At 58.9% G+C, this 57,671-nt stretch carries 52 protein-coding genes and 3 pseudogenes (1 of these 55 running past the window's edge); 23 read left to right on the forward strand and 32 right to left on the reverse strand.

Annotated features, from left to right (window positions below):
• Window positions 1-587 carry the 3' portion of a PfkB family carbohydrate kinase gene (locus FHX15_RS28490; protein ID WP_184401706.1) on the forward strand. The gene continues 316 nt to the left of window position 1, outside the view, so the window shows 587 of its 903 coding nt (coding positions 317-903); its start codon lies off the left edge, out of view; the stop codon is at window positions 585-587.
• 4 nt (window positions 588-591) lie between these two features.
• Here the strand turns inward: FHX15_RS28490 and FHX15_RS28495 are convergent, their stop codons facing one another.
• The 16 genes from FHX15_RS28495 to FHX15_RS28570 all read right to left on the reverse strand — a co-directional run bounded on the left by FHX15_RS28495 (window position 592) and on the right by FHX15_RS28570 (window position 16,265).
• Complete coding sequence (locus tag FHX15_RS28495; RefSeq protein WP_184401707.1) at window positions 592-1,362, reverse strand: glutamine amidotransferase; 771 nt, start codon at window positions 1,360-1,362, stop codon at window positions 592-594.
• Window positions 1,363-1,391: 29 nt separating this feature from the next.
• Entirely contained in the window at window positions 1,392-2,462 is a 1,071-nt protein-coding gene (locus FHX15_RS28500; RefSeq protein ID WP_184401708.1) for a phosphotriesterase, read from the reverse strand.
• Window positions 2,462-3,466 (reverse strand): ABC transporter permease, encoded by a 1,005-nt coding sequence (locus FHX15_RS28505; RefSeq protein WP_184401709.1) that lies wholly within the window; start codon window positions 3,464-3,466, stop codon window positions 2,462-2,464. Before FHX15_RS28505 ends, FHX15_RS28500 begins: the two co-directional genes overlap by 1 nt.
• Window positions 3,463-4,272 (reverse strand): ATP-binding cassette domain-containing protein, encoded by an 810-nt coding sequence (locus tag FHX15_RS28510; RefSeq protein ID WP_184401710.1) that lies wholly within the window; start codon window positions 4,270-4,272, stop codon window positions 3,463-3,465. Before FHX15_RS28510 ends, FHX15_RS28505 begins: the two co-directional genes overlap by 4 nt.
• Window positions 4,269-5,219 (reverse strand): substrate-binding domain-containing protein, encoded by a 951-nt coding sequence (locus FHX15_RS28515; protein WP_184401711.1) that lies wholly within the window; start codon window positions 5,217-5,219, stop codon window positions 4,269-4,271. Before FHX15_RS28515 ends, FHX15_RS28510 begins: the two co-directional genes overlap by 4 nt.
• The gene (locus FHX15_RS28520; protein ID WP_184401712.1) at window positions 5,216-6,277 is read right to left on the reverse strand and encodes a LacI family DNA-binding transcriptional regulator; all 1,062 of its coding nucleotides are present in this window, start codon (window positions 6,275-6,277) and stop codon (window positions 5,216-5,218) included. The genes FHX15_RS28515 and FHX15_RS28520 overlap by 4 nt, the downstream gene beginning before the upstream one ends.
• A gap of 719 nt (window positions 6,278-6,996) precedes the next feature.
• Window positions 6,997-7,161: a hypothetical protein gene (locus FHX15_RS28525; protein WP_184401713.1), complete on the reverse strand. Its 165-nt coding sequence runs from the start codon at window positions 7,159-7,161 to the stop codon at window positions 6,997-6,999.
• Window positions 7,162-7,384: 223 nt separating this feature from the next.
• Complete coding sequence (gene hutH, locus FHX15_RS28530) at window positions 7,385-8,872, reverse strand: histidine ammonia-lyase (RefSeq protein WP_184401714.1); 1,488 nt, start codon at window positions 8,870-8,872, stop codon at window positions 7,385-7,387.
• Window positions 8,869-9,870, reverse strand: coding sequence for an ornithine cyclodeaminase family protein (locus tag FHX15_RS28535; protein WP_184401715.1), 1,002 nt, complete (start codon window positions 9,868-9,870; stop codon window positions 8,869-8,871). Before FHX15_RS28535 ends, hutH begins: the two co-directional genes overlap by 4 nt.
• Window positions 9,871-9,881: 11 nt before the next feature.
• Entirely contained in the window at window positions 9,882-11,201 is a 1,320-nt protein-coding gene (locus tag FHX15_RS28540; protein WP_184401766.1) for an LLM class flavin-dependent oxidoreductase, read from the reverse strand.
• Window positions 11,201-12,274 carry an LLM class flavin-dependent oxidoreductase gene (locus tag FHX15_RS28545; protein ID WP_184401716.1) on the reverse strand — a complete coding sequence of 358 codons (1,074 nt, stop codon included), beginning with the start codon at window positions 12,272-12,274 and terminating at the stop codon, window positions 11,201-11,203. The genes FHX15_RS28540 and FHX15_RS28545 overlap by 1 nt, the downstream gene beginning before the upstream one ends.
• 15 nt (window positions 12,275-12,289) lie before the next feature.
• Window positions 12,290-13,222, reverse strand: a complete 933-nt coding sequence (locus tag FHX15_RS28550; RefSeq protein ID WP_184401717.1) for an ABC transporter ATP-binding protein — start codon at window positions 13,220-13,222, stop codon at window positions 12,290-12,292.
• The gene (locus FHX15_RS28555) at window positions 13,219-13,860 is read right to left on the reverse strand and encodes an ABC transporter permease (protein WP_184401718.1); all 642 of its coding nucleotides are present in this window, start codon (window positions 13,858-13,860) and stop codon (window positions 13,219-13,221) included. The genes FHX15_RS28550 and FHX15_RS28555 overlap by 4 nt, the downstream gene beginning before the upstream one ends.
• A 10-nt stretch (window positions 13,861-13,870) precedes the next feature.
• Complete coding sequence (locus FHX15_RS28560; RefSeq protein WP_184401719.1) at window positions 13,871-14,488, reverse strand: ABC transporter permease; 618 nt, start codon at window positions 14,486-14,488, stop codon at window positions 13,871-13,873.
• A gap of 101 nt (window positions 14,489-14,589) precedes the next feature.
• Window positions 14,590-15,471, reverse strand: coding sequence for a glycine betaine ABC transporter substrate-binding protein (locus FHX15_RS28565; protein ID WP_184401720.1), 882 nt, complete (start codon window positions 15,469-15,471; stop codon window positions 14,590-14,592).
• 203 nt (window positions 15,472-15,674) lie between these two features.
• Window positions 15,675-16,265: a hypothetical protein gene (locus tag FHX15_RS28570; RefSeq protein WP_184401721.1), complete on the reverse strand. Its 591-nt coding sequence runs from the start codon at window positions 16,263-16,265 to the stop codon at window positions 15,675-15,677.
• Between the two features lie 601 nt (window positions 16,266-16,866).
• On the opposite strand from FHX15_RS28570, the gene FHX15_RS28575 reads away from it, so the two are divergent.
• Complete coding sequence (locus FHX15_RS28575; RefSeq protein ID WP_184401722.1) at window positions 16,867-17,616, forward strand: SDR family oxidoreductase; 750 nt, start codon at window positions 16,867-16,869, stop codon at window positions 17,614-17,616.
• A 441-nt stretch (window positions 17,617-18,057) separates the two neighbouring features.
• Window positions 18,058-18,849 (forward strand): SDR family NAD(P)-dependent oxidoreductase, encoded by a 792-nt coding sequence (locus FHX15_RS28580; protein WP_184401723.1) that lies wholly within the window; start codon window positions 18,058-18,060, stop codon window positions 18,847-18,849.
• A gap of 815 nt (window positions 18,850-19,664) precedes the next feature.
• Here FHX15_RS28580 and FHX15_RS28585 read toward each other — a convergent pair.
• From FHX15_RS28585 to FHX15_RS28605, 4 genes are all read right to left on the reverse strand, one after another.
• Entirely contained in the window at window positions 19,665-19,850 is a 186-nt protein-coding gene (locus FHX15_RS28585) for a DUF3008 family protein (RefSeq protein WP_184401724.1), read from the reverse strand.
• A 600-nt stretch (window positions 19,851-20,450) separates the two neighbouring features.
• Window positions 20,451-21,488, reverse strand: a complete 1,038-nt coding sequence (locus FHX15_RS28595) for an ABC transporter permease (protein WP_184401726.1) — start codon at window positions 21,486-21,488, stop codon at window positions 20,451-20,453.
• A gap of 41 nt (window positions 21,489-21,529) precedes the next feature.
• Window positions 21,530-23,071 (reverse strand): sugar ABC transporter ATP-binding protein, encoded by a 1,542-nt coding sequence (locus FHX15_RS28600; RefSeq protein WP_184401727.1) that lies wholly within the window; start codon window positions 23,069-23,071, stop codon window positions 21,530-21,532.
• A 75-nt stretch (window positions 23,072-23,146) separates the two neighbouring features.
• On the reverse strand, window positions 23,147-24,112 hold the full coding sequence (locus FHX15_RS28605; protein ID WP_184401728.1) for a sugar-binding protein: 966 nt from the start codon (window positions 24,110-24,112) through the stop codon (window positions 23,147-23,149).
• Window positions 24,113-24,439: 327 nt separating this feature from the next.
• On the opposite strand from FHX15_RS28605, the pseudogene FHX15_RS31875 reads away from it, so the two are divergent.
• Window positions 24,440-24,630: pseudogene (locus FHX15_RS31875) on the forward strand (hypothetical protein); the annotation flags it as partial.
• A 35-nt stretch (window positions 24,631-24,665) separates the two neighbouring features.
• On the opposite strand, the pseudogene FHX15_RS28610 reads toward FHX15_RS31875, so the two are convergent.
• Window positions 24,666-25,932, reverse strand: a pseudogene (locus FHX15_RS28610) (diguanylate cyclase).
• 248 nt (window positions 25,933-26,180) lie between these two features.
• Window positions 26,181-27,002: a MerR family transcriptional regulator gene (locus FHX15_RS28615; RefSeq protein WP_184401729.1), complete on the reverse strand. Its 822-nt coding sequence runs from the start codon at window positions 27,000-27,002 to the stop codon at window positions 26,181-26,183.
• A 137-nt stretch (window positions 27,003-27,139) separates the two neighbouring features.
• Here FHX15_RS28615 and FHX15_RS28620 point away from each other — a divergent pair, with 137 nt between their 5' ends.
• From FHX15_RS28620 to FHX15_RS28650, 6 genes are all read left to right on the forward strand, one after another.
• A complete protein-coding gene (locus FHX15_RS28620; protein ID WP_184401730.1) occupies window positions 27,140-28,420 on the forward strand; it encodes a 4-aminobutyrate--2-oxoglutarate transaminase in 1,281 nt (426 codons plus the stop codon).
• A gap of 3 nt (window positions 28,421-28,423) precedes the next feature.
• A complete protein-coding gene (locus tag FHX15_RS28625) occupies window positions 28,424-29,902 on the forward strand; it encodes an NAD-dependent succinate-semialdehyde dehydrogenase (RefSeq protein WP_184401731.1) in 1,479 nt (492 codons plus the stop codon).
• A gap of 587 nt (window positions 29,903-30,489) precedes the next feature.
• A complete protein-coding gene (locus FHX15_RS28630; protein ID WP_184401732.1) occupies window positions 30,490-30,711 on the forward strand; it encodes a hypothetical protein in 222 nt (73 codons plus the stop codon).
• Window positions 30,712-31,385: 674 nt separating this feature from the next.
• A complete protein-coding gene (locus tag FHX15_RS28635) occupies window positions 31,386-32,585 on the forward strand; it encodes an MFS transporter (protein WP_184401733.1) in 1,200 nt (399 codons plus the stop codon).
• A 460-nt stretch (window positions 32,586-33,045) separates the two neighbouring features.
• Window positions 33,046-33,339 (forward strand): hypothetical protein, encoded by a 294-nt coding sequence (locus tag FHX15_RS28645; protein ID WP_184401772.1) that lies wholly within the window; start codon window positions 33,046-33,048, stop codon window positions 33,337-33,339.
• Window positions 33,340-33,509: 170 nt separating this feature from the next.
• Window positions 33,510-34,154 (forward strand): recombinase family protein, encoded by a 645-nt coding sequence (locus FHX15_RS28650; protein ID WP_184401734.1) that lies wholly within the window; start codon window positions 33,510-33,512, stop codon window positions 34,152-34,154.
• 90 nt (window positions 34,155-34,244) lie between these two features.
• On the opposite strand, the gene FHX15_RS28655 is transcribed toward FHX15_RS28650, so the two are convergent.
• On the reverse strand, window positions 34,245-35,126 hold the full coding sequence (locus FHX15_RS28655) for a helix-turn-helix domain-containing protein (protein WP_184401735.1): 882 nt from the start codon (window positions 35,124-35,126) through the stop codon (window positions 34,245-34,247).
• Window positions 35,127-35,237: 111 nt separating this feature from the next.
• Between FHX15_RS28655 and pobA the strand changes: the two genes are divergently transcribed.
• Complete coding sequence (gene pobA / locus FHX15_RS28660) at window positions 35,238-36,410, forward strand: 4-hydroxybenzoate 3-monooxygenase (protein WP_184401736.1); 1,173 nt, start codon at window positions 35,238-35,240, stop codon at window positions 36,408-36,410.
• A 292-nt stretch (window positions 36,411-36,702) separates the two neighbouring features.
• Here the strand turns inward: pobA and FHX15_RS31220 are convergent.
• Window positions 36,703-36,938, reverse strand: a pseudogene (locus FHX15_RS31220) (hypothetical protein); the annotation flags it as partial.
• 34 nt (window positions 36,939-36,972) lie between these two features.
• Window positions 36,973-37,440: an Lrp/AsnC family transcriptional regulator gene (locus FHX15_RS28665; RefSeq protein ID WP_184401737.1), complete on the reverse strand. Its 468-nt coding sequence runs from the start codon at window positions 37,438-37,440 to the stop codon at window positions 36,973-36,975.
• 119 nt (window positions 37,441-37,559) lie between these two features.
• On the opposite strand from FHX15_RS28665, the gene FHX15_RS28670 reads away from it, so the two are divergent.
• From FHX15_RS28670 to FHX15_RS28725, 12 genes are all read left to right on the forward strand, one after another.
• Window positions 37,560-39,038, forward strand: a complete 1,479-nt coding sequence (locus FHX15_RS28670) for an NAD-dependent succinate-semialdehyde dehydrogenase (RefSeq protein WP_184401738.1) — start codon at window positions 37,560-37,562, stop codon at window positions 39,036-39,038.
• A 13-nt stretch (window positions 39,039-39,051) separates the two neighbouring features.
• Window positions 39,052-40,455 (forward strand): aspartate aminotransferase family protein, encoded by a 1,404-nt coding sequence (locus tag FHX15_RS28675; RefSeq protein ID WP_184401739.1) that lies wholly within the window; start codon window positions 39,052-39,054, stop codon window positions 40,453-40,455.
• Window positions 40,456-40,627: 172 nt separating this feature from the next.
• Window positions 40,628-42,076, forward strand: coding sequence for a PLP-dependent aminotransferase family protein (locus FHX15_RS28680; protein WP_184401740.1), 1,449 nt, complete (start codon window positions 40,628-40,630; stop codon window positions 42,074-42,076).
• Window positions 42,077-42,144: 68 nt separating this feature from the next.
• Entirely contained in the window at window positions 42,145-43,164 is a 1,020-nt protein-coding gene (gene eutB / locus FHX15_RS28685; RefSeq protein ID WP_184401741.1) for a hydroxyectoine utilization dehydratase EutB, read from the forward strand.
• Window positions 43,161-44,174 carry an ectoine utilization protein EutC gene (gene eutC / locus FHX15_RS28690; RefSeq protein WP_184401742.1) on the forward strand — a complete coding sequence of 338 codons (1,014 nt, stop codon included), beginning with the start codon at window positions 43,161-43,163 and terminating at the stop codon, window positions 44,172-44,174. The genes eutB and eutC overlap by 4 nt, the downstream gene beginning before the upstream one ends.
• A complete protein-coding gene (doeA, locus tag FHX15_RS28695; RefSeq protein WP_184401743.1) occupies window positions 44,171-45,349 on the forward strand; it encodes an ectoine hydrolase DoeA in 1,179 nt (392 codons plus the stop codon). The genes eutC and doeA overlap by 4 nt, the downstream gene beginning before the upstream one ends.
• Window positions 45,350-45,353: 4 nt before the next feature.
• Window positions 45,354-46,367, forward strand: a complete 1,014-nt coding sequence (gene doeB, locus FHX15_RS28700; protein WP_184401744.1) for a N(2)-acetyl-L-2,4-diaminobutanoate deacetylase DoeB — start codon at window positions 45,354-45,356, stop codon at window positions 46,365-46,367.
• Between the two features lie 61 nt (window positions 46,368-46,428).
• The gene (gene ehuB, locus FHX15_RS28705; protein WP_184401745.1) at window positions 46,429-47,280 is read left to right on the forward strand and encodes an ectoine/hydroxyectoine ABC transporter substrate-binding protein EhuB; all 852 of its coding nucleotides are present in this window, start codon (window positions 46,429-46,431) and stop codon (window positions 47,278-47,280) included.
• 59 nt (window positions 47,281-47,339) lie between these two features.
• The gene (ehuC, locus tag FHX15_RS28710; RefSeq protein ID WP_184401746.1) at window positions 47,340-48,005 is read left to right on the forward strand and encodes an ectoine/hydroxyectoine ABC transporter permease subunit EhuC; all 666 of its coding nucleotides are present in this window, start codon (window positions 47,340-47,342) and stop codon (window positions 48,003-48,005) included.
• A 10-nt stretch (window positions 48,006-48,015) separates the two neighbouring features.
• Window positions 48,016-48,705, forward strand: coding sequence for an ectoine/hydroxyectoine ABC transporter permease subunit EhuD (ehuD, locus tag FHX15_RS28715; protein ID WP_184401767.1), 690 nt, complete (start codon window positions 48,016-48,018; stop codon window positions 48,703-48,705).
• Window positions 48,702-49,481: an ectoine/hydroxyectoine ABC transporter ATP-binding protein EhuA gene (gene ehuA, locus FHX15_RS28720; RefSeq protein WP_184401747.1), complete on the forward strand. Its 780-nt coding sequence runs from the start codon at window positions 48,702-48,704 to the stop codon at window positions 49,479-49,481. Before ehuD ends, ehuA begins: the two co-directional genes overlap by 4 nt.
• A 322-nt stretch (window positions 49,482-49,803) precedes the next feature.
• A complete protein-coding gene (locus tag FHX15_RS28725) occupies window positions 49,804-50,178 on the forward strand; it encodes a VOC family protein (protein ID WP_312861941.1) in 375 nt (124 codons plus the stop codon).
• 241 nt (window positions 50,179-50,419) lie between these two features.
• Here the strand turns inward: FHX15_RS28725 and FHX15_RS31880 are convergent, their stop codons facing one another.
• From FHX15_RS31880 to FHX15_RS28760, 7 genes are all read right to left on the reverse strand, one after another.
• On the reverse strand, window positions 50,420-50,710 hold the full coding sequence (locus FHX15_RS31880) for a DUF982 domain-containing protein (RefSeq protein WP_409527041.1): 291 nt from the start codon (window positions 50,708-50,710) through the stop codon (window positions 50,420-50,422).
• Window positions 50,711-51,182: 472 nt separating this feature from the next.
• Window positions 51,183-53,792, reverse strand: coding sequence for an autotransporter outer membrane beta-barrel domain-containing protein (locus tag FHX15_RS28735; RefSeq protein ID WP_246779121.1), 2,610 nt, complete (start codon window positions 53,790-53,792; stop codon window positions 51,183-51,185).
• 184 nt (window positions 53,793-53,976) lie between these two features.
• Window positions 53,977-54,474: a hypothetical protein gene (locus FHX15_RS28740; protein ID WP_184401749.1), complete on the reverse strand. Its 498-nt coding sequence runs from the start codon at window positions 54,472-54,474 to the stop codon at window positions 53,977-53,979.
• Between the two features lie 124 nt (window positions 54,475-54,598).
• Window positions 54,599-54,823, reverse strand: coding sequence for a hypothetical protein (locus tag FHX15_RS28745; protein WP_184401773.1), 225 nt, complete (start codon window positions 54,821-54,823; stop codon window positions 54,599-54,601).
• Between the two features lie 165 nt (window positions 54,824-54,988).
• Entirely contained in the window at window positions 54,989-55,198 is a 210-nt protein-coding gene (locus FHX15_RS28750) for a cold-shock protein (RefSeq protein WP_184401750.1), read from the reverse strand.
• Between the two features lie 222 nt (window positions 55,199-55,420).
• Complete coding sequence (locus FHX15_RS28755; protein WP_184401751.1) at window positions 55,421-56,290, reverse strand: transglutaminase family protein; 870 nt, start codon at window positions 56,288-56,290, stop codon at window positions 55,421-55,423.
• A 139-nt stretch (window positions 56,291-56,429) separates the two neighbouring features.
• Window positions 56,430-57,515: an alpha/beta hydrolase family esterase gene (locus FHX15_RS28760; protein ID WP_184401752.1), complete on the reverse strand. Its 1,086-nt coding sequence runs from the start codon at window positions 57,513-57,515 to the stop codon at window positions 56,430-56,432.
• Between the last annotated feature and the right edge of the window lie 156 nt (window positions 57,516-57,671).

The raw sequence follows: 57,671 nt of genomic DNA on the forward strand, positions 1-57,671 counted from the left end.
TCACGACGACGGAATCGGCCGAGGCCTTGACCCTGTCCGAGGCGCTTGCCCCGCTCAAGGATGCAGCCAGCGGCGACCTCGTCGTACTGCAGGGCAACCTCAGCGAAAACGTGACCCGCGGCATTCTCGCCGAGGCCAGATCCCGCGGCCTCAAAACTGCATTCAATCCCTCACCGCTCCGCCCCTATTTTGCGGAGCTCTGGCCGCTTATCGACATCGCCTTTCTCAACAGGGGCGAGGCTGAAAACCTGACCGGATCGTCCGGCGAGGCCGCGATCGAGCGCCTCGCCGAAGCCGGAGTGGCGCAGACCGTCCTGACGCTTGGCGGCAGCGGAGCTATCCTTGCAAGCGGACATCAGGTGCTTGCAACCGTTCCCGCCCGCGTAACAGAGGTCGTCGACACGACCGGCGCCGGCGACACGTTCATGGCCGTGGCACTTGCCTCGGCGGCGCTCCGCTCCATCGCACTCGACGCCAGAGCCATCCATCACGCAACTGCGGCTGCGGCCATTACGGTCAGCCGCCGCGGGACACGTTCGGCCTTCCCGACCCGGTTAGAACTAGCCGGCATCCTTGCCGGCGAGTAATGGGCTATTTTGCTCCCGTCAGCCAGCCGAGGATGTTTTTCCAAAGACGCCCGTAACCTTCCCATTCGCAGAAGGCAGGCGAAAGCCAGTGCGGACCGATATCGGACGTCCATGCGGCAGTCTTGCCCTTGCCGAAGCGCCCGGTCACCAGAAGCGGATGACCGCCCTCTTCGTCAGGCAGACGGGCGATGACTTCCACATCGTCACGCTCGCGCACTTCCACCTCGTTGACGCCGAGAAGAACCGGCCATTGACCAGACAGGCCGGCGACGGTCTCATGGCCGGGCTTGACGAGGACTGGCGTCGTACCCTCGGGGATTTCGACACGGTCGTCATAGGGCAGGCAGGTGACAGGTAGAACATCCTCCACCGGTGTGCGGCGCCAGCGCGCCTTGCCGTCGATGCCCTGGAACGAGAAATAACCGCCGACCATCAGCAGGCCACCACCCTTTTCAACCCAGGCCCTGATGAGTTTCAGCCGGTTCGGAACGGTCTTGGAATGTAGCCAGACCGCCGGGGGAAGCAACAGAGAGTTGGCGCCGATATCGGAGAGGATGATCGCGTCAAAGGCGTCAAGCCCTGCCATATCGAAGGGGAATTTTTCGACCGCTTCATGGGCCGGCATGTAGGTGAGCTCGAACGCGCTGCCCTCGAGTGCCGCAACGAGCGGCTCGGCGCCGAGATGGAAGGTGACGCTGCCGAACTGATCGAAACCCTTGTAATGCGTGGCGGAACTGACCCAGCTTTCGCCGACGAGAAGAACCTTCTTTGTCATGATGTTTCCATTTCTTTTTATGTTTGTACTCAAGGGTTTTCCTGAAAAACTGACCTTGGATTGGTGCGCATGAAAATGTCGAGCGTCGCATCATCGAGACCGTGACGCTTCAGGCGAGGCAGAAAGTGGCGCAGGATATAGGCGTAGCCGTTGCCCCCATAATGCTTGAGCATCATCTTCAGGAAGACGTCATGGGAGAGCAGGAGGCGATCGGCATATCCCCTCTCCACGAGCTTGACGAGCGCGCGCGCCGCCTCCTCGTCGCTCGGGCATTGCACCTGCTGATCGGCATAAAAGAAGTCCATGCCGATCATGTCATATTCGAGAAACGCGCCGCGGGCGGCCAATTCCGACTGATAGGTGAGATCGTCATGTGACGGGTTCATGTGGCAAAGCACAGTGTGTCGCAGTTCCGCGCCTTCGGAACCCACGATATCGAGTACCTTGTGGCCCAGCCTAAACCAGCCCGGAAGATGGACCATCAGTGGCAGGCCGGTGCGTACCTGAGCCTGTGCCGCACCCCGCAGCGATTTTTCTTCGGCGGCGGTGAAATCAGAGGATACGCCGATTTCGCCGATCAGGCCGATCTTCACGTCGGTACCATCAGCTCCAACCGTCGCTTCGAAGACTATCTCGTTGGCGATCTCGGAGACGGACATGCCGGCAACCTTGGCCGGATGCGAGGAGTCGAGATAGAAGCCGGCGCCCATGACGATGTTTAGTCCTGTCGCTCCGGAAATCCGCCGCAAGGCGAGAGGATCGCGACCAATGCCCTGACACGTGGGCTCGATGACCGTACGGCCGCCGAGACCGGCAAAGTCCCCGAGTTCGGCGACGGCAAGATTCTCGTCGTCGAGCGTGATATTGTGCTTGTTGACGAAGGGGTCCTGCCTCAGTTCGCCGAGAATCTCCATGCAGACAAACCCATCGGCAAGATATTGCCGCTCAGGCGTCTTCGGCGCATGCCACCAGCAGCGGCAATCGTTGAGGATATGTTCGTGCATCAGCGTGATGCCGATCTCCGCCGCTGAAACCGGCCCGGAGACCGTCATCACATTGCCGGATCGCACGTGACCCTGCGAAAGCTCACTCGCCGCCATCAACTCTTCCTCCTGCCTGCCAAGCGGAAGTTGGTGGTGAAGATCCGGGTGTTCAGCCAGATGGCGACAAGGATGATCGCGCCGGTGACGATCTGGGTGAAGAAGGGCGAGATATGCATCAGGATCAGCCCGTTGCCGATGACCGCAATGGTCATCGTCCCAAGGACAGTGCCGATCATCGTGCCGCGCCCACCCATCAGCGAGGTGCCGCCGAGTACGACCGCGGCGATGACCTGCAGTTCAAAGCCGACGGCGGCGTTCGACGAACCGGAACCGAGGCGAGCCGCGATCAAAAGACCGGAGAGTGCAGACGCGACGCCTGATACGAGGTAGACCGAGGCGACGATCCATTTGGCCGGCATGCCGACGCGGCGCGCTGCTTCCATGTTGGATCCTACCGCCACGATCTGCCGTCCGTACTTGGTGACCGCCATGATGACGTAGCCTGCGATCGCGACCAGGATCGCAATGAGTGCCGGGACAGGAAATCCCGCCAGTTCGCCGCGCCCCATGTAGAAGAAACCGGGTTCGTTGTTGATCGGAATGGAATAGCCCTGCGTCAGGTAGAGGGCCACGCCACGCAGGATGGAGAGCCCGGCGAGGGTGACGATGAAGGCTGGGATGTTCTGATAGGCAATGAACCAGCCCTGAAGCAGACCGACGATGCCGCCGAAGGCGAGCATGCCGATCGAGACGATGGGCCAGGGTATGCCTGTCGCCAGTGTAATGGCGGCAACGGCGTTGATCAGGGCCAGCATCGAACCGACCGACAGATCGATCCCGCCGGTGACGATGACGAGGGTCATGGCGATGGCGACAACGAGGATGGGAGCTGCCTGGCGCACGATGTTCAGGATGTTGCCGGCCGTCATGAAGGTTGAGGTCGTCAGCGAAAAGAAGACGAGGCACGCGAGAAAGAAAAAGGCGATCGACAAAACCTGGGCGTTCTCACCCAGAAAGTCGGCCATCGGCGAGCCCTTGGCGCGTTCGGTGTAGACGGTCAATGCCTTTCTCCCCCGACGATGAGCTTGACGAGATCTTCGAGATTGGTTTTGCCGATGTCCCGTTCGGCAACCTTGGTACCTTCATACATGACCGCAATCCTGTCGCAGACGCGGAATAAATCCTGCAGGCGATGAGTGATGAGGACGACGGATACCCCCTTTGCCTTGACGCGGTTGATCAGTGCGAGCACAGCCTCGACCTCGGCGACCGCCAACGCCGATGTCGGCTCGTCCATGATCAGAACCTTGGGCTGGAAGGAAGCCGCACGGGCGATCGCAATCGCCTGGCGCTGGCCGCCAGACAGCTTCTCGACCTTGGCGGAGAGACGCGGAATGCGAATTTCCAACGCATCCAGCATCTTGCGCGCTTCGCTCATCATCTTCTGACGGTCGAGGAACGGACCCCTGGTGAGTTCGCGTCCGAGAAACAGATTGCCGACGACATCGATATGGTCGCAGAGGCTCAAATCCTGGAAGACCATTTCGATATGACGGTTGCGAGCATCCGCAGGCCCGGACAAGTGGACTTCTTCGCCGTTCAGCGAAATCGTCCCTTCATCCGGCAAATAGGTTCCGGAGATGATTTTGGTAAGCGTTGACTTACCAGCCGCGTTGTCACCGACAAGACCAAGGCACTCGCCGGAAAAGAGGTCGAGGTCGACGCCACGCAACGCCTGATGCGAACCGAACGTCTTGCGGATTCCGCGCAGTGAGACAGCAGGTGTCCGGGCGGACGAGCCGGAGGAATACGGGGAGGCTTTCGCCTCCCCGGCCCCGGCATAAGCAGGCCGATTGTCCGTCATCATTTGAAGACGGCCCGGTATGGCTCGACATTTTCCTTCGTCACGATCGTGATCGGAACGGAAATACTCTTTTCGACGCTCTGGCCAGCTGTCAGCTTGGCAAGAGCTTCGACCGCGGCCTTGCCTTCGCCGGCAGGATCCTGCTGGACGACAGCAACGACGTAGCCATCGTCGAGACCTGAAATCGCCTGCGCCGTCAGGTCCCATCCAAAGACCTTGATACTGTCCTGCTTACCCTGGCTCTGGACAGCGGCGATGGCGCCGAGCAGGGCCGGTTCGCCAGTTGCGTAGATCGCCGTCATGTCGGGATTGCCGGTAATCAGGTTCTCGGCTGCGGCAAGTGCATTGTCCTGGATGTTCTGGCCGTCGACGACCCCCGAGGTCTCAATGCCATCGCCCTTGATGGCGTCCTCGAAGCCCTTCTGGCGAACGTTCTGAATATAGGAGTTCAAGGCCCCGACGATACCGACCTTGGCCTTGCCGCCCATGTTCTTCTTCACGTAGTCGAGGAAGTAGGCGCCCATATCCGCGCCGGCTTTGCCGTTATCGACGCCGATCTGCGACTTCTGCGGTCCATCGGGAAGGATTGCATCAATGGCGACAACAGGAATGCCGGCGTCCGAAGCCTGTTTGACCGCCGGCATGATGCCATTCACGTCAATCGCCACAACGATCAGGCCATCGACCTTCTGCTGGATGTAGTTTTCAATGGCACTGTTCTGTGCGGCCGCTTCATTGTTGGCGTTGAAGATGACAAGCTTGTCACCGGAGGCATCGGCCGCCTTCTGCGCGCCTTCGTTGATCTGGTTGAAGAAAAGGGCCTGCTGATTGATCTGCACCAGTGCATAGGTCTTACCCGCAGCCTGGGCGAGTGAGGCTCCAAGCGTTGCACTGGCAAGCGCTGTGAAGGCAAGAGCGGCGGTAAACGCCCGACGTCTGATCTGTTTCATGTTCGCATCCTCTGGTTTTGTTCTCGTTGCTTATTATGGGTCGACGGCGGCGCAACGGAGTTCCGCACGACGATTTCGACTGGCACGAGTTCCTCGGTGGCGAGCGATTTGCTTTCCTGCCAGTTTGTTTCGAGAAGAAGGGATAGGGCACGCCGGCCAATGGCGCGCACCGGCTGTCGGATCGCGGTCACTGGGGGCGCAAAGAGGTGCAGCGGACTGACATCGTCGAAGCCGACGATCGACAGGTCTTCGGGGATCGATATTCCTTTCTCCCTCAGGACTTCGATCATGCCGATGGCGATTTCGTCGGAGCTCGCGAAAATTGCGGTCGCCGGCATACCTTCATCCAGGAAGCGGCGCGCCATGTCCCGCCCGCAGGCGATCGTATATTCGCCACTGTAACGCCTGATCGAGGCATCGTCGCCGAAACGCTCCTGCAGGCCCTTGCGCAATCCGTTGAAGCGCCGTTGCGTGCTGATCATCGCATCGGGGCCGCCGACATAGAGCACGTGGCGATGGCCAAATTCGGCCAGATGACAACCCGCCAGATGGCCACCCTGAAAATTGTCGCAGAATAGCTTGGGAACAGCGGCAAGGGGAACGTCTTCGTCGACGACGATGACCTTGCCGGTCCGGTTGATGAGAGCAGCCAGATCGCCGTTGTCGGGGTGATTGGTGACGAAGACAAGTCCGTCGACGTGGTTATGCTCGATTAGCTTGAGATAAGCGACTTCGCGACCCGTTCTATTCAGCGTGGCATAAAGCGAAACGGCAAGCCCTCTGTCATTGGCCTCCTCTTCGACTGCTGCCACCATGGTGGCGAAGAACGGATTGGCAATATCGGGGACGACAAGGCCGATCGTATCGGAACGACCGCGGCTCAGTCGCCGCGCGTGCGGGTTCGGCTGGTACTTGAGCGATGCGATGGCGCTTTCGATGCGCTGTCTGGTAAGAGCCGGAAGATCCAGTGAACCATTCAGCATGCGCGAGACCGTCGTTACCGAAACGCCGGCGGCTTTGGCAACGTCCTTGAGCCCTGGAGTACGTTCTTGCGCCATTGAGCGAAAGCGCCTCTTGTAAAGCGGTTTAGTAAAGCGGTTTACTTACTCTCCACGGCGAAGGTCAAACTGTCAAGTATTAAGGGCAAACCTTTTGCCGGCCATGCGAAAACCGCGCAGACGCAGGAATCATGCAGGAGGATCTGTAGACGACAAACTCGTTCGACCGGTCGTCTTACTGGTCATCCCCCCGAAGTGCGCAAGGTCATGCCGCACTCAACAGTGTTAAGTTGCGGCAGGGAGTTACTGCCACCCTCATCGGACATCCATAAGGAGGCGCCACGGCCTCATCTGCCCTGGTGCACACGTGACCCGGCACGATTTCAACGAGCGCTGGACTACGCGCCATTCTGAAGTTCGATTGGCCGGACGAAGCTCAGCCATTTCTATCGAGTTCGAACTTAGATAGACGGGGAAACCACGAGGAGCCGTACGGGTGGCCAGCACAAATCGTCGATCCGACAAGATCGGTCGAAAGACAAGGAAGCATATCGGAGCTTTCAGCATGGCCGCGCGGCAGAAGGCAGAAATTCGCGTCACACAATGGCTTGAGAGCAGCCGCAGGAGCGTCAGCGTGAGCAGTCCGGAGAAGACGCGGGACGACTGCCCCCGCGATGGAGTGTTCCGCTTTCGGCCTGGCCCACAGCCTTTTGCAGTCGATAGGTTCTTGGCCGGCCGGTCGCTCACGTGCAGGCTTGCCTGAGCATGCAAACGCTATGCTACTGCTTTGTCTGGTCGCTCCTGCGCGCGGCCTCCAACCTGCTCTCCGCCTCGACAATTGCTTCGTCGATGAGCTCGACGACCTTGCCGAGCCTGGGGTTTTTCTCGGCAATCGGTCTTGCAGATCTTAAATGTTGAAGAACGCGCTCCAATCGTTCCGACATGCCATCTCCGTGCGTACGCAGGCGTATTCGCATTGTACTACTTCGGGTCGCAGCAATGACCATATGCTTTCGATGGTGGTATTGGGGCCATGCCTACAACCAAGTCGTCACAGGTTGAGGATGCTTTAACGAAATTTGGCGCCCCACCTGGAAGGGGAGAGCGTGGGTACGCAGCTCACGCCGGACTCAAGAAGCTGGCGCACAAATGGGCCGCGACCCCCACCTATGGTCCCGCCAGTGCGGCATCCAACAGATGGGACGCAAGCAATGATACGTCTTCCCCAAGGGGACGATCCTCGTGCAGTGGCAGCACGAGTTTGCGGACCATGGCATAAATCTTTGCCGTCCCCTCGCCGCAGCGGTGCCCCGGACACTGGTCGACCGCCTGGGCGGCGGCCAGCAATTCGCAAGCAATGATAAGACGCCAGAAGCCGAGCATGTCGGACAATTTCTGCACAGCAAGCGCCGATTGCGTCGCGTGATCCTCAACGCCCTCAGACACGGAAAGGAAGTCGAGCATGACGGGATTGGCCTTATGACGAATGGAAGCCAGAAGAGCTGCAACGGTCTTCTGCAGAGGCACAAAGCCTGCCGACGGACCACCAACCGGCGAAAGATAGCGCGGCAGGCCGTTACGGCCGGAGCCGGTCAGTTGAATGAAGCGGGCGGCAGCGGCACCGGCGACTTGAGCGATCGCAAGGCCGAGCGTCTCGTAGGCGAGCGACAGGGACGGTGTGTGGAAGTTGCCGGTCGACAACACCCGCTCCTCTGCGATCAGCACGAGCGGATTGTCGGCAGCAGCGTTAAGTTCGATCTCGATTGCATCCTTCGTCCGCAACAGCGCTTCGGCTAGCGCACCGTGGATGGGTGCAACACAACGCAGGCTGAGCGGATCCTGAATCGCAGCCGCTGTTTCAAACAGGGATGACCCTGCAAGCGCCTGCAGCAAGCGTGCGGCTTCTCCGGCTTGGCCGGCAGCGGGCCGGGCAGCCTGGATGCCGGCTGACAGGACCAGCGGATTACCGCCAAGCCCCTCGAAACTCAGTGCGCAAGCCAACCGCTGGACATCCATCAACATTTCCGCATCGTGCAGTGCAAACGCCCCGAGGCCAACGGAGACGGCCGAAGCGTTGAGAAGCGAAATGCCATCCTTGGGCCGTAGTGTCACGGACGCGAGCCCTGCGAGGCTTAAGGCTTCGCCAGCAGCATAGACAGAGCCCCGATACTCGGCGCGCCCCTCTCCGGCGAGCGCGCGCGCCACGGCCGAAAGGAGCACGAGGTCGCCTGCGCCAATCGATCCGATCGATGGCATGATTGGATGAACACCGGCGTTCAGCATCGCAAGCAGCGCGTCGAAAACGGATAGTGAAATGCCGGATCCGCCGACAGCGAGCATAGAGAGCCTGGCGGCGATGACGGCGCGGGTCGCATCGCGCGGCAGAGCCTCCCCTACTGCCATACCGCGGCCGCGGATCAGTTGCAGTTGAAAGGCTTCAAATTCGCCGGTCACTGCCATCCTCAGATTGGCGCCAAGCCCGGTGTTCATGCCGTAGATCTGCTGGCCGGAAGCTGCGGCACCTTCGAGGATGCGCCGCGCCGCAATCAGCCGCTCACGGACCGCATCGGAAACCTCAACCTTCGCATTACGGCGGGCGATCGCAACGATGTCGGCAATCGTGATGCCGGAGCCGGTCAGCAGGACCCCGGTCATGCGAAGCGAAGCCTCTGACCGATACCGGCCGAGCGCGCCTTTGAAAGCAGCGCGTGGCCAAGGGCAATGTCGCTGAGCGACAAGCCGCGATGCCAGAGCAGGATGGCCTCGTCGTCATTCTCCCGACCCGGCTTCAGGCCGGCAACGACCTGGCCGAGTTCGGCATGCAGCGTCTCCTCAGATAGCCTGCCAGTCTCGACATGAGCGCGCAGCGAGCCGAATTTGCCCGTCTTGCACTGACCCCAGTCGTCGACGACGAGCTTGGCCATGATGTCGGTCAGAGACAGTTCCACGGCGCTCATTGTGCCATAGGGCACGACGAAGGCGCCCTTCTTGATCCACTCCGTCTTCAGGAGGGGCTCGGGCTGCGAGAGGCGTGATGCCTCGACGACGATATCTGCCCTCTCCACGCAGTCGCGCCAATTGTCGACTACGGTAATCTTCTTGCCGAGGTCGGCCTCCAGCTTGGCGCCGAAGGCATCGCGGCTTTCGGGCCGACGCGAATGTACGCGGATCTCGTCGAAATCGAAGAGATGATCGAGCAGACGGACATTCCAGTAAGCCGTGCCGCGCGCACCGATGTGACCGAGGACTTTCGAACCCTTTCGGGCGAGATGCCGGGCGCCGAGCGCGGTGACCGCCCCGGTGCGCATGTCGGTGATGACGGTGGCATCAAGGATCGCCTTCGGCACGCCAGTGCGTGGGTCGAAGAGGTTGAGCACGCCGAATTCGGACGGATAACCGAGCTTGTAATTGTCGACATAATCTCCGACCACTTTCACTCCGGCAAGGTCGAGCGGCGCCACATAGCCACGCAACACGTTGAAATGGCCGTGAAAGCTCACATCCGGTTCGAGATGGACGCGCGGCTCGATCACCGTCTCGCGCCTGCCCTGGGCAGCGAGCGAGGTTTCGATCGCATCCAGGATTTGGTCGTTGGTCAGGTCGAGCGCCTCGATGTCGAAAGCATTCAGATAGTCGATATAGATCGGTTCCATTGTCATCTCGTTTATTGTTTGATCGGCACGCTGAGGCCGAGATTCTGGCGAAGCGTGCGGCCCTCGTAGTCTTCGCGGAAAAGGCCGCGGCGACGCAGTTCCGGCACGACATAGGTCACGAATTCTTCAAGCCCAGTTGGGAAAAGCGGCGCCATGACGTTGAAGCCGTCGGCGGCACCTTCGCTGAAGCGCTCCTCCATCGCATCGGCGATCTGCGACGGTGTACCGGCGAGTTGCCAATGGCCGCGCGCCCCGGCGAAATGGCGGGCAAGTTCGCGGATCGAAAGTTTCTCGCGCCTGCCGAGATCAATGATCAGCTGCTGGCGGCTCTGAATGAGGTTGGTTTGCGGCATCTCGGGTAGAGGCCCATCGAGCGGATAGGCTGACAGATCCTGAATACTGAGGTAGCTTGCAAGAAGGGCCACACCAACGGCGTCGGGGATGAGCTCCTGCAGGGCCTGGTATTTTGCCTTTGCCTCGTCTTCCGTGGCACCGACGATCGGCGATATGCCGGGCATGATCTTGATTTCGTCGGGCTTGCGCCCGTATTTGGCGAGCCGCGACTTCACATCGGCATAATAGCTCTGTGCCTCAGCAAGTGTCTGCGAGGCGGCAAAGACGACGTCAGCTGTCCGGGCGGCGAGTTCCTTGCCGACATCGGAGGCGCCGGCCTGGACCATAATCGGTCGGCCCTGAGCCGAGCGTGGGCTTTCTATGAGGCCTTCGACGGCAAAATGCTTGCCGCGATGATGCACCGGATGAAGTCTCGCACGATCGGAAAACCGAGCCCCACCCTCAGGAAAATAGGCACCATCCTCGACGCCATCCCAAAGCGCGAGTGCTGCATCGGCAAATTCCTCGGCCCGCTCGTAGCGCTCGGAATGCGGGCGAAGGCCGCTGCTCGCAAAATTCTCCGCCTCGAGTTCGCTTGCCGAGGTGACGAGGTTCCAGCCTGCCCTGCCGCCGCTTAGCTGATCGAGCGAGGCGAAGGTCCGGGCAAGGCCGTAAGGTTCGTTATAGGTTGTGGACGCCGTTGCCACGAGGCCGATATGCGTTGTGTTGACGGCAAGCGCTGCGAGCAGGCTCAGCGGCTCGAATGCGGTCGAGCGCGCCGCCTGGCTCGCCATCTCAGGATTGCGCTCACGGATGGCGGCGGCATCCTCGACGAAGAGCATGTCGAATTTGCCCCGCTCGGCGATGCGGGCGAGCTCGATGAAATGATCGATATCGACGCCGGCTTGAGCATGGGCTTGCGGATGTCGCCATGCCGCGATGTGATGCCCGCCCGCCATCAGAAAGGCACCAAGTCTCATCTTGCGATCGCTGCTCATCATGCATGCTCCGATGGTGCCGACGGATGAGCCGGACGGGCAAGACCGAGACGATCGCGCAAGGTTCTTCCGGCATTCGCCGTGATCAATCCGAAGTGGCGCAACTCCGGAACCACCTTCGTCAGGAACAGGTCCACGATTGCGACGGTCGCAGGCAATATCGTGAAACCGTCGACATGGCCGGAGCCGAGCCATCGCCGTAGGGAATCGGCTATCTCCGCCGGCGTACCCACCAGACGCGACGCTGAAAGCGGTTGGCTCATCCGGTCGGCCTCACCAAACCGGAGCGCATCGCTTGCCGCCTGCGCCGCTTCGGAAGTCTCGGCAACGACTGGCACGACATTGGCCAGTATCCGCACGTCCTGCCGTCGGCGACCAGCTTGTTGAAGGAGGCGCACGAAGTCGGCCACCGTCTCGTTTGCACTTTCCGGCGTCCGATCTTGAAGCAGCACGACTTCGGCACTTTGCGCGGCCAATGCCTGGTTATCTCCAGCCAGAAGCTGGGCGATGATCGGTTTGCCCTGCGGCGAGCGATTGACGTTGAGCGGACCGCGCACCGCAAAATGTTCGCCCCTGTGGTTGAGGACATGCATCTTCGCCGGCTCGAAGAAACGGCCCTCAGCCTTATCATAGATGAAGGCATCGTCTTGCCAGCTGTCCCAAAGACCGCTCACAAGGTTGAGATATTCCTGGTCGCGTTCGAATTCCCTGGGTGCAGGAAGGGCAACCCAGCCTGTCCGTCCGCCGCTGATCTGGTCCAGCGAGGCGAAGCGCCGGGCGAGATTATAGGGCTCATGCTGGTTCGTTGCGGCAGCCGCCAGAAAGCCGATCCGGCGCGCCCGGGTCGCAAGGGCTGCGACCAGCGTCGTCGGTTCGAAGGGCGTGGCGACCGGCGAGAGATCATCGACCGGCCGGGCGCTGAGCCGGTCCGAAAGCAGGACGAAATCGAAGCCGGCCTCCTCCGCTTTGACAGCCTGTGAAAGCAGCGCATCAAAACCGAGTTGTTCGAGCGCTCCATTGCGCCAGGCTGCAGGATGATGGCCAAAAGGCGTGAGGGAAAAGCCGAGATGCATCAGAAACTCCTGCACTCAGATCGAGAAGATTGCGTCGCGCGTCAGCTGCCCGATAACCATGCCACCGCCGTCGACCACCGCCAGCACGTCACTGTTGGCGGCGACCATCAGCGACAGCGCATCACGCAGATTGGCGCTTGCGGTAACACTCGCCACCGACAAAGAAGGAACACCGGGCCGCATCGCGTCGGCAACAGAAAATAGGCTGAGCCGCTTGATCGCTCGATCGATGCCGACGAAATGGGCGACGAACTCGTCGGCCGGATGGGAGAGTATTGCATCTGGCGCATCATATTGCACGATCTTACCGGCACGCATGATGGCGATACGGTCCCCGAGGCGAATCGCCTCATCGAGATCGTGAGTGACCAGGACCACCGTCTTGCGTACACGTTTCAGAATCTGCTTGAACTCCTCCTGTAGGCGTGTTCTGGCGATCGGGTCGATGGCGCCGAAGGGCTCGTCCATCAACAGGACCGAGGGATCGGCGGCGAGGGCGCGCGCCACGCCGATGCGCTGACGCTGGCCGCCGGACAGCTGGCGCGGATAGCGCTTCAGCATTTCCTTCGGATCGAGGCCGACGAGATCGAGAAGTTCATCCGTGCGCCTCGCGATCCGCAGCTGATCCCAGCCGAGCAAATTTGGCACGGCCGCGATGTTTTCGGCGATCGTCATGTGCGGAAAGAGGCCGACATTCTGGATGACGTAACCGATGTGGCGGCGAAGCTTGACAGGATCGGCTTTTGTCACGTCTTCGCCATTGACGAAGATGCGCCCTTCCGTCGGTTCGATCAGCCGATTGATCATGCGCATCGTCGTCGTCTTGCCGCAGCCCGACGGGCCGATCAGGGCGACCGTCGAGCCTTCGGGCACATCGAGCGTCAGGTTGTTCACCGAAGGTGCTGCACTTTCACCGTAACGCTTGGTGACCTTTTCCAGGCGGATCATGCGGCGGATCTTTCTGCAAATAGGTGCTTTTCGGCGCGGCCGAGAATAAATTCGGTGGCGAGTGCCAAGATCGCGATCGGCACGGCACCGACGATCAGCCGCGACATGTCCATCATGCCGATACCGGTGGCGATAAAATCGCCGAGCCCGCCGCCGCCGATGAAAGGGGCGAGTGTCGCCCCGGCCAGAACCTGGACGGCCGCCGTGCGTGCCCCGGCAAACATCGCCGGGGCTGCAAGCGGAATGCGGATCTTTCGCAGAACCTGGCTTCTGCTCATGCCCATGCCGACCGCCGCTTCCACCGCATCGGCATCGACATCGCGCAACCCGATATAGGCGTTGAGCAGGATCGGCGGCAGGGCAAGCACGGTCAGCGCCACGATCGACGGCAGGATGCCGATGCCGAGAAGCGGCAGCATGATCGCCAGGATCGCAAGGCTCGGAATGGTCCTGAGACCATTGATGACGTTGATGACGCCAAAGGCGAAGCGGCCGTGATTGACGATCAGGATCGCCAATGGCAGTGCAATGAGGAGTGCAATCGCCAGTGACACACCGGACATCAGGAGATGCTGGCCAAGCGCGCGGAAGAATTCGTCCTGATGACCGACGATCCAGAAAAAGGCGGTGCTCAGCATCGATATGCCCTCACTGCCAGCGCACCAAGGCCTGCTCGGCCCGGGTGAGAACGAAATCGAAGATGATGGCCAGCAGTGCCGTCAGAATGCCGCCGACCAGGATCTTTTCCGCGTATTCCTGATCGATACCGATCAGGATGATGGTGCCGAGACCTCCGCCATCGATGAAGGCGGCGACCGTCGCGATGCCGATGACAGTGACGAGCGCGATGCGGGCGCCGGAAACGATCAGCGGCAGGGCAAGCGGCAGTTCGATACGGAAGAGGCGCTGCCAGGGCCCGTAGCCCATGCCGTCGGCTGCGTCGAGTATGTCAGCCGGGACGCCGCGGATGCCGGTGACGACGTTGCGCAAAAGGATCAGCAGGCAATAGGAGGAAAGCCCGATCAGAGCTGGTTCCATGCCAAGGCCGACGAAAGGGATCAAAAGCGCAAAGAGCGCCAGGCTCGGAATAACGAAGATGATATTCGTCACCGTCAGCGCGAAGGCATAGAGCCTCGGCCGGCGGGCGCAGACTATGCCGAGCACGAGCGCGATCGCAAGGCCGATCAGCACGGATGAAATCGACAGCACGAGGTGCTGCCAGAGGGCAAGCGCAATTTCCGGAATATGCTTGGGTGCCCAGTTCAAAGGCGAGGAATCCTGTCTTCGCGATCACGACAAAGCGGCGAAGCTCAAAGCTTCGCCTCATTTTTTCTTCAGGGGAAGCGAAACTTTCGCGTCGTTGTCGATCAGATGCCTTTGGCCTTCAGGAATTCAGCGGCGACGTCGGCCGGCTCTTCCTTGTCGCGATCGACCTTGGCGTTCAGCTCGCGCATGGTCTCGTTGTTGAGGAGTGGGCTGACCTTGTTTAAGACCTCGGCGATCTTCGGGTTCTTGGCGAGCGCATCCTGTCGCACGACCGGTACCAGGTAATAGGGCGGGAAGAGATGCTTGTCGTCGTCCAGCACCACCAGTTTGTTGTCGGAAATTTGCCAATCCGTGGCAAAGCCGTAGGAGACGTCGAGATCCTTGCTTGTCAGCGCGCTGTAACGAATGCCGAGCTTGGCAAAGATCTTGAATTCCTTGAACTCGATGCCGTAGGTCTGCTTCAACCCGGGCAAGCCATCTTTGCGCTCACCAAAGCCGCCCTCTGCCCCAAAAGTCAGGTTCTTGGAGGCCGGGCCAAGGTCGGTCAGGGTCTTCAGCTTGTACTTTTCCGCCGTTTCCGGCAGCGTGATGATTGCGTAGCCGTTATTGATCTGGCTTGGTTCGAGCAGCGTCAGCTTTAGGTTCTTTTCGTAATAATCCTTCACGTCACCGTAGATCTTATCGGCAGAGCCTGAAAGATCGCCCTTCACGACCGCTGCAAGGGCAGTGCCGGTATATTCCGGATAGAGATCGATATCGCCATTCGTCAGCGCCGTGTGCGCGACGAGGGTGGCGCCCAGATTCAGATGCCGCTCGACCTGAACGCCGGCCTTTTCGAGGGCCTGTGCATAGATCTCGGCAACAACGAACTGTTCGGTGAAATTCTTGCTGCCGATCTTAACCGGCCCCGCATTTACCGGAGCAGTTATAAGAGCAGTTAGCGCGATTCCGGAAAAAACGCCTGCCAAGGTCTTAAAAAACATTCCAAACCCCTCTTTCAAAAATTCTGGTGTGGATCTTCTAGAATTTTCCATGAGAAAATGCATGAAATCGATTGTCGTTTTTCTCCCGATTTCGGCCAAAATAAACTCAGGCTGCTCCTGCCGCCGTGGTCCTCCCGTCACGGCGACGTGGCCCTTAACGTCGCCAGCAATTCGTCTCTCAGTCGGCTGCCTGCTTTTGCTGATCACATCCTTCTTGGGACCGCGTCGTCAATGTACCGAAGTTCTGTGCGTCGAACAAAAGGCGACATCCTCGAAGAACTGGCGGATAGCACCGGGACCTTAGCGAGTGAGGTACCACGTTTGCCAAGGATCAGCACAGAAAAGCGGGGTGCTCTTGCGGGGAATAACGCAGCCGGTTGGTTGTGGTGAAAATCTAGCGTTCCTCCATTGGGTCGTCGTTCCATCGCATCGCTGCCCGGTCGGAACTCCTGGCTGGCTATTGAAGGCGAATTTAGCGCTCTCGGCGCCCCCTCGTGGAGGACATTCATAAGTCGTTCGAACTGCTCGGCCATCTGAGGGAGCGTGCGAAGTCCGGCACCGATAACAATGACGTCATAGATCGCGCGCGACAGTGCCTCCATGGTTTGTCGTTCCACTGTGGCTGCATCCTTCGTGAGGAGCAGCGTCACCCTGTGCCCGGCACCCTTCAATCGCGCAACAGAGTCATTTAAGCCCTCCATGACCTTGTCGCCAGTCATATCTTTCGGCGCATCCGGCGCGTCAAAGTCAATCTGTGCGGGATCTTCGCCAATGATGAGAATAGATTTCGGCATGGATCTTTCCCTTTAAGCCGGCTCCTACAGGTTTCAGATGATTGGTCAACGCTGATAGAGCCGAGCAGCTTCAGCGCTCGTAGGGAACGCTACCGTCAGCTGTTTGTGTCGTTCTACGTGGCAGAAAATGCGGCGCTCGCGCTAGGCCGATTTTCCAGACGCGGATCCCGAGCATCTTGGCATTGTCGGTGAGGTTGTCGTTGAGCCGGTGCTGGAAATATCGTGTCTGCGACCGGGCGAATCGCGCCCTTGTCTACCAGCTGGCTACGATCTGCTCCAATTGCCGATTCGGCGCGCGTTTCCATTAGCGGATCACGGAGAGGCGAAGCCGAGATCATCCGCCTCAAGACCTTCATGCGCGCCTCTTTGGTGGGGCCAGTTGCGAACTGCTGAGGGCACAAATGCTATCATCGCTCCAACAAAGCGACGAAGATTCCAACGATGTTAAAGATGCGTAGATGGTCGCTGTCAAACGCTCCAGTGTTCGGCAATGCCGAACAGTAGAATTGCGTTCAGCCCGCTACTCCGAACAACCCTCCTGCAGTAAATCAATGTCATCGACCCCGGTATCGAGGCGGTCAACAACGCAAAGGAATTCACTATGTTGAGACTTGCAAACAAGACTGCACTTATCACCGGGGGCACCAGCGGCATCGGGCTTGAAACCGCCCGCCAGTTCGTCGCCGAAGGCGCACGTGTCATTGTGACAGGCAGCAGCGCGGTCAGTGTCGAGAGGGCGCGCAAGGAACTTAGCGACGATGTCACCGTCGTCCAATCCGACGCAGGCGACGTTGCCGGCCAGAAGCATGTCGTAAACCAAGTGAAGGAAGCTTTCGGCAACCTCGACATCCTATTCATTAATGCTGGCGTCGCTCAGTTCGGTCCAGTGGAGAGTTGGTCGGAAGATGATTTCGACAAGTCGTTTGCCACAAACGTGAAGGGCCCCTTCTTCCTGATCCAGGCTCTCCTGCCCGTCCTTTCAAAAGGTGCATCGATCGTGCTGAACACGTCGATCAACGCGCATATCGGCATGCCCAACTCCAGCGTCTACTCGCTGACTAAGGGCGCGCTCCTAACATTGGCGAAGACGCTATCTGGGGAACTGGTCGGTCGCGGCATCCGCGTCAACGCCATCAGCCCCGGCCCGATCGCGACCCCGCTGTACGGAAAGTTAGGCATGTCCGAAGCGGACATGAAGGCGATGGCCGAAGGTGTGCAGAACCAGATCCCGGTCGGCCGTTTTGGTGACGTGTCAGAAGTGGCGAAGACCGTGGTCTTCTTCGCATCTGACGAGGCCTCCTATATCGTCGGCAGCGAGCTCGTCATCGACGGCGGCATGAGCAATCTTTAACCAACGGCCACGAGATGGCATGAAAGAGGCCGCGCCCGTTGAGAGAACGGATCACTGAGATGCAGGTGATGATGGAGGGACAGTCACACTTCCAGCCTTTCGGCTGACCATATTGGGGTTCGCAATATCTCAATAAGGGAGTTGGAAGCATGACTGCCACCTATGAATATCATATCGGCGTGGATCGAGCCCGGTAGGACTGGACTGCTTCAAGGAGAATGGGAAACGGGGAGCCGAACGCCACTCTGTGACCGAAGCCACCGGCATCAGGTCACGCATTGGAGAATGGTTCAGAACCGAAGGACAGCAAAAGGCGATCTGTCCGGCGGAAAGAAAGACTTTGCCGATCGGTGCGAATGCCGGTCAAACCCTAACCGAACCCAAGGAAAGACGCCAAATGGAGGTGTTTTGCCCCTTGAGTTCTTTCATTGGAGATTGAACATGCAAATAGACCTTAAAGGAAAGACAGCCCTGGTGACAGGATCCACGGAGGGCATCGGCTACGCGATCGCCCTACAGCTCGCCAGAGCCGGCGCGGACGTCGTCGTCAACGGCCGATCCGAAGAAAAGACCGCGAAGGCTGCCGTGCGGGTAAAGAGCGAAGGGGTCAAGGGCGGCGTCACCGCAGTCGCAGCCGATCTCGCCACTGCGGAAGGCTGCAGTGCGCTCGTGGCGAAGCTGCCCCATGTCGACATTCTCATCAACAATGCTGGGATCTTTCAGCCGAGCGACTTCTTCGACACCGCAGACGAAGTCTGGGACCGGCACTGGCAGGTGAACGTCATGTCGGCAGTTCGATTGTCCCGGGCGTATCTGCCCGGCATGCAGGCGGCCAACTGGGGCCGCGTTATCTTCATCGCATCGGAATCCGGCTTCAACATTCCCGTCGAAATGATCCACTATGGTGTCAGCAAGACCGCCGATATCGCCGTCGCCCGAGGGCTCGCCAAGCGCATGGCGGGCACTGGAGTGACCGTGAACTCGGTTCTTCCCGGCCCTACACTGTCTGAAGGCGTCGAAGCAATGCTTGCCGATGAGCGTCAAAAGACCGGCAAAGCGATCGAGGAGGTAGCCGCCGAATTCGTCAGAAAGCATCGGAGCAGCTCCATCATCCAGCGAGCCGCCAGCGTCGAGGAAATCGCGAACATAGTGACATATCTGGCTTCCACGCTGGCATCTGCCACGACCGGTGCCTCCATGCGCGTGGACGGCGGCCTGATCGATACCCTCTAAACGTCATCTGGGGACGACATCGGAAAATACTAAAGAAACGAAATGCCAGCGGCGGAGCGAGGGCGACTGTGGATGCGGGTCATCCTTAGCGGGCCGCAGCACGATCTCCTTGCTGGCGCACCGGGGGCTATCGTCGACGAAGCGCTCACTGGCTCGCGATCTTACGCCGCGGTATTCCCCCCGGAGATCCGAGAAGCGTATGTGGAGGCGCTCAGAAGTCCGGAACATATGCACGCGATCTGCGAGGAATATCGTGCTGCGGCAGGCGTCGATCGTAAACATGACAGGGGTGACCAAATCTCCGGACATCGGATTGGATTCACACTGATGGCTCTTTGAAGTGGAACCGGCGCGGTGGCTAAGTGGTATACCGAAGAAGTGGAACCGTTGGCCTTTTGGCGACGTTTGGCGGACAAAGTCATCGCCGTGCCATGCCAGGAGGGCCACTTCTTTCCTGAAGAGCATCCCGCGGAAACGGCCGAGGAGTTCGCCGAATTCTTTAGTGATGCAGCGTACGGGTCGAAGGCTCGCAGATTAGAATCGATTCGATGGTCTCATCGAGATGCCCGTCAGCGACAGCACCCCGAGCCCTTTGCCGGCGCCTTGAGATCACAGGCGGCCTCAGATGGACGGGGCGAACTAAATGCGCAGAGGCGCAGTCAGCCTGCTGCCAATGAGGGTAGGTCATCTACGCTGTCTTCCCCCGTGCTCGGGAGACGTGATGGTTATTTTGTTGTCGGGGTGCATACTCGCGATCTCGCCCAGGCCTGCTGTCACGCTCTTCGCAAAGGAATCGCCCTACGAACGCATAAGACTTAGCGCGAAACGCGTTCCGGCTTTCCCTTGCGCTTTGTCGCGGCGAAGTCCTCAAGCTGCTTTTCGCTCATGCTATCGGCCATCTCCTTGGACGCGCCTTTGAGTCTGCTCTTTGACATTTGACCACGCTTTGCGGCAAGGGCGGCTCCGGCGGCCTTTTGCTGCGCTTTGGATTTTGCGGGCATCTTGTTTCTCCTCGTCTCGGAAAAGGGAACGGTCCGGAACCGACAATGTTCCCGCTTCAACTATCTGATGCGAGTGAGCAAAAATCCGTCTTTGCCCAAGCACAGCTTTGCTTTCAAGCCCCTATGGTGAAGCTAACAGTCCGAGCCACCGTTGAACGCATCGAGGAGAGGCATACGGACGATCTTGATCCCCTGATTGGGAAAGATCATTGGCTTTGCGAATAGCATGACGGTGAACGTTGGAAACGGCTCGATGCGGAGTTTGTAGCTAGGGAAGCTTTAGCGGACCGGCCTTTGTCAAGGCGAGACTGTAGGTGTCGTGTTGCGTAATCCCTGAAACATCCGGCACTTTCCCAAGGCCGAACGTTCCGGCCCTCAGACTGCTGACAACCCAGCGGAGCTTTGTGATTTCAAACGGACATGTTGAAGAAACCCGCTGCGGACCAGACGGCGGTCGAGATGCGAGACTGAACGATCCCCTGCTTTGTAAGATCGATGTGGTGATCGACCTCTCCTTGAGCGTGAGTGACCAACCCGACCTTGCTCGCCAGCGCCGGAAGAGGCTGCATTATTCGCCAGCGGCTCCCTGACATACCGCTCTCATCGACCGACCCGGTCCTGATTGGCGACCCCCGGCAATTTCCCTTCATCCAGAACACGGGCTTCGGTCTGCCGGGCGGCAGAGATGAGTCGGCGATGTGCGCGGATCGCGTTCCATTGTTGGTCGATCAGCACGCCGATGAGGATCACGCCACCCATGACCGCGAAATTCAACGACGAAGGGATGCCGAGCAGATTCACGAGGTTCTGCAACTCCTGGAGCAGGACCGTTCCGAGCACGACGCCGACGATCGATCCTTCGCCGCCGCGGAGCGAAAAGCCGCCGAGTACGGCGGCGGCAATCGCGTAGAGTTCATAGAACTGGCCATGGCTGGCCGGCGAGATCGAACGTGTGTACATGGCGAAATAGATTGCCGCTAGCGCCGTAAGCAGTCCGCAGATGACATAGGCCGACGTCACCATCCGGCCGGTGTGTATACCGGAATAGCGGGCCGCCTCCTCGTTCTTGCCGATCGCGTAAAGGTAACGCCCGAAGACAGAGCGATGGAGCACAACCCACATGACCACGGAAATGATGACGAGCGCTATGAAGGTGTTGGGAACGCCGTAGAACCGTCCGGCGGTGATGAACTCGAGGTCCGGGAAATTTTGACCGAATGCGAAACCCGCCGTTCCGTCGGCCGTATAGAAGCGCGCCGCCCCGCGATAGATAAGGAGGCCGCAGAGAGTGACGACGAAGGGTTGCAGGTTTAGCCGGGTGATCAGCCAGCCGTGAATGGCACCTATGGCCGCACCGAGCACTAGAATGAGCGGTAGCGCCAGTACCCATGACATATCCTGGACCGCGACGAAATCGACAAACAGCACACCAAGAAGCGCTACGAGCGAACCGACGGAGAGTTCGATACCGCCTGTAATGATGACGTAGGCCTGGCCAATCGACAGGATGCCGAACAGACCGATCAGGTTGGCGGTATTCGCCAGGTTGATCGGCAGCAGGAAGCGCGGATTGATGATGGCGACGACGATCCCGACGACGACGATCAAAAGCAGCAGTCCAAGGTCCTTTTTGATCATCACAGATCCGTTCCCGATACCTGATTATATTGCCGCGCGGGCTATTTTACGCGTTTGCCAACAGCAAGCAAAAGGACGCTTTCTTGGCTGAATTCGCACTCATCGAGAATGCCGGCGATCTGGCCCTCATGCATGACGGCAATGCGGTCAGAAACGCCGATCACCTCTTCCATGTCGCTGGAGATCATCAGGATCGCGACACCGGCGTCGGCAAGCGCCCGCATCAGGCCGTATATCTCGTTCTTGGCGCCGATATCGATGCCGCGTGTCGGCTCGTCGAAGATCATCACCTTCGGGCTCATTGACAACCATTTGGCAAGTACCACCTTCTGCTGATTGCCGCCGGACAGAGTGCCGGTTCGGCTCGAAATAGAGGGCGCTTTGATACCTAGGCGAACGCGCTGTTTTTCGGCCGCCGCCGTCTCCCGCTCGGCGGAAAGCATGAAGCGGCGGGCGAGCATGGGGAGATTGGCGAGGGTTATGTTCTGGGCGATCGAGAAATCAAGAAGAATGCCGTTGCGCTTTCGATCCTCCGGCACGAGGAAAATGCCGCGAGCAACGGCGTCCCGTGCGGAACGGACTGTAATTTTCTGCCCGTCCTGCAGAATGTCTCCGCCATAACTGCGATCAATGCCAAACAGCACCCTGGCAAGCTCGGTACGCCCGGACCCGACGAGGCCCGCAAGTCCGAGAATTTCTCCATACCTGATTTCCAGATCAACGGGACGCCCGGGATAGGCTTCGGTGCGCACGGCACTCACCTTCAGCGCAATTGAACCGGGTGAGCGCTGTGGCTTTGCATTACGGGCCGCAAGCATCCGGCCAATCATCAGCTTGACCATTTGGTCGTGGCCGATGTCCGTCTTGGCGAGCGTGCCCACAAGCGCGCCGTCACGGAGTACGAGGACCCGGTCGGCTACGCGCTCAACCTCATGGAGCCGATGCGAGATGAAAATAACACTGATGCCATCCGCCTTCAGCATTTTGATGATGCTGAGCAGTCGCTCGGTTTCAGCCAGCGGCAGACTGGAAGTGGGTTCGTCGAAGATCACGAGCCTTGCGTTGATGGACAGCGCCTTGGCAATCTCCACCATCTGCTGCTCTGCAAGCGAAAGCGACGCCACGGATGTGTCGGCGGAAAAATGCGCGCCCACGCGCCTCAAAAGCGGCTTGACCATGTCCTTTAGTCGATCGCGATCGACGAGCTTAAGAGGTCCCGCCTTCAGCGGTTCGCGCCCTAGGAAGATATTGGCAGCGACGTCGAGATTCTCAAAGAGATTAAGTTCCTGATGGACGAAGGCGATTCCGGACGAGATGCTCGATTCCACAGTAAGGTAACGATGTTCTTCCCCGTCGAGCAGGATCGTACCCCGATCTGGTGCGATCACACCGCCGAGAATCTTCATCAGTGTCGACTTTCCGGCGCCGTTTTCGCCGACAAGGCCGACGACTTCGCCTGGCATGATGTCCATTGATAGGCCTTCGAGCGCAACGACACCCGGATAGGTCTTGCCAACACCGCAAAGCGAAAGGAACGGCGTTCCGGGCACGCTCGGTTGCGGGATATCGGCACTGTGGTTCATCGGCTGTCCATGGCTGCTGATGCTGTCGGCGCGAAATGCCTTTCGCGGCGGCGGTGAGTGCCGCCGCGAAAGAGGTCACTTTCCAGCCATGGCCTTCAGGTTGGCCGCGTATTTGTCAACGTCATCCTTACCGATGATCACCGTCGGGATGATGATCAAGCCGTTGGCGGGAATGCCGGACTTGTCGCCCTTGAGGTAGGCGGCCATCAATTTCATGCCCTGATACGCCCACTCGAACGGCTGCTGCACGACGGTTGCCGCGATCGTACCTTCCTTGACGCCGCCGAGCGTGATCGGATCGTCATCAAAGCCGACGACTGTGATCTGGCCGAGTTTGCCTGCGTCGCGCAGCGCCTCATAGATACGCGGCGTGTTGTAGGAGTAAAAGCCGACCATGCAGGTCAAGTCGGGGCTCGCCACCAACGCATCCTCCACGTTCTTCTTGGCACGCGTCTGGTCGATGTCGTCACCGCGAACGTCGACCAGCTCGATCTTGGTACCCTTGAGCCCCTCCTTCATCCCTTCGATGCGTTCGCGGGCGTTATCGGCGCCCAACAGGCCGACGAAGCCCATGCACTTTCCGCCGTCCGGCATCGCCTTCTTGGCGATTTCGGCGGCCTGTTTGCCGGCGTCGACGTTCGAAGAACCGATGTAGGCGACGCGGTTGGTCTTCGGCGCGTCGCTGTCGGTAGTGAAGAGAGCCGTCTGCGAGCCGATCTTGTTGAGGCCGTCCGTCTGGGTCTTGGGATCGACAGCGGAGACCATGATCCCCTTGACCCCGGCACTGACGAGATCTTCCATGAGACGCTGCTGAATGGCGACGGCCGCCTGCTCAGGATATTTCAGCTCCATGTTGTACTCTGGCATCTCGCCCTGCGCCTTTTTCACTCCCGCCTCGGCGGCTTTCCAAAAGTCGGATGCTCCATTGACGACGAATGCGAGTGTCGGTTTGTCGGCGGCCTGCGATACTGCCATAGGCGCCGCGCTCAGCATCAACGCGGCGAAAAAAAAGGCTGCATTTTTCCGTTTCAGCTGTTTCATAATACTCCTCCCAGGGCCGCGGTTGCGAGGGCCCGTTCGCGACTTACGGCCGGCCGAATGCGCAGCCCCTCCAAGGTCCGTCGCGAGGCGACGTGTGGCATAGGTGCCGATCGCACCACGACGGTATACCAGAATCTAAATTAGTAAATAGTAATATTAATGTCGATCAAAACATGCCGGTGCGAAGTCAGATCCGCCCTCGCCGGCACAACCGCAAAGGCTTCGCGTGCGGGAGGAGCCCTTCAGTGGGATCTAGTCGGGCTAAGGACGAACGGGTGAGAGCCTGTGCGACCTGCTGCAGTCCACCTCAGGCGAAATCCGTTCGGCCACGGCCTTTACAAGGCCGAGGCATCCCTCGAGGTAGCAGTGGGGCAACGTCGAAGTGGTCCAGTCTGCGACCTTAACAGGTCGGCTGGTTCAACCACAGGCGGATTTTGGAGCCTATCGGCAACATGCCACCAGCCCGAGGAGCAGTGTTACGCCAGGCTAGAGGCGCCAGCCATAGCCGCATAACTTAGACGAAACGGCCTCCGGCAGACCGCCGCGCCCAGTATTATCTGAATGACACTTCGACGTTTTGGCGGTCCTGCGCAACAACGCGGCAACGGGTTTCGAAGCCTTCGCCGCGGATTAGCAGATCAAACTCAGGCGGGATGGCTGAGGTGTTCGAAAGGACCAGACCTGCACCGTCGCTGCCGAGCGACTTAACCGTGCAGTCGATTACTGAACGCCGCTCGTTGAACAGGATGGAACCGCTTTTCAGTACCCGGCGGCGTTCTCCTCCGTTTTCACCCTTCAGCTCATGCCATGAGACGCAGCAATTTCGTCCTCTGCTTTTGGCGGAATACATCGCAGCGTCCGCCTGAGCGATGAGCGTATCGATGTCACGGCTGACAACCGAAAGGGTAGTCGACCCGATACTGGCTGTGGCACTCACAGTGCCGAAGTCGCCGTTCACAAGCACCCCGGCGATAGCGATCCGCAACTTCTCCGCAACAGCTGCCGCTGCGGCCCTATCGACAGGGGGAAGTAATAACGCAAATTCCTCGCCCCCGAGACGCCCAATAAAGTCTCCTGCCCGCAGGGTGCTCCTATAAGCGCCACTAACCGCTTGAGAACCTCATCGCCGGCAGTATGTCCGTAAGTGTCGTTTACCTTCTTAGAGTGATCCACATCCAGCACAAGGCAGGAGAGATCATGCTGATGCCTCAGTGCCTGGGCGATCAATTTCTCGCTTTCGGACTTGAAGGCTTTTCGCGTGAGAAGGCCCGTCAACCCATCGGTCGCAGCAAATTGAAGCAGCTCAATGCGTTCCATTGCAAGTCCAGCTAACTCCTGGAGAATAACGAGGTCCCTCGCCCCGATTGACTTGGGCCGCCGGTCAATCGCGCACACCGTTCCCAAAGTAAGCCCCTCTCGTGTTTTGAGCGGCACGCCAGCATAGAAACGGATGTGAGCGTCGCCGGTCACCGAAGGATTATTCGCGACCCTGGCGTCCTGGGATGCGTCCTCGATGACCATCGGCTCTCCCGAGTCGATGATCAACGTGCAGAAGCTGTCTTCTCGCGGGACTTCCGAATTCGGCAAGCCAACACAGGCCTGATACCATTGGCGATGCGCGTCGATGACAGACACAAGACCAATATCGACACCAATATCGACCGAAAATATTTCTTTGATAAGCCGAACTATGCGTTCGAAGCTCGAATCCCTTGGTGCGTCGCGTCCAACAAGTCAAACTGGTCCAGTGCTTCGAGCCGCTCTCGCTCGCGCTGAACTCGTTCCGCAGTCAATCTTCCGAATGTCCGTAGAGTGTTCATTTAGCCCACCATATCAAGCGGCTGGATCATGGAAGCGATACATTAAATTTCGATTAGACGGCTAGGGGTCACGGGATTGAGCGATTTTCGAGACCGCGAAAAGCATAGTGCCGCGTGACGCACCATGGAGAGGATTGTGCTCATTGAGGATCAGTTGATCTAGGCGAAGCAGCGTCTCGCCGATCTCGATACCCACTTTTTTGGGCCGTCTCCTGCTCGACTGCGTTGCGGTTGGATCATCCTCACGACTAAAATGTCGGCGGCGTGTTGATCCAGATGAGCGTGGTCGGTCCGTCGAAATTGTTGCGCCATGAATGCAGCCGCGTGCTTTCGAAATAAAAGCTGTCTCCAAGGCGCAGTTCATGAAACTGGTCACCATCAAGAATGATTTCCAGGCTTCCGGCCAGAACATGGATGAATTCCTCACCCTCGTGCTGATAGGCGCCCTCGCTCGAGGCACCGGGAGCAAGATCGAAACGATGGCACTCCATTTGGTTGTTGCCGTCTGCGAGAACCCGAATGGTGACGCCGGAGGCTGTCGTCGGCCATGTTGTCCATTGCCCATCCCGAACGAGTGATGCACCGTTTCGCGATTTTCCCTGGCCGCTCAACGTCGCAATGGTGGTTCCGAGGTGCTGGGCGACATTGTGGAGCGCAGTGACAGAAATGCCTTGAGACGTGCGCTCGAAGGTGGACAGCACGGACAGGGCTGTGCCCGTAGCCCGGGCAACCGCCTCCAGCGTCAGACCGGCTTCCTTTCGCAAATGCCTGACTTTCATCCCGATCGACAGATCGATACCCACGCGCACCTCTGTGGGCTCTTCGCTCCGTCGATCCCCGCCGCTATTTGGGATCAATGCCTGTTTGATGGCAGCCGGATTGAGACCTTTTTCGCTTCGAAGCCAACTGATCGTCTTCAATCGCTCGATCAGGGCAGCATCGTAGAGCCTTTGACCGGTCGGCGTACGGATAGGAACCACGAGCCCCTGCTGTTCCCACAGCCTGAGCGTGGACGGCGAGACGCCTGCCGTGCGCGCAGCTTCAGCAATCTTGAGGTGGGTTACGTCCATAAACCGGCGCTTTGACGATGTTTTGCTGAAGCTTTCATAATTGCGAAAAGCCCCGTTGCAAACCTACAGAAAAAATGTAGAGAATATTCTATACGGAAGAACGCAAAGAACCACAATACGTAGGGGACGTCACCATCATGCTGAATCTGGAAATTGCCTCGCGCCGCTCGGATGCCATTTCACGGGGGGTCGGCGTCACGACACAGATCTATGCCGAAAAGGCCCAGAATGCGGAAATCTGGGACGTGGAAGGCCGTCGATACATCGATTTTGCAGCCGGTATCGCCGTGGTCAACACCGGCCATCGCCATCCCAAGGTCCTCGCTGCCGTGAAGGATCAGCTCGACCATTTCACCCATACCTGTCATCAGGTCGTTCCCTACGAGAACTACGTTCGTCTTGCTGAGCGCCTCAACAATCTCGTTCCGGGCGACTTCAAGAAGAAGACGATTTTCGTCACAACGGGTGCCGAAGCCGTCGAAAACGCCATCAAAATTGCCCGAGCGGCAACCACTCGTTCCGCAGTCATCGCGTTTACAGGCGGGTTCCATGGCCGTACCTTCATGGGCATGGCGCTGACCGGCAAGGTCGTGCCTTACAAGAGCGGTTTCGGCCCCATGGTACCGGATGTTTTCCATGTGCCGTTCCCGGTAGAACTGCATGGCCAGAGCATAGAGGATTCCCTTGCTGTTTTAGACAAGATGTTCAAGGCCGACGTCGATCCGAGCCGGGTTGCGGCCTTTATCGTCGAGCCTGTCCAAGGCGAAGGCGGCTTCTACGAGGTTCCCCGCACGTTCATGCAGAAGCTGCGGGAAATTGCAGACAAGCACGGCATTCTGTTGATTGCGGACGAGGTTCAGACCGGATTTGCCCGTACCGGCAAGCTATTTGCCATGGAGCGTTATGGGGTTGTGGCCGATATCACCACGATGGCAAAAGGCTTGGGCGGCGGCTTCCCAATCGCAGCCGTTACGGGCCGTGCGGAGATTATGGACGCCCCAGGCCCCGGTGGCTTGGGTGGCACCTATGGAGGTAATCCGATCGGCATCGCGGCAGGCAATGCCGTTCTCGATGTCATTGAGGAAGAGAACCTCTGCGAGCGTGCAAACTCGCTTGGCAACCGCCTGAAGCAGAGGCTCCAGTCACTTCGCGAAGCCGCGCCGCAGATTGTCGACATTCGCGGGCCGGGCTTTATGAACGCGGTGGAGTTTAATCTTCCGGGAACCAACACACCAAATGCAGACTTTACGAACAAGGTTCGTGAGCGTGCTCTGCAGAAAGGTCTTATCCTGCTAACATGCGGTGTCTATGGAAACGTCATCCGTTTCCTCGCTCCAATCACGATCGAAGATGACGTGTTCAACGAAGCACTCTCCATTCTCGAAACGACACTTCGTGAATGCGCTGCGGAGGCCTGATCAATGACGATCTCTGAAAACCTGCTGTCAAAACTGAAAGACGCCTCTCTCGTTGTCGATAAGGCCTTGATTGCTGGCGAATGGGTTGTGGCAAGCGATAGCGGCAAAACATTCGACGTGACTAACCCGTCCACGGGTGACGTCGTCGCAACGCTGCCGGATATGGGCCGCGCGGAAACGGCGCGTGCGATCGATGCGGCATACAAAGCGCAGAAAATCTGGGCGGCCAAAACGGGCAAGGACCGTGCAAGCGTATTGCGCAAGCTGTTCGATCTTCTGGTTGCCAACGCCGACGATCTTGCCACCATCCTAACCATGGAAATGGGGAAACCGCTGGCCGAAGCGAAGGGAGAAATCCTTTACGGCGCTTCCTATGTCGAGTGGTTCGGCGAAGAGGCGAAGCGCGTCTATGGCGACACTATACCTGGCCACCAGCAGGACAAGCGCATCATCGTCATCAAGCAGCCGGTCGGCGTCGTGGCCTCGATAACACCATGGAATTTTCCGAATGCGATGCTGGCCCGCAAGTTCGCTCCGGCGGTCGCGGCTGGGTGTTCCATGGTTTCCAAACCGGCTGCGGAAACCCCGCTTTCGGCACTGGCCCTTGCCGTATTGGCGGAACGCGCCGGATTGCCGGCCGGAATCTTCAATGTCGTTCTTTCGAAGGATTCAGCCGCAATCGGCAAGGAATTCACTGAAAACGATAAGGTGCGCAAGCTCACATTCACCGGGTCTACCAATGTCGGCAAGATTCTGATGCGCCAAGGCGCCGATCAGATCATGAAGCTCGGTCTAGAACTCGGCGGCAATGCACCCTTCATCGTGTTCGATGATGCAGATATCGATGCTGCCGTCGAAGGTGCGATGATCTCCAAATATCGCAACAACGGACAGACCTGCGTTTGCGCCAATCGTCTCTATATCCAGTCTGGCGTCTACGATGCCTTTGCGAAAAAACTCTCCGAAAAAGTCTCCGCCATGAAGGTCGGCGACGGTTTCGAGGCGGGCGTCAGCGCCGGGCCACTGATCACGGCTAAGGCGTTGGAAAAAGTGCAGGAACATATCGCAGACGCCGTTTCCAAGGGGGCATCCATCGCGCTCGGGGGAAATCCGGACAACCGTGGCGGCCTGTTCTTCCAGCCCACCGTCCTGACGGGCGTGACCAAAGACATGAAGGTTGCCCGCGAGGAAACATTCGGCCCCGTCGCACCGCTCTTCAAGTTCGAGACGGAAGAGGACGTGATCGAAATGGCCAACAATACCGAGTTCGGCTTGGCTTCCTATTTCTACTCCAAGGATATGTCCAAGATATTCCGTGTCGCCGAGGCACTGGAATATGGCATGGTCGGCATCAATACCGGCCTCATTTCAACTGAAGTCGCTCCCTTCGGCGGCATCAAGCAGTCCGGCCAAGGCCGTGAGGGTTCGAAATATGGAATCGAGGATTATCTCGAAATCAAATATCTGTGCCTGAGCATTTAATGCCAGCAGCGGTGAGATAGCGCACGGTCTCGCGTCTCCATTGACCAGACATAGACTGCCACCAGGGTCTATTGCGTGAACTCTATAGGTCGTACAGGAGGGGTGCGACGAAAAGGAAGCCATGATCCCGTGCTACCCTTGCTTGACAGCTCCCATTACGGAATTGTGGACGTGCTTGAGACGGGTGGAACTGTTGAAAGCTTTTCACCAAGACACGACGATACTTACAAGTATCGTGGGTCCTCGTCTTTAGTAGCTAGTCGAACCGCCCTGCAGGGGGTTGTTTCACTCTGCCGCTTAGGCCGAGCATGTTCATTGCACGCCTCATTGCAGTTTAGGAATTCAATCTGCGCATTCGCTCTGTGGCGCAATTCACGAAGCTGGTGCGCCCGCGTGGATAACGAACCGCTTCAGCAACGCCACCGAAGATCGTCGCATTGACAGTGAATACGCTGACTTCGTCAAGATCCCGGATAAGGCGGCTATCGCCTTGCTGAACGTCCTTATCCTCTGTGGGTAGCGAATACGAGCAATGGTCAGATTTCAATTTCCTGATATCATACCGCGTTGTGTGGGGAGTAGACGTTATGATGAGTTTGGTTCCAGACGCATTTTACTGGGCACGATCCGACAGGCTTACGAACGGCCGAACGACGATTGTGCAAGTATCTACGATTTTCGGCGAAGATCCCGATTTCTGGACATTGGCGGTACTCGGCTCCGACCAGCATCACATGATCGGTGATTTCGAGATCATCGCCCTCGTCGAACCGCTTGAAGGCTATTCGCTGCGTCAAGCCGCTGAGTAGTCTCGGAGTCTCCGCCGCGCCTCAGTCCTCGGTCACGGCGAGTTGGAACCGTCAGACTGGGGATCGGCTTCTGCTTTCTCCCCAAAATATTCAGAGCTTGGGAACTTTCGTAGCGCAACGACGTAATGCGTTCGGGTCGCACGGCTGAGGTTTCATTTTGCCCCGGAACCTCAAAACGGTCGGACGACCTGTCTAACTTCCCTTTGCCCGCTTCGGCGGGCTTCTTTTTGCGATTATACGAAGACTTGAAGCTTGGGTCTTTAGTCCGATTGCTGGCCGCAGTCCGTCCGCTCGTTACAGTATTGGCTTGGGCCGTAGAGTGCGGAAAGGGTGGCTCTCCCAGTCCGGGGGCCGCCCTTTTCGATCTTTTATCCAGGAATTCTTGTCTGCTTCCCCGCGGGCTTCGGCATCTTGGGATGACGCCGCAGATTGGTTTTAGGCCCGCCCTCGCCGTACGCTTGCGCCTTCAATTCTCTAAGTTTTAAAGAACCGCAATAGTTGCTATCGAAGCGGGCGGACGGGCAGCTGCCGACCGCTGGCTGCCGCCATTGCGCTGTACGTGCCAGTCAGCTCTATCGGCAGTTTCGCCGTTGCATCCAGTCCGGCTTGAACAAATTCCCCTCGACCGGATTATCTCCGATGAACCTAGGAAAGCCGCCGGACGTGGGGAGTCAATGGATCAAGATGCAGAGCCCGACGAGGCCTCTGGAACGTCGCCATTTCGGGTGCCGACGTTTGGGCCAGTGTTTCTCGCGATCCTCCTGGCGATGCTGGCCGAAGCAATGGCTGGAAGCTATATCGCGCTTCTTGGAGTGCAGCAGGTCGGGATGTCGCCGTTGGAGCTCGGCGCTTTTCTAACAATTCCGGCGGCAACTGGAATAGTCATCACAAGCTTCTTTGGGCATCTCCTAGATCGCCATCCAATCACCTGGCCTCTCCTCCTGTCGCTCCTTTCGAAAGGTGTTGGTTTCGCACTTTGCGCGTACCTTACAGAGACGTGGATATTGATTATGAGCGCCGGGATCCTCTTTGGCTTCGGCGCGGCGTCCTTCAGCATTCTTTTTGCGGTGGCCAAGCACCGGCTGGACGAGGTCGGCGGTTCGACTGTATCTCGAGGAATGGCTATTCTTCGCCTGGTGGCGTCGCTGAATTGGACCATCGGCCCGGCTCTGGGCGCCATCCTCGTCTCGCGGACAGGATTCCCAAGCGTATTCGTGGGAGCCGCCTCCCTCGCGGGACTGGCGCTGGCAATTGTTTCTCTCACGCGGATGAGATCCGTCGTAAACGCCGATGAGCGGCCTCGCTTGACGTTTGAGGTATTGCGCCGCGCGGCACCTGCCGCCCTTGCGCTGTCGGCTTTCCACACGGCGATGTTCTTGGGATCGAACGCGATGTCGATCGTCGTTGCTCGAGACCTCGGGACCGAACAAGACGTCGGTCTGTTGTTCAGTCTCTGTGCGGGACTAGAGGTCGTGTTCATGGCCGTCTTCGTGGTTTGGCCGAAACTGTCGAACAGGCAAGGACTGCTTCTTGTCGGATTCGCCCTGTTTGCCGCCTACTTTGCGATGGCGCTCGCTTGGCCTACGTTGATGTCGCTTTACCTTGGTCAAGTCCCAAGGGCCGCTGGGATCGGGATTATCAGCATTGTAGGCATGGCCTTTGTGCAAGATCTCCTTCCTGGCAGAGCTGGCGTCGCCTCCGCTCTGTTTGGAAACACTATCAGCGTCGGCTTTCTGCTATCCGGACTCGCGACGGGACTTTGGGCCAACGCATTTGGGTACTGGTCTTTGTTCCTGTTGTGCGCGACGCTTTGCGGGTTCGGCGCACTGACCTTGGCCCTCGGGCGACGCACTCTCATTCAGCAGACGGGGTAGCGCGCTAGCCCCAACAGGACCGCGGCCGACATTTGTTTTAGCGGTACTTTCGCCGCGGCAATCGCACCCAGGAGCTGCGGCTTGCGTATCGGGCACCCTGGAGAGCGGAAGCCAGGCCTATCTCGGCGACAATATGGCTTTCTCACAATGATGGAACGGGTGACGGTCGCTGCCGGCACCGCTAACACTCGAGAGCAAGATATTTGAACGTGCTCCGCCCACGGCCCGCTCGTCGATGCAGCGAAGTCTCTTAGACCGGACCATTGGCGGGTGACTGACCAAGCATAATTCACCCCGCAATAGACCAACCGCCCCACATTTACGGTAGCTCGGCGGGGGGCGATGAACCGCTCACAAGCGAAATCGGCACTTTGTTGCGATCGCACTGTGTGGCCGGAACTCATTGTGGTCTCTACGCCAATCCTCGATCTTCTCACGCGTCGCCACGGCTCATGAACCAATGAGCGTTCAGGCCTTCGGCGCGGAACAGATATTTTTGCCAGTTGTAAAAGGTTACATCCGAAAAACCCGCCGTGCGGCACATCTTACCGACAGGTGTGCCGCACGCCGCCTGCTTCAGCACGAACGCGATCTGCGCCTCCCAAACTTCGATGCCTTCATCGAATTCTCCTCTTCTTCTGCGACGGGGATCATAAGTGGAGGCGCTAAGCTCGACCTCGTGAAGATCGCGAAGGCCGGTTTACCCAAGATCGGGGCTACCTCTGGAAGCTATGGTTCCAGAGGCTCGCGCTAAACAAGCACCTGTTGGTCGGAAAGACAGCCGTGGTAACCGGGGCTTGATCAAGACGGCGGAAACGCATGACCAGGCCGTCGAGCTATTTCGGAGAGGGGTGGACGTTGAAGATGCCATACTGGGAACCTTTCCGACAATCACATGTTAAGGAGTGGGAAAAGAGAGCAAAAATGAAGCAGATTGGATACGGACTTGTCAGCACGGCGGAGGAGAGTCCGGAGCTGCAACGACAGGCCCTTGCGAAGGCAGGCTGTGACACGATCTTCATCGACACGATGCCCGCAGGCATCAGTCCTCGGAGGCGGCCGGAGATGAAGAGGGTCCTGGACCTGCTGGCGCCAGGCGATCAGCTTGTCGTATGGAAATTGGACCGTTTGAGCCGGAGCATGGTCGATATTGTCCTCTTCATCGATGAGCTGCGAGAGAAAGGTATCGATTTCGCGTCCCTGACGCAGGGCATCGACACGAAATCAGGCGGTCGAACTTTTATTGAGGCAGCCGCCGTGTTCGCTGCGTTTGAGCGCGAGCAGATTTCCGAGCGCGTCAAGGCAGGTCAGGCGGAAACAGGGCGGAAAGGTGGACGTCGACCGAAAGCGACGCAATCGATTAGAGAAAATATCCTCGACATGAAGGAGCGTGGCAAGTCCATAGCACAGATTGCGTTGACAATCGGACTTGGGGAAAGCACCGTCCGACGTATTTTGATGGAACTGAAAACGGCGGAGAATGGTGCTTTGATGGGCCTGAATGTCAAGCAGAGACTTGCTTTGGCCAGGGCTGCGGGACCTAGAACACCAGTACGCCCAAGAGATTGATTGATTGGGATAGTATTGCGACCCCTTGCCACCGCTCCACGCCGCCTCCGGGAGCGAACCGCGGCAGCGCGGTGGTTGAATAGGAATTGATCACATTCCAAGCTTCGCCCGCTCCGCCATGCGCCAGGCGCGTGGTGTCTGACCTGTCTGTTTCAGGAAGAAGCGGGAGAAATAGGCGGGGTCGGCAAACCCGAGGCGGTAGCTGATTTCCTGGGCACTGCCGAAGGTGAAGACCAGCTCGCGCTTGGCTTCGTCCGCGAGCCGCTGGGCGATCATCTCATGCGCTCCGAGTCCGGTCGCCGCCTTGACGATGCGGTTGAGGTGGGTCGGTGAGATGCCGAGTTCAGCAGCATAAAAGGCGGCCGGCCTATGAGTTCGCAGATGCTGCTGGATCAGGCCGTTCAGCTGCTCCATACGTCGAACGTTTTCGTTCCCGCTCTCACCCGCAGCACTTCCAGAAAGCCGCATCGTCAGCTGCAGGGCGATCGTCACATAGGCTTCGAGAAGGTCCATGCGGCCGCTGCTGCGGGTCGCAAATTCAGCGCCAAGGCGCAACAGGGTCTGTGCGGCGTGGGCGGCATCGGGGTCATTCATCTCGAGCACGGTCAAATGCGGATTTGCAAGCCATTGGCCGAGCGGACTGCGGTCTCCCGGTGGGGCTTTCAGATGCGAAGCGAGCACTGTGATGACGAGACCGTCGATATCCCTTGAAAAGCGAAAGCCATGGCTCAGGCGCGGTGGTACCGTGATTACAGTATTGGGGATGATCCGGTGTCGTTCGCCGCCGAAGATCGCGTCGCCCGATCCCGCACTGATGTACAATATCTGAAAAAAGCTCTCGTGGCGGTGCAGCTTGATTTCCCAATGATGCAAACTACTGCGCGACGGAATTGTTTCGCAATGAAGCCAAAACTCTGGCTTGCTTCCGGCATTTTCGCCATAGAGTTCATAAGTCGGGACGAACTTCTCCATTCCGAATGCCTCCTCGCATGTTCGATTAGTGCAATTACTGGCATGAAATGTCCATTGCTGCGGGCCTCGCCTCTCCGCAAAATTGCGGTCAAGAGGACTTAAGGAGGAACCATGCGCACCAAAGTCGCCATCATCGGCTCAGGCCCGTCGGGCCTGTTGCTTGGCCAGCTGCTGACGGAAGCCGCGATCGACAACGTCGTGCTCGATCGCGTCGGCAAGGATTACATCCTCGGCCGCGTGCGCGCCGGCGTGCTCGAGGAAGGCACCGTCGGGCTGATGGATCAGGCCAAATCCGGCGCGCACATGCATGCTGCGGGCCTGCCGCATCACGGCTTTTCGCTCGCCTTCGACGGCCGCGATCACCGAATCGATCTCTACAGCCTCACCGGCGGCAAGCGCGTCGTGGTGTATGGCCAGACGGAACTGACCCGTGACCTCATGGAACATCGCGAGGCGAGCGGCGCGCTGACGGTCTATGATGCCGCCAATGTCACCCCGCATGATTTCGATGGGGCGTCGCCTTACCTTACCTATGACAAGAATGGCATCACTCATCGCCTCGATTGCGATTTCATCGCCGGTTGCGACGGTTTCCATGGCGCCAGCCGCAAGGCGGTGCCACAGGGCGCGATTCGCACCTTCGAGAAGGTCTATCCCTTCGGCTGGCTTGGGATCCTCGCCGACGTCGCACCCGTCAGCCACGAGCTCATCTATGCTAACCATCCGCGCGGCTTTGCGCTTTGCTCGATGCGTTCGGAAACCCGCAGCCGTTACTACATCCAGTGTTCGCTCGACGAGAAGGTCGAGGACTGGAGCGACGCGCGCTTCTGGGACGAGTTGCGCTGGCGCCTGCCCGAAAATCATGCCGAGGCGATGGTGACCGCGCCGTCCTTTGCGAAATCAATCGCGCCGCTGCGCTCTTTCGTCGCCGAGCCCATTCGCTTCGGCCGCTTGTTCCTAGTTGGTGATGCGGCCCATATCGTGCCTCCAACGGGCGCCAAGGGCCTGAACCTTGCGGCAAGTGACGTTTTTTATCTGAGTAACGCGCTGATCGAATTCTATGGTCACAGGTCTGAGGCAGGCATCGACGCGTATTCGCAGAAGGCGCTCGCACGTGTCTGGAAGGCGGTGCGTTTCTCGTGGTGGATGACCACGATCATGCACCGTTTCCCCAATACTGACGATTTCGGCCAACGCCTTCAGGAGGCGGAGCTGGACTATCTCGTCCAATCACCCGCCGCCTCTACATCGCTTGCGGAAAACTACGTCGGGCTGCCTTACTGAGAGGCAGCTTGCGTCTTGCAATCAAGCAACTCGCCCCGCCTCACGAACGACCTGCATCAGAAGCGAGAGCGGCAACGAAGGCTGCACTCCCTCGTTATTGATACGAATGTTGCAATACATCAGATGTTTCATTTGTATCATTTTTAAGCATATCGCCCGATGTTGGCAATCACGTTGGCACAGGCTGGTCCCAAATCACTTGTCGTCGTCCGATGCTCCGGCTCTGCTTGGATTTTTTGCCGAAGCGTTGGTCCTCATCTTCGCAGGTTACCACGTGCTCAGGTTGTGCCGACGGAGCTCGATAGAAAATGGCTCGAACGTGCGGCATGATTTGAGAAAAGGAAATCGAATTCCCGGAGAATTAGCCGTCAATACGTTCGCGCCTAGCTGCCGTGCCTGCAGGAAAGTCAGGGCGTCATTGTCGAAGCGGCGCTCATGTCCCTCTCCCTTCGGCAGGTTGCTCAAGCGAAATAGCAGACCGGCCAACACGCCGGCCTGTCCCCAAGTGGCTGCCTCCGGGGGGTGGATGATGAGGCTGCGACAAAAGACATTTGCCGCAGAATCAATCTTCTATCGGAAAGACGAAGCCCGCTTTAACCCGATCCATTACCACCATGGTTTTGAAGCCTTTGATATCATGGTTCTCATAGAAGAACCGACGCGTGAAGGCTTCGTAGTCCTCCATGTCCTTCGCCGTAACAACCAGGATAAAATCGGCGTCGCCCGTCACGTAGTAGCCGATCATCACCTCCTTGGTAGAGCGGATCGCCGCCTTGAATCGATCAACGATATCTGCCCGTTCGCGCTCCAAAGAGACAAGAACAATCATGGTGATGGCCCGCCCGACAGCCTTTGGCGAGACGATCGATACGTCTGCCTCGATCACCCCTTCCTCACGCAACCGCTTCAGCCGTCGCTGACAAGCAGTTGGTGAGAGATTGACGATTTGCGCCAGCTCCTCAGAGGTCAGACGATTGTTCTTCTGGACGGCGTCAAGCAGCGCCCGATCGGCTCTATCGAGGGGGGTCATGCAGAAGTCCTGCGTCCTTATCCAAATTAAGCCCAATTCCTGCATCGCAGCTCAACTGAATGCAGCCAATCGATCATGGCGCGCAGCTAGTCTCCTTGTAAACCCACATGGAGCCCCGCATGGAAGGCATCGCCAGCACTGCGCTGAAAAACCTGCGACGACCCGATCTCATCGAGCACCGCGCCTTTGTTGATGGCACATGGGCTGCGCGCGCAAAGACGCTCAGCGTCATCGATCCTGCAACCGGCGAAAACCTCATGGAAGTCGCAGCCTGCTCGCTCGAAGATGCCGATGCCGCCGTCGGTGCCGCGAAGAATGCCTTTCTCGATTGGCGTGACAGGCTCCCTGTCGAACCTGGCCAGATCCTGCGAGCGTGGGGTAAGTTGATGCGCGATCACGCGCAAGACCTCGCTCTCATCATGACGGCTGAACAAGGAAAGCCGCTGGCAGAATCGCTTGGCGAGATTTCTTACGCGGCGAATTTCCTCGACTGGTTCGCCGCCGAAGGTGAGCGTGCCTATGGCGAGACGATACCGAGCCACCTGCCGGGCAGTCGCCTTTCGGTACAGATGCAGCCCGTTGGCGTGACCGTTGCGATCACGCCGTGGAATTTTCCTTCCGCGATGATTACCCGCAAGGCGGGCGCTGCACTCGCAGCCGGCTGCACGATGATCGTCAAGCCCGCCCCGGAGACGCCTTTGTCCGCTCTTGCTCTGGCAAGGCTTGCCGAGGAGGCCGGGATTCCCGCCGGCGTCTTCCAGGTTCTCACTGGAGAAGCTGCCCCGCTTGCGCGCCGCCTGCTCGAACACACGGATGTGCGTGCCTTTTCCTTCACCGGCTCGACGGAAGTCGGGCGGATCCTGCTGACGCAATCGGCGGCGACTCTGAAGAAGGCCTCGCTTGAACTTGGCGGCCATGCACCTTTCATCCTGTTCGACGATGCGGAGCTTTCCAAAGCCGTAAGGGGCTGTATCGATGCCAAATTCGCCACGTCGGGACAGGATTGCCTTGCTGCAAACAGGATTTACGTTCAGCGCGGGCACTACGATCGGTTCGTCGACGCATTCGCCGAGGCGACCCGAATGCTCAACGTCGGTCATGGCCTTGAGCCCGGCACCGATATCGGGCCGATGACGCGCCCTTCGGTTGCCGAAAAATGCCGGCAGCAGATTGCGCAGGCACTCTCCACCGGCGCGCGTCTCGTCTGCGGCGGACAGGACAGCCCGCTTGGCGGTAATTTCGTCACGCCAACCGTGCTTGCCGACGTCACCGATGACATGCTGATTGCCCGCGAAGAGACCTTCGGCCCGGTCGCTGCGATACTGCCCTTCGACGACGAGCAGGAAGTGATCGCCCGTGCCAACGCCAGCGAAATGGGACTGGCTGCCTACGTCTACACCAACGATCTTGGCCGCGCGATGCGTCTCACCGAGCGGCTCGAATTCGGCATGATCGCCGTCAATACGCCGAAATTCACCGGCGCCCCGATACCGTTCGGCGGCTGGAAACAATCCGGTCTTGGTCGCGAAGGTTCGCGCCACGGCCTTCTGGAATATCTCGAAGCAAAATATGTCTGCTTCGGCAACCTTGCTGCATGAAAGGATCCGCGCCATGACAATCAATCCCGATCAGATCGCCGAGATGGACCGGACTTCGGTCCTGCATCCCTTCACGCAGCTCAAGGATTTCGCCAGCGGCAAGATCGGCGATCCGACGATCGTCGAAACGGGCAAGGGCATCCGCATTCAGGATGCACACGGCAGGCAGCTGATCGACGGTTTCGCCGGTCTTTACTGCGTCAATATCGGCTATGGCCGCGCCGAGGTTGCCGAGGCCATTTCGCGCCAAGCCTATCGCCTCGCCTACTACCACACCTATGCCGCCCACACGACGGATGAGCTCGCGATCCTCTCCGATCGGCTGGTTAAAATGGCACCCGGCAAGATGAGCAAGATCTTCTACGGCATGTCGGGCTCCGACGCCAACGAAACGCAAGCCAAGCTCGTCTGGTATTACAGCAACCTGCGCGGCAAGCCGAACAAGAAGAAGATCATCTCCCGCGAACGCGGCTACCATGGTTGCAGCGTCATCTCCGGCTCCATGACCGGCATGAGCTTTTACCAGGACCATATGGACCTGCCGCGTGCAGGCATTCTCCACACCGGTGCGCCGCATTTCTATTGGGGCGCGCAAGCTGGCGAAACGGAGCTCGAATTTTCCAAGCGCCGTGCTGACGAACTCGAAGCCCTGATTCTGCGCGAAGATCCGGACACGATCGGTGCCTTCATCGCCGAACCGGTGCTCGGCACCGGCGGCATCACGCCGCCGCCGCAGGGCTATTGGGAGGAAGTACAAAAAATCCTCAAAAAATACGATATCCTGCTCATCGCTGATGAAGTCATTACCGGTTTCGGACGCACCGGCTCGATGTTCGGATCGCAGCATTACGGCATCGAACCCGACCTGATCACTGTCGCCAAGGGGCTGACCTCGGCCTACTTCCCGCTGTCGGGCGCAATCGTTAGCGAAAAGGTCTATGAGGTGATGGAAGAAGGGGCCGATCGCGTCGGCTCTTTCTCGCATGGCTACACGTATTCCGGTCACCCGATCGGCGCTGCAGCGGCAAACGCCGTTCTCGACATCGTCGAGAAGGAGGATCTGCCGGGCAATGCCCGCGCAGTGGGCAGCTATTTCCAGGCGCAGCTGAAGGCGAAGTTTACTCAGCTCCCGATCGTTGGTGAAGTGCGCGGCGTCGGCCTGATGGGCGCAATCGAATTCGTGGCCGATCGGGAGAGGAAGACGCGCTTTGCGCCGGGCCTTACTGTCGGTGCGCGAATCTCAAAGGCCGCGCGCAGCGGTGGGCTGATTGCCCGTGCCATGCCGCACGGCGATATCCTGGGTCTTGCCCCGCCGCTCGTCACGACCAAAGAAGAAGTCGACGAAATCGTCGCCATTGCCGAATCCGCCGCCCGCTCGGTCATGGACGAATTGATCAAGGCTGGCGAGAAGATCTGATCGAGCATGGCCGGCGACAAGCGCTCGCCGGCAACTGCCGATTTGCGAGCAAAGCCGAGATGATCGTCATTATTTCTGGAGCAATCACGGCTCGACATGCATAGCGCTTCATCTTTTCAGACGAAGCGTGCATAATGTCATGAAATGATCGTCCTCAAAACGAGACAATTTCATGCGACGTCAAGCCAACCCACTAAACCTTCATCCGACCACGGCGACGAAGCCGGTGGTTTGGCGACCAGCCCTCGCCAAGCAAAAAGGCGAGACGAAACACGCAGCCCTCACCGGGCGCATTATCGCCGATATCGATGCCGGTGTGCTCAAACCGATGGACCGCATGCCGACACACCGCGATCTGGCGCGCGAGCTCGGCCTTTCCGTCCAAACCATCAGCCTCTCCTACAAGGAGGCTGAGCGGCTCGGCTATCTGAGCGGTGAGATCGGTCGCGGCACCTTCGTCAAGGCGCGTGTGACGGACCGGGCCGGACGCATGATGCTGGATCACAGCACCAACGAGGTACTCGATCTTTCCATCATTCGCGGCGTCTATCTCGATGCGCACGAGACCGCATCACGCGAGATCCTTCGTGAACTCGCAGATGGCGATAATGCAAGTTTCATGCGCCCGTGCCGGCCCGTCGCCGGCCTTGATCGCCATCGAGAGACGGCGCGCACCTGGTTGGGCATGCTCGGGGTCACTGCCGGGATCGAGCGCATCCTTGTTACTAACGGTGCTGCCCATGCCATTTTTCTCGCCTTAAGCTGCATTATCCGTTCCGGAGACGTCGTCTTGTGCGAGAACCTCACCGACCACGGCATCATCGGGCTTTCGAACGTCCTTGGCTTCAGCCTGAAGGGCTTACCGACAGACAACGAAGGCATTTTGCCCGATGCGCTGGAGGCCGCTTGTGCTGCAGGCGGTGTGCGAGCACTGGTGCTTGTCCCGACGCTCAACAATCCGACGGCTCATGTCACGGGCGCGACCCGCAGAAGCGAGATCGCCGCAATTGTCGCGCGCTATGGTGTCTTCGTCATCGAAGACGAGGTCTACCGCCCATTGATCGAGGAGAACCTGCCGTCGATCACGAAGATGCTGCCCGATCTAGGCTTCTTCGTCACGAGCTTCACTAAGGCGGTGCTGACCGGCTTGCGCGTTGGCTATCTCGTCGTTCCACCCGCCTATTCCATTCGCGCCGCCTCGATCCTGCGTGTGTCGAGCTGGAGCGGCACCTATCTGACCGGCGAAATCGCCACGCGCTGGGTCGAAAACGGCACGGCACAGCGGCTGGTGGAAATCCAGCGCAACGAAGCACGGGCGCGCCAAGCCATCGCCAGTGAAATCCTCGGCGACCACATCGCCTCCAGCCATCCGCTCTCGCTCTGCGCCTGGCTGAAGGTTCCGCCGCACTGGACCGAGGACGGCCTGGTCCGTTCACTGGTCAACCAGAATGTCGCGGTCACGCCGTCCGAACCTTTCATTGCCGGCCCCGGCCATGGCGGTGGCATCCGCATCTGTCTGGGCGGACGCATGAACCATATAAGCCTAGCCAAGGCACTGACGATCGTACGGCAGGCCTTCGAGCAATTGCCACCGGTCTATGACATCGGCGCCATCGGATAGAGCTCACTCAAGACAATCATTGAATCATTACAATATAATAATTGACATGATTTTACTTCGCTCCCAACATGACAATCATGAAGAGCGAAATCGCGTCCAGATCGACTGAAGAAGAGGCGCTGCCAGTTACGCTGGCGGATGTCGAGAAGGCTGCCGCCCGCATCTCCGGTCGAGTGACCCGCACGCCGCTCGTTTACTCTGGCACTCTGTCTGAACGTACCGGCCAGCCCATCCATCTCAAGCTCGAGACACGCCAGCCGATCGGGGCCTTCAAGCTACGCGGCGCGATGAACGCCATCCTCTCTTTGGATGAGACGGCGCGCAAGCGTGGTCTTGTTGCCGCCTCCACAGGCAATCACGGTCGCGCCGTCGCCTACGCCGCGCGCGAATTGGGCGTGTCGGCTACCATCTGCATGTCATCGCTCGTTCCGGCCAACAAGGTCGAGGCGATCCGCCTGCTCGGTGCCGAAATCCACATTGTCGGCAGAGCGCAGGATGACGCACAAGAGGAAGCCGAACGTCTGACCGCGAGCCGCGGTCTCACACCGATTCCGGCCTTCGACGATGGGGACGTCGTTGCCGGTCAAGGCACGATCGGCCTCGAAATTGTAGAAGCCCTGCCCGATCTCGCGACCGTGCTCGTGCCTCTTTCGGGTGGTGGTCTGGCTGGCGGCATTGCCGTTGCCGTCAAGGCCTTAAAGCCTGAGGCCCTCGTCATCGGTATCTCGATGGAGCGTGGGGCGGCCATGCATGCGGCGATTGCTGCCGGCAAGCCGGTCGCTATCCGCGAGGAAGAAACGCTGGCGGATTCACTCGGCGGCGGCATCGGTCTTTCAAACCATGTGACGTTTGGGCTTTGCCGCGATCTCCTCGACGACATCGTCCTTCTGACCGAAGATGAGATCGCCGAGGGCATCCGCCATGCAGCGCGACAGGAGGACATAACCGTCGAGGGTGCAGGCGCGGTCGGCATTGCCGCTATCCTCGCCGACAAGATCGCCCTTTCCGGACCCACCGCTGTCATCATCTCAGGCGGCAATATTGACCCGATCCTGCACCAGAAAATCGTCGCGGAGGCCGCCATATGAGCCGGATCAGCATTCTGATGGAAAAAGACCTTCGCGCTATCGTCAGGCTCGATGTCTCCGCGGTCGATTGTATCGAACAGGCCTTTGCCGCGCTCGCGACCAAAGCCGTTGCCATGCCGCCGATCCTGCGCCTCGACATTCCGGAATTTCGTGGCGAGGTGGACGTCAAGACGGCCTACGTGCCGGGATTCGATGGTTTCGCCATCAAGGTCAGCCCCGGGTTCTTCGGTAATCCCAAGATCGGCCTGCCAAGCCTCAACGGACTGATGATCCTGCTGAGCGCGAAGACCGGACTGGTGGAGGCCCTTCTTCTCGACAATGGCTATCTGACGGATGTTCGTACGGCAGCGGCCGGTGCCGTTGCCGCACGCCATCTGTCGCGCGAAGACGCCCACGTTGCCACGATCTTCGGCGCAGGCATGCAGGCGCGACTGCAGCTTGAGGCTCTCATGCTCGTGCGGCCGATCAAATCGGCCCGGATCTGGGCACGCGATTACGCAAAGGCCAAGACGCTCGCTTCCGATTTGGCCCGCGACCACGCAATCGAGGTCGCCGCCATTGCCGATCCGTGCGAAGCAGTCCGCGGCGCGGATATCGTTGTCACGACGACACCCGCAGAAAAGCCGATCCTGATGGCCGAATGGCTCGAACCAGGCCAGCATTTGACCGCTATGGGGTCGGATGCTGAGCACAAGAACGAGATCGATCCGGCCGTCTTTGCTCGCGCCGCTTACATTGCAGATCGGCTCTCGCAGACCCGTATTCTCGGCGAGCTGCACCATGCCATCAAGACCGGCGCAGTCACGCCGGACCAGCAGTTTGGAGAACTTGGAGCCGTCATCGCCGGCACGGCAATTGGCCGGTCGAGCGCAGACGAAATCACCTTCGCAGATCTCACAGGGACCGGCGTGCAGGATACCGCCATCGCCAATCTGGCACTAGCCCGCGCAAGAGATGCAGGAAGCGGCCAGACGATCGAAAACGACATCAACATGGGAGATGCAGCGTGAGCGTGACGCTGAACTTTACGCGCGAGGAATATGCCGCGCGCTTGTCCAAAACCTGCCAGGCGATGGAACGGGCGGGGATTGATCTCCTGATCGTCACCGATCCGTCCAACATGCACTGGCTTACCGGGTATGATGGCTGGTCCTTCTATGTGCATCAATGCGTTCTGGTGCCGCCGAGCGGCGAGCCGATCTGGTACGGTCGCAAGCAGGATGCCAATGGCGCCAGGCGCACCGCCTATCTGAACCATGACAATATCATCGGCTACCCGGATCACTACGTCCAGTCGAGCGAGCGCCACCCGATGGATCTCCTGGCGCAGATCATCGATGAGCGCAAATGGTCGAGCCTCACCGTCGGTGTCGAGATGGACAACTATTATTTCTCGGCTGCCGCCTTCGCGTCTCTGCAAAAGCATTTGCCCAATGCCCGCTTCAAGGATGCGGCGGGCCTTGTCAACTGGCAGCGCGCCGTCAAGAGCCCGACTGAGCTCGACTATATGCGCAAGGCGGGCAAGATCGTCGAGCTGATGCACAAGCGTATTGTCGAGGTCGTCGAGCCCGGCATGCGCAAATGCGATCTCGTGGCCGAGATCTACGATGCTGGAATCCGTGGCACGTCGGAATTCGGGGGTGATTATCCGGCAATCGTGCCGCTGTTGCCATCGGGCGCAGACGCGTCCGCGCCGCACCTGACCTGGGATGACAAGCCGATGCGCTCCGGCGAAGGGACGTTCTTTGAGATCGCCGGCGCCTACAAACGTTATCACTGCCCGCTGTCGCGCACCGTTTTTCTCGGCAAGCCGACGCAAGCCTTCCTCGACGCGGAGAAGGCGACGCTCGAAGGCATGGAAGCCGGCCTTGCCGCGGCAAGGCCGGGCAATAGCTGCGAGGACATTGCCAACGCCTTCTTCGCCGTGCTCAAGAAATACGGGATCATCAAGGACAACCGCACCGGCTATCCGATCGGTCTTTCCTATCCGCCGGACTGGGGCGAACGGACCATGAGCCTGCGCCCGGGCGACCGCACGGAACTGAAGCCCGGCATGACCTTCCATTTCATGACGGGTCTGTGGCTTGAGGATATGGGGCTCGAAATCACCGAGAGCATCGCGATCACCGAGACATGGGTCGAATGCCTGTCAAACGTGCCGCGCCAGCTGTTCGTGAAGGGCTGATGCCATGCTGACCGGCATGCCTCGTCCCTCGCCCATTACTCCTTCCGTCGATTTCGACGCAAAGGGCGTGCAGCACGGGCATCTGCGCCTACCCTACAGCCGCGATGACAGCGCCTGGGGCTCGATCATGATCCCGATCTGCATCATCGCCAATGGCGAAGGATCGACCGCTCTTCTGACGGGCGCCAATCACGGCGACGAATACGAAGGCCCTGCCGCGCTGTTCGAGTTGGCGCAGTCGCTCGACCCTTCTGAGATAAGCGGGCGCGTCATCATTGTCCCGGCGCTCAACTATCCAGCGTTCCGGGCCGGCACGCGCACCTCGCCGATCGATCGCGGAAATCTGAACCGCAGCTTTCCGGGCCGCCCGGATGGTACGGTGACGGAGAAGATCGCCGATTTCGTGACACGTCATCTCATACCGCTCGCCGACCTCGTCCTCGACTTCCATTCCGGCGGCAAGACACTCGACTTCCTGCCCTACGCCGCAGCCCACGAGCTGCCCGACAAGGATCAGGAGGCCCGTTGTTTTGCGGCGGTGGCAGCGTTCGGCGCGCCCTATTCAATGAGGATGCTGGAGATCGATGCCGTCGGCATGTTGGATACGACGGTCGAGGAAATGGGAAAAACCTTCGTCACTACCGAGCTCGGCGGCGCCGGCACGGCCACCGCAAGGTCGATCGAGATCGCACGAAGGGGCAGCCTGAACCTCCTGCGTCACGCGGGAATCCTGAAGGGGGCGCCAGACACCCGGCCGTCCCGCTGGCTGGATATGCCGTCGAGCGACTGCTTCATCTTCGCCGAGGACGGCGGACTTATCGCCTTTGCCCGCGATCTGGGCGAGCCGGTCAAGAGGAACGAAATCGTCGCCCGCGTGTATTCCGTCGGGAAGACCGGTGTGGCGCCACTCGAATACCGCGCCGCCATGGATGGCGTACTTGCGGCCCGCCACGTGCCTGGCCTGATCAAGGCCGGCGACTGCCTTTCCGTCATCGCAACGATTGCGGAGAAAACCTGACCGGAAGAACGACGTGAGATCCGAAAACGGACCACAAAACCTTAACCAGAGGAGAATTCGAATGCGCATTTCAAAAATCATTTGCCTTTCCGCGCTTGCGCTCGGCATCGGCGTCACGTCGGCCAGCGCGCTGACCGTCGAAGAAGCCAAAAAACAAGGATTCATCCGGGCCGCCACGGCCAACGAGGTCCCCTACTCCTATATGCAGCCGGACGGCACCTCTGCCGGTATCGGCCCGGACGTTGCCAATGCCGTCCTGAAATCCATGGGCATCGAGGACATCAACTGGACAGTGACGCCCTTCGGCACGCTCATCCCGGGTCTTAAGGCGCGTCGCTTCGACTTTGCAGCCGCCGAGCAGAATATATCTCCCGAACGTTGCAAGCAGGTCGCCTTCACCGAACCCAACTCGTCCTACGGTGAGGGACTGCTGGTCAAGAAGGGCAATCCGAAGGGCCTGACCACCTATGCCGACATCGCCAAAGACCCGTCGTTGAAGGTCGCGGTGGTTTCGGGTGCAAACAATGTCGACTTCCTGCGTGCCGTCGGCGTCAAGGACGACCAGATCGTCTTCATTCCGGCGAACGCCGATGCCATCCCGACCGTACAGAGCCGTGTCGATGCCTATGCGGCCACCGAGCTGACTGTCTCCGCGCTTGCCAAGGACCAGACCAATGTCGAGCAGGTCACGCCGTTCAAGGATCCAATCGTCAAGGGCGCACCGGTGCGCAACTATGGCGGCTTTGCCTTCCGTCCGGAAGACAAGGAACTGCGCGATGCGTTCAACGCTGCCCTCGTCGCGTTCCGAAAGACGGACGACTACAAGAAGATCCTCATGAAATACGGTCTTTCGGAACAGAGCATTGCGGCAGCAGCAGAAAAGAACGTCGCCGATCTCTGCGCCGGCAAGTAACGACAAAGGCGCCCGGTCGCTGATTGGGCGCCACCTGCTTTCAGTCGGAGAGAATCCAGATGAGCTGGACAGCCTATCTTCCGATGCTTTGGCACGGCGCTATCGTGACGATGACGATCACCCTGGCAGCGATCGTCTGCGGCGCGCTGCTCGCCTTCGTCTTCGGCATCCTGCGCGTCGAAGGTGGACCGATCCTTTCGGCCTTCGCGCTGTGTTATACGGAGGTGTTTCGCGGAACGTCGCTGTTCGTCCAGCTGTTCTGGTTCTATTACGCGCTGCCGCTGGTCGGCCTGAGTTTCGATCCGATCACCACCGGCATTCTGGTATTGGCCGCCCATGTCGGCGGCTATGGCGCTGAAATCGTGCGCGGCGGCCTCTTGTCAGTCTCCGCGCAGCAGTTGGAAGCCGCGCGCGCTTTGAACTTCAACCGTGTCCAGACCCTCTTTCGCATTTCGCTGCCACAGGCCGTCGTCGAAATGATGCCGGCCTTCGGCAACCTCGCGATCGAGACGTTGAAGCTGTCCTCACTTGTGTCGTTGATCTCGATTGCCGATCTTACCTTCGCGGCCCAATCCATCCGCAACATCACGCTCGATAGCGCAAGCATCTATTCGGTCACGCTCGTGTGCTACTTCGCCATGTCGCTTGTCCTGATGGCGGCCGTTCGCGTGATCGAACGTTTCGTACGACGCGGCGATGTCTTCCCCCGCGGCGGCCATTCGTGAGGACAATTCGATGTATGGTTACGAATGGGACACAACAACCTGGATTACCTATACGACCTCGATTCTACCGATCATCCTGATTGGTTTGACGGTCACGTTAAAGGCGGCAGCTGCTGGCTTTGGGATTGCGCTGGTGCTTGGCCTGATCTTCGCTTTGCTACGCCGCAGCCGGATCATGGTGATCTCTTGGACGACAGCCTTCATCGTCGAGTTTCTGCGCGATACGCCGCTTCTGGTGCAACTGTTCTTTCTCTACTATGTGCTGCCTGATTTCGGTATTGTGCTCCCCGCCTTTCTCACCGGCGCACTGGCACTCGGTCTGCAATATGCGGCCTATACGTCTGAAGTCTATCGTGGCGGCATCGAAGCCATTCCGCATGGACAGTGGGAAGCAGCAACCGCCCTCAACCTGTCACGAATGCAAACCTATCGCGACGTCGTCATTCCGCAGACTATTCCGCGCATCGTGCCGGCGATGGGCAACTATCTCGTCGCGATGATCAAGGAAACGCCGGTTCTTTCCGTCGTTACCGTTCTCGAAATGATGGGGCTTGCCAACATGATCGGCGAGCGCACGTTCGAATATCTCGTACCGCTGACGCTTGTCGGCGTGATCTTCCTTTTCCTGACGCTGATCTGCTCGGCCGGCCTCCACCGCATGCAGAAAGCTCTTCCTAAAGCGGGAATACCCTTGCGATGACCGATACCTCCGAGCAACCCATCATCGAATTCCGCGATGTCACCAAGCGTTTCGGTATTCTAACCGTACTCGACAACTTTAACTTCAGTGTCGCGAAAGGCGAAAAGGTCACGCTGATCGGGCCGTCGGGCTCCGGCAAATCGACGGTCCTGCGCATTCTCATGACACTCGAGCCGTTTCAGGAAGGCAGGTTGACGATTGCCGGTATTCCCTATCACGAGCCGGACGGCAGAGGCCCGTTCCGGGCGTCGGAAAAACACCTGCGCCAAATTCGCAATCATGTCGGCATGGTCTTCCAGAGCTTCAATCTCTTTCCTCATATGACCGTTCTTCGTAACGTTGTCGAAGCGCCGGTACGCGTACTGGGAATGGCACGGGGGGAAGCGGAGGCGCGAGCAATAGAGCTGCTTCAGATGGTTGGGCTGGCTGACAAGAAGGACCACTACCCGGTGCAGCTTTCCGGGGGACAGCAGCAGCGCGTGGCAATTGCGCGAGCGCTTGCAATGCGGCCGCGGATTCTGCTTTTCGATGAACCGACTTCGGCGCTGGATCCGCAACTGGTGGGGGAAGTGCTTTCCGTCATCCGCGGGCTGGCCCATGAACATGATCTAACCATGCTGCTCGTCACCCATGAGATGCGGTTTGCCCGCGAAGTGTCGGATCGCGTCTGCTTCTTCGACAAGGGCCGTATCTGCGAACAGGGTGCTCCGGACCAGATATTCGCGGCGCCGAAAGCGGAGAGGACTCGCGAATTTCTATCATCGGTTCTTGGATAACACGGGCAATCCAGCAACCGAATCGCGTTTCAGGCCGTCCAGTTGCCATCGGCCTTTCGCAAACACAAGTTCGCCGCATTCATCCACGTCTTAAAAAAAGGACATAGAGACTTGAAGACCGAAAGCGCGGTTGTGCAGTTTAACAAGACAGCGCGGCATTTAATTCGAGATTCGCCACCGAGAAAAATATGGCCCCCTTGAACCAATTCGAACCGGGACCCGAGTTAAAATCCGGATGTTAATCCATCACTAAACTCCTAAGTAACGGCCAGTTGCGTGTAGGGTGCGGTTTTCATCATCGATGAAGTGGCTGGGATAGCCAGTGGAGGCCGATTTGCACATCATTGGGATAGATCACATACAGATCGCGATGCCACCGGGCGAGGAAGACAAAGCTCGGGCATTCTACGAGGGATTGCTTGGCCTTCGGGAGGTTCCAAAGCCAACGCACCTCGGCGCCAGAGGAGGGTGCTGGTTCGAAGGAGATGGGGTTAAAATCCATCTCGGTGTCGAAGCGGACTTCGTTCCCGCGCGAAAGGCGCATCCGGGCCTCCTTGTCGACGACCTGTCTCAGTTGGCCGCACGGTTGGAAGGTGCCGGGTACTCGACAATCACCGATCAGCCACTGGATGGCTTCAATCGTCGATATGTCAATGATCCGTTCGGCAATAGATTGGAACTTATGGAGCAGAGGTGATCGCGAAACACGGTCGCGATTAGCGCGACCCAGCTTTGCAGGCCTGTCCGGTTGGTAGAATGTGAAGCGATGCTGGAATCCACCACATTGTCCGTCCCAACAACAGCCCGATCGGGCAGGAGGTTTACGAGCAGAAGGTCAATCGATGGATCAAAATATGGCAAAAGCTCCGTGTCGTGCCTTGGGTTGAGGAAGAAGGCTGAGGAGACAGCGCCGTTCTTCGTTGAGCAGGCGGCAACTTTCAGTCCGGCTTTGGTCCTCCTTCCGTTCCATATCGGCCGAGTAGGGGGTCTTCCTTCAACGCCAACAAGAACAACTCCCGGGCACTTTCGTCTGAAACATGTCGGTCATCGACGCCTTCCCAGGCTTCAAGGGCGGCGATGTAAGCCTTTCCGTCAGAGACTGGCCAACGGGCCGATAGGAGATCGAACGCGTGTTTGGCCGATCTCACGGTACTCGGCTTTCGCAAATGTAGAATAACGATACTCGTCCACAAAATACACGCTCCATCGCCGGCGGGCAAACCCGCCAAAAGGAGCGCCTGCTCGTCCCAACTAGCGTCTACGACGAAGGTTCCGCACGATTGTTCTCAGCCATCCGGAGGTCGAGTGCCTGTCGCAACCGACCCGCTGACAAGTCTGTGTTTGCACTTAAAAGATCAACGGCGGCGGCGTATGCGGCTTGCGCGCAATCGGCGCCTGCGTCGATGGAGTTCGCGTCGCACCAGTCGGCTATTACCGTCGCGAGCATCTCTATGTGCCGTTCGGAGAGTTCGGGAAGATTCAAAAGGTTTAGAGACATTATCGTGGCACCACCTAAGGCAAGAGCACGTCTGATCTCCCAATCGGCCTCGCCCTGCTAAGATCGCCGACTGGAGTACTATACGCTTCATTGGGTGCGATGGCATAGCGATCCGCAAGGGAAGGAGTGGCAGCGACCACTACTATGATGCGAGCGATCTCAGCACAATTGTGTCGACCGTCAGAATCGCCGGCACGCGCCTTTTACCACTTCACCCGCAAACCGGCGGTGCCGCTGAGCGCATAGCTGTCGCCGAAGTCTTTCAGCGAGGATTTTGCCGCGACTTCGCCGTAGAGAGAGAACCGTTCCTCACTCCAACTGTAGCTGCCGCCAAGGGTCAGGCCGGCCCAGATTGGATCATTCTTGCTTTCGAAACCGGAGCCGGAGACATCGACTGCAGTGCCATCCAGGAACTCGCCGTAGAGATTTGCTATGCTGTAGATTTTCGCCCGCGCCGTCTGACCATCGGCGCGCTGGACGCTTTCCTCGCGGTCGAGCGCCACGCCGAGCCGGCCGAGCAGGCTGTCGCCGTCGTGGAGCGAAACACGTGCGCCGAACCGATCGTTGAACGTGTCGAAATCGACGGAGGAATAAACGAGCTGTGCCTGGGGCGTGATCGACCATGGGCCGGAGGCTGCAAAGCGCCGGCCGGCCTCGAGGCTCAGCGCATAGCCGGAGCCGTTGTTGCCGCTTTCCATGGCGCCATCGACGAGATTGGATTTCAGGTCGGTGTTATACCAGGTGGCCCGGCTCTGGGCATCGACATAGAAGCCTTTGTCGCCATACCAGGTCAGCGTCGCGCCGAGCCCGAAACCGGTCGTGTCGATATCGCCATTGCCGTAGAGGGAGTCGATATTGCCTGATATCGTGCCGTAATGGACGGTCAGGCCGCCGATCAGCCGGCCGCCCTTGTCCTGATAAAGCTCGCCGTCGAGACCGCCCTCCAGCTTGAACAGGTTATAATCGTAGCTGTCGACGGTCGTGCCTTTGTCCGGCTCGATGCCGGCATGCATGCCCTCGGTGCGCAGCCAGACATTGTCAGGTCCTCTGGCCGATGCCGCCGCGCTGCCTCCAGGCCAATAGCGGTCGCCGAGGCGCTGTTGCAGCGTCGACAATCCGTTGAGGGCGAGCAGCAGCTGCGGATAGGCTTCGTAGAGGGGAACGCCCGGCTGGTAGACGGGTCCGATCACCGCTCCGGCGGGATCGATAAGCGCCGAGCGAAGATACCAGTCGCCGTCGGCAGGTGTCGATATGCCGTTCTGGTACAGCCGGTAGGCATAGGCGCCGCCGACTGCGGCCTGATCGCCCTGGAAGACATAGTCGCCAAGCAGTGAAAATGTTCCGGCCGAGGTGCCGCCGACATCGACGATCTTGATGCCCTCGACGGTCTGCGCGCCACCGCCGCCGAGATTGGTGACGCGCACATTGGTCGTGCCTGCCGTATTGCCGGTGACGACGAGGCGGTCGGTCGGCGAGGCATCGCCGCCGAGCACGCTCTCGATATCGAGCGTACCGCCATTGCCGGTATAGTTGCCTGATATTGTCAGCGTACCGATCGAATTGCCGGGGGCGACCGTGCCGGAATTGCTGACATCGCCGATGATGGTTCCGCTGCCGCCGAGCCTGCCGAAATTGGTGATATCGCCGATGACCGACGTCGGCGTTGTGTGGTCGCCGATCAGCAGCGTGCCGTCATAGATCGTCCAGTTCGTCGCTACCGTGCCGTTGCCGGTCAGAAGCCAGGTGCTGCTGCCGGTCTTCTCGAACGTGTCGAAGTTCTGATATTGCTGGGCGGCGCCGATCTTGGAGATGTCAAATGTGTCGCTCCCCGCGCCGCCGAGGCGCAGCGTATCCGACAATGTGGCATTGCCGACGACATTGCCGATGATGTTGGAGCCTGCGTGAAGCTCCAGGATCATGCTGGAGGCGGGATTGGATGTGACGATGGCATCCGCCATGCCCGCACCGGCACGAATGGTGCCGCTGTTGATAATCGTTCCGCCTGCCATCTGAACGGTCACGCCATAGGCATTGCTGCCACCTTCGATCGTGCCGTTGTTGATGAGAAATCCGTTGGTGCGCATATGCACGCCTTCGCCGGCAAAAACAGCGCCGTTGACACCGTTGCCGCCACGGATGGTGCCGTTATTTGTCAAAATATTGAGAGCCCCGGCAATGCCACCCAGAAAGACACCTGCTGCGCCATTGCCGGTTGCGCTGCTTCCGCCCTGGATGAGGCCATTGTTGGTGGTGTTGGTCCCACGCTGGCTTTGAAGTCCGAAGCCGCCGCTTCCGGCGCCGGAATTCGAGCCGCCGGTGACCGTGCCGTTGTTGGTAAACGTGGTGGCGCTCAAATTCGCGCCGGTGCTCGTCGTGGCCGTCCCATCGGGGCCGCCTGCGATCGAGCCATTATTGATCAAAACTGACGGCGTGCTGGTTGAAATGGCGATACCGCGTTGACCGGTACCGCCCAGGAGTGAACCTTCGATGGTCAGTGTCTGGCCGCCGGTATTGTTGAATTGGAGATTGCCGGTATTGAAGCCCTGCGTGTAGATGGTGATCGGCTTGGCAGGGGTCGGAAGGACTGCCCCGCTGAGCGGGAACGTAGATGTCAGTTTGATGATTGCACTGCTCTCGCCATCTGTGTTCGCCGCTGTAATGGCGTCGCGCAACTCCGTCTCGTTGCTGACCCGGTACTCCCTCGCGGTCGCAGCCGATGGGGGCCAGCAGAAGAACGCCAGCAGAGCGAGATTGACGCTCGCAAGAAGGCCGGTTTTCGCGCGAATGTCTTTTCCGACGGCACCGAAGCCCATACTCGCCTCTATAAGTTGCTTCTAATATGAAATGCGATTTAAGGATGTGCTTTTTCTGCGATGCTTCGTCCTGATGCGCAAGGTTTCGACCCACCTAAAGTAGGATTTTTCATGCCAGGCGGGGTGAGTTGTTGCTTGATGGCAACAAGGCGCTCAATTAGCGCATGTGACGCATTAAGAATTGTCAGAATCGTTGTTCAATGTCGCAGGATTCTGCCTCCATCGATCGTCTGAGCAGCGCTCGCAGGGCCTCATGTTCGGGCCCAATGGGTTTTAGATTAAGGAATGCGTCGACGGATCTGCGTGTCTCGTGCCCGCCCGACGCCAGATTGGCGCGATGCAGGACGAAGGCGGCGTCACCCTTGCTCTGGCAGCACAGAAACCAGCGGTCGCCATTGGAGCTCACGGCGAATTCCATCTGCTCTTCCGTATCGAAGCCCTCCCGCGTACGGTTCATCTCGTTCAGGGAACTTGCCTGCTCGCCTCCCGCTTGCGCCTCGCCTGTGCTAGTAGACGCGGGATAATCCTCGGGAGCGATCATGCCGGCCCGGATCTGCTGGATGAGAGTGGTCTCCGCCGCGTGGTCCGCTCCCGCCTCGGGCTTCAGGTCAAGCGTCGCATAGTCCGCTCTTTTAAGAAGCCTGCGCAAGAGAGACTGCTTCATGCCGGTTATGTTCACCAAAGCCAGCCCTCCGTGATCAAGAATAGAACAAAAACAAAGCTGATTACGGCGACGATTGTTGGAGCGGCGCCGGAATAGCTTGGCGAAACAGTTTTGTGAGTGGGAGACATATCCTCTCCTTCCGTTAACGTGTCGGTCCGACGACCGGGATCATCCCGCGGCGCGCTTGACGAACCGTTTTCAGCTCGAATGGCTGAGCTTCGCGCAGCTGGCGAAGGCGCGCGTTTTTGCGGATCCGGTCAGCCGCTTCCGTTTCAATGATCTGCCGCGCGACGTCACTCGTGGTCGCAGCCTTGTCTCGCGCGGAAACCTTTTCGGACCTGAAAAATACCTGCTTGGTCATGGTCATGATAATCTTCTTTCGGTCTGCGGCTTGGACGCATCCAAGCGGTCGACGGTTGATCAGGCCGGAAAAGCCGACCAGAAAACAAAAAGGCCGGGCGCTAGCCCGACCTCTCACAGTCACTCAGCTCTGCTGCCAGTACATCCGTGGTCAGCGCAGCGAATGAAATCCTTAAGCTGCCTGAAGATTTTCGGCCGAGCTTTTGCCGGACTTGCGGTCCTGAACAACCTCGTAGGAGATCTTCTGGCCATCCGTTAGCGATCGCATTCCGGCACGCTCGACGGCAGACGCGTGGACGAAGACGTCCGTGCCACCATTGTCCGGTTGGATGAAGCCGAAGCCCTTGGTGGAGTTGAACCATTTTACGGTACCAGTAGTCATGACGATTTCCTTTCAAAGCAATCGTTGGGGGTCCCGCGATGCCTTGCGGGGAAGATCGATGATTTGAGAGGAAATCCGACGGGAGCTAAGCTCCGGACCAACATCACAAGCAATGGTCGATAAACATCATATAGGTACAAGTTCTGATTTTGCAAGGGACGCGTCTGATTTAAATCCGGTTCATGTAGGATCACAGCGTTTCCAGCTTTCGTGCACGTTTCATCAGCCAATGAAGGCGATGTCCACGGCGACGTCGAGCGATTGAAATGCGCCGGCGGGACCGATGAACGTTCCCGATACCGACATGAGCTGGGTAATGTCACGCGCGACTGCCACGGGGATCAGATTGGCGCTGCCCATGCTCCTGTTTGTCGGGTCGAAGGCGATCCATCCCGCACCCGGAAGGAATACTTCAACCCATGCATGGGTCGAGCTCCCCGGCGACGAACCGACGAGGCTGCGCGCCGGGTCGTAGAGATATCCGGACACGATCCTCGCCCCGAGGCCAAGAACCCGGACACTTTCGGCAAAGAGCGTCGCAAGATCCCGGCAGCTCCCGGACCGCAATGAAATGGTCTCCAACGGAGGCTGCGTTCTTTCTGTATCGCGCGCCTGATAGGCGACGCCGTTTGAAACCCCGGCACTAAGATCCTTCAACAGCGACAGCGTATCGGCCGAATTCCCCATGACGAAGCCCTTGACCCACTGCTGCAATTCGCCAGACGCGTCGGGATACTGAACATCCCTGAGGGCGCCAAGATCCTTCCAGTCCTGATCGTCATAAAGGAAGGGGTAGGTTGCGGCCGGCGCAGCGATATCGAACACGGGCCAGGCTTCCGATTTCACGTCGACATCCGCACGGCTGACGATTTCGAGCTGTTGGGTCGGCTCCGGGAACGTCATGGTCGCAACTGCGTTTCCGAACACATCGGTTGTCCAGGAAACCCTGCCTCCGGGAGAAGCTGCAATTTGGTGCCTTTGCAGCAGAAGCTCCGGCCCCTTGCGCGGTCGCAGCAATAGTCGGTACGGAGAGAGCTGAACGGGGCTACGGTAGCTGTAGGTCGTCCGATGACCTATGGAAAGTTTTGGCATTTCTGCACCTCACATGCACAAACCCGACAGGGTATGCTCAGGTATCGCCAGTTCGCTGCGCCGCCACCAAGCTCAGCCGGAATTGCGAAGATGCCGATCCGGCGAGACGTGCGGCTGGCCCTCGATTGCCAGGGATGCGTCATTTCATGAGCCCAGCAGACCGCAGCGCACTCTCTATGACGTCGTAGACGTTATTCGCGATTTTGCGATCAGACTTCGCTCCCCCGGTGGGCCTTTCGCCCGCGGCCTCGGGATTCGCACGGCGCTCAAACGACGGCGTCAGCCCCCATGTGCGGGCAATATGCTCCGTCGACGAGATGCCGACGTCGAGCATGTAGGGTGCCTGCGAGCCGTAGCCGGTTGACGTATCGATAGGTGTTCCGTGTCCCATGCCGCCGATGCGGTAGAGTTCAATGGCGTCCAAGCCAATCTTGTTCGTCCAGACGTGGTGTTCCTGTCCGTCGATGACGTCAGACCGCGAAGGTCGATCGACCACCTCGTGTATGGCTTTCCACTGGTCGATTATGGCCTTGGCGTTGAGGTCGTCCACGGTCTTGTCATTCGTACCATGCCAGACCGATATGCTCGGCCAGGGTCCAGCATGCGTCGACGCCGAACGAAGTTGCTGCTGAAGTCGTTCACGAGAGGGTAGACCGTGACCGCGCATCCGGTCGAACGCCTCTGGGATGCTTGAGGCAACGCCATAGGGCAGGCCCGCAATGATCGCTCCCCCGGCAAACACTTCCGGATAGGCGGCAAGCATGGCATTCGCCATGGCGCCGCCAGCCGACAGTCCCGTGATGAACACCCTCGTAGGGTCGATCCCGTGGTCGGAGATCATCACGCCGATCATCTCACGGACCGAGCGGACCTCGCCGCCGTCGCGCCGGATATCGCCGTCGGAAAACCAGTTGAAACAGAGATTGGGGTTGTTCTGGCGGGTTTGCTCCGGAAACAGAACAGCAAAACCAAATTCGTCGGCCAGCTTCGACCATCCCGACCCGGCATCGTAGCCGGCAGCCGTCTGGGTGCAACCATGTAAGACTACTACAAGCGGGATTGGACGTGATGCATCCGCGGATCCGGGAACACGATACCACCCCATGAGATCGCCGGGATTAGCGGTTTGGTTCTGCAGCTTCTCCAACCGGTTTGAACCCGCAGACATGTTCGGCGCAGTGCGAAACCGTTGCAGGCGCTGCAAAGTATCCGAAAGACTTGTCATAGTGGCTTCCTCGCTGCTCGCGGAAAGCCAACCGACGTCCCGGATGTCCTAGGTAATGCTGCACTGCACAATTGCAAGACTTGTAGTGATGGAAGCAAGCCGTTTGCTCAGCGTGGGCAACAGCGACAAGATCGGCAACCAGGCCAGCAACAGGCT

This window comes from Rhizobium sp. BK650 (assembly GCF_014195325.1).
Classification (GTDB): domain Bacteria; phylum Pseudomonadota; class Alphaproteobacteria; order Rhizobiales; family Rhizobiaceae; genus Rhizobium.

Excerpts from the sequence above, each read along its gene's own strand:
- FHX15_RS28495 (WP_184401707.1), bottom strand. The coding sequence starts at position 1,362 with ATGACAAAGAAGGTTCTTCTCGTCGGCGAAAGCTGGGTCAGTTCCGCC.
- FHX15_RS28500 (WP_184401708.1), bottom strand. The coding sequence starts at position 2,462 with ATGGCGGCGAGTGAGCTTTCGCAGGGTCACGTGCGATCCGGCAATGTG.
- FHX15_RS28510 (WP_184401710.1), bottom strand. The coding sequence starts at position 4,272 with ATGATGACGGACAATCGGCCTGCTTATGCCGGGGCCGGGGAGGCGAAA.
- FHX15_RS28515 (WP_184401711.1), bottom strand. The coding sequence starts at position 5,219 with ATGAAACAGATCAGACGTCGGGCGTTTACCGCCGCTCTTGCCTTCACA.
- FHX15_RS28520 (WP_184401712.1), bottom strand. The coding sequence starts at position 6,277 with ATGGCGCAAGAACGTACTCCAGGGCTCAAGGACGTTGCCAAAGCCGCC.
- FHX15_RS28525 (WP_184401713.1), bottom strand. The coding sequence starts at position 7,161 with ATGTCGGAACGATTGGAGCGCGTTCTTCAACATTTAAGATCTGCAAGA.
- hutH (WP_184401714.1), bottom strand. The coding sequence starts at position 8,872 with ATGACCGGGGTCCTGCTGACCGGCTCCGGCATCACGATTGCCGACATC.
- FHX15_RS28535 (WP_184401715.1), bottom strand. The coding sequence starts at position 9,870 with ATGGAACCGATCTATATCGACTATCTGAATGCTTTCGACATCGAGGCG.
- FHX15_RS28540 (WP_184401766.1), bottom strand. The coding sequence starts at position 11,201 with ATGAGCAGCGATCGCAAGATGAGACTTGGTGCCTTTCTGATGGCGGGC.
- FHX15_RS28545 (WP_184401716.1), bottom strand. The coding sequence starts at position 12,274 with ATGCATCTCGGCTTTTCCCTCACGCCTTTTGGCCATCATCCTGCAGCC.
- FHX15_RS28550 (WP_184401717.1), bottom strand. The coding sequence starts at position 13,222 with ATGATCCGCCTGGAAAAGGTCACCAAGCGTTACGGTGAAAGTGCAGCA.
- FHX15_RS28555 (WP_184401718.1), bottom strand. The coding sequence starts at position 13,860 with ATGCTGAGCACCGCCTTTTTCTGGATCGTCGGTCATCAGGACGAATTC.
- FHX15_RS28565 (WP_184401720.1), bottom strand. The coding sequence starts at position 15,471 with ATGTTTTTTAAGACCTTGGCAGGCGTTTTTTCCGGAATCGCGCTAACT.
- FHX15_RS28570 (WP_184401721.1), bottom strand. The coding sequence starts at position 16,265 with ATGCCGAAATCTATTCTCATCATTGGCGAAGATCCCGCACAGATTGAC.
- FHX15_RS28575 (WP_184401722.1), top strand. The coding sequence starts at position 16,867 with ATGTTGAGACTTGCAAACAAGACTGCACTTATCACCGGGGGCACCAGC.
- FHX15_RS28580 (WP_184401723.1), top strand. The coding sequence starts at position 18,058 with ATGCAAATAGACCTTAAAGGAAAGACAGCCCTGGTGACAGGATCCACG.
- FHX15_RS28585 (WP_184401724.1), bottom strand. The coding sequence starts at position 19,850 with ATGCCCGCAAAATCCAAAGCGCAGCAAAAGGCCGCCGGAGCCGCCCTT.
- FHX15_RS28595 (WP_184401726.1), bottom strand. The coding sequence starts at position 21,488 with ATGATCAAAAAGGACCTTGGACTGCTGCTTTTGATCGTCGTCGTCGGG.
- FHX15_RS28600 (WP_184401727.1), bottom strand. The coding sequence starts at position 23,071 with ATGAACCACAGTGCCGATATCCCGCAACCGAGCGTGCCCGGAACGCCG.
- FHX15_RS28605 (WP_184401728.1), bottom strand. The coding sequence starts at position 24,112 with ATGAAACAGCTGAAACGGAAAAATGCAGCCTTTTTTTTCGCCGCGTTG.
- FHX15_RS28615 (WP_184401729.1), bottom strand. The coding sequence starts at position 27,002 with ATGGACGTAACCCACCTCAAGATTGCTGAAGCTGCGCGCACGGCAGGC.
- FHX15_RS28620 (WP_184401730.1), top strand. The coding sequence starts at position 27,140 with ATGCTGAATCTGGAAATTGCCTCGCGCCGCTCGGATGCCATTTCACGG.
- FHX15_RS28625 (WP_184401731.1), top strand. The coding sequence starts at position 28,424 with ATGACGATCTCTGAAAACCTGCTGTCAAAACTGAAAGACGCCTCTCTC.
- FHX15_RS28630 (WP_184401732.1), top strand. The coding sequence starts at position 30,490 with ATGATGAGTTTGGTTCCAGACGCATTTTACTGGGCACGATCCGACAGG.
- FHX15_RS28635 (WP_184401733.1), top strand. The coding sequence starts at position 31,386 with ATGGATCAAGATGCAGAGCCCGACGAGGCCTCTGGAACGTCGCCATTT.
- FHX15_RS28645 (WP_184401772.1), top strand. The coding sequence starts at position 33,046 with ATGAGCGTTCAGGCCTTCGGCGCGGAACAGATATTTTTGCCAGTTGTA.
- FHX15_RS28650 (WP_184401734.1), top strand. The coding sequence starts at position 33,510 with ATGAAGCAGATTGGATACGGACTTGTCAGCACGGCGGAGGAGAGTCCG.
- FHX15_RS28655 (WP_184401735.1), bottom strand. The coding sequence starts at position 35,126 with ATGGAGAAGTTCGTCCCGACTTATGAACTCTATGGCGAAAATGCCGGA.
- pobA (WP_184401736.1), top strand. The coding sequence starts at position 35,238 with ATGCGCACCAAAGTCGCCATCATCGGCTCAGGCCCGTCGGGCCTGTTG.
- FHX15_RS28665 (WP_184401737.1), bottom strand. The coding sequence starts at position 37,440 with ATGACCCCCCTCGATAGAGCCGATCGGGCGCTGCTTGACGCCGTCCAG.
- FHX15_RS28670 (WP_184401738.1), top strand. The coding sequence starts at position 37,560 with ATGGAAGGCATCGCCAGCACTGCGCTGAAAAACCTGCGACGACCCGAT.
- FHX15_RS28675 (WP_184401739.1), top strand. The coding sequence starts at position 39,052 with ATGACAATCAATCCCGATCAGATCGCCGAGATGGACCGGACTTCGGTC.
- FHX15_RS28680 (WP_184401740.1), top strand. The coding sequence starts at position 40,628 with ATGCGACGTCAAGCCAACCCACTAAACCTTCATCCGACCACGGCGACG.
- eutB (WP_184401741.1), top strand. The coding sequence starts at position 42,145 with ATGACAATCATGAAGAGCGAAATCGCGTCCAGATCGACTGAAGAAGAG.
- eutC (WP_184401742.1), top strand. The coding sequence starts at position 43,161 with ATGAGCCGGATCAGCATTCTGATGGAAAAAGACCTTCGCGCTATCGTC.
- doeB (WP_184401744.1), top strand. The coding sequence starts at position 45,354 with ATGCTGACCGGCATGCCTCGTCCCTCGCCCATTACTCCTTCCGTCGAT.
- ehuB (WP_184401745.1), top strand. The coding sequence starts at position 46,429 with ATGCGCATTTCAAAAATCATTTGCCTTTCCGCGCTTGCGCTCGGCATC.
- ehuC (WP_184401746.1), top strand. The coding sequence starts at position 47,340 with ATGAGCTGGACAGCCTATCTTCCGATGCTTTGGCACGGCGCTATCGTG.
- ehuD (WP_184401767.1), top strand. The coding sequence starts at position 48,016 with ATGTATGGTTACGAATGGGACACAACAACCTGGATTACCTATACGACC.
- ehuA (WP_184401747.1), top strand. The coding sequence starts at position 48,702 with ATGACCGATACCTCCGAGCAACCCATCATCGAATTCCGCGATGTCACC.
- FHX15_RS28735 (WP_246779121.1), bottom strand. The coding sequence starts at position 53,792 with ATGGGCTTCGGTGCCGTCGGAAAAGACATTCGCGCGAAAACCGGCCTT.
- FHX15_RS28745 (WP_184401773.1), bottom strand. The coding sequence starts at position 54,823 with ATGACCATGACCAAGCAGGTATTTTTCAGGTCCGAAAAGGTTTCCGCG.
- FHX15_RS28750 (WP_184401750.1), bottom strand. The coding sequence starts at position 55,198 with ATGACTACTGGTACCGTAAAATGGTTCAACTCCACCAAGGGCTTCGGC.
- FHX15_RS28755 (WP_184401751.1), bottom strand. The coding sequence starts at position 56,290 with ATGCCAAAACTTTCCATAGGTCATCGGACGACCTACAGCTACCGTAGC.
- FHX15_RS28760 (WP_184401752.1), bottom strand. The coding sequence starts at position 57,515 with ATGACAAGTCTTTCGGATACTTTGCAGCGCCTGCAACGGTTTCGCACT.